General features: G+C 71.1%; 54 protein-coding genes and 3 pseudogenes (1 of these 57 running past the window's edge). 26 read left to right on the top strand and 31 right to left on the bottom strand.

The features are described 5' to 3' along the window. Positions 1-542, bottom strand: the beginning of a protein-coding gene (locus ACWD5Q_RS21625) for a hypothetical protein (RefSeq protein ID WP_451428655.1). 670 nt of this gene lie to the left of the window's left edge; the window shows 542 of its 1,212 coding nt (coding positions 1-542); its start codon is at positions 540-542; its stop codon lies beyond the left edge, outside the window. Between the two features lie 790 nt (positions 543-1,332). Here ACWD5Q_RS21625 and ACWD5Q_RS21620 point away from each other — a divergent pair. From ACWD5Q_RS21620 to ACWD5Q_RS21610, 3 genes and pseudogenes are all read left to right on the top strand, one after another. After that, on the top strand, positions 1,333-1,824 hold the full coding sequence (locus ACWD5Q_RS21620) for an RNA polymerase sigma factor (RefSeq protein WP_451428654.1): 492 nt from the start codon (positions 1,333-1,335) through the stop codon (positions 1,822-1,824). Positions 1,825-1,827: 3 nt separating this feature from the next. Continuing rightward, positions 1,828-2,523, top strand: coding sequence for a hypothetical protein (locus tag ACWD5Q_RS21615; protein WP_451428653.1), 696 nt, complete (start codon positions 1,828-1,830; stop codon positions 2,521-2,523). A gap of 30 nt (positions 2,524-2,553) precedes the next feature. Next, positions 2,554-2,742 (top strand): annotated as a pseudogene (locus ACWD5Q_RS21610) (transposase); the annotation flags it as partial. A 181-nt stretch (positions 2,743-2,923) separates the two neighbouring features. Here ACWD5Q_RS21610 and ACWD5Q_RS21605 read toward each other — a convergent pair. Together ACWD5Q_RS21605 and ACWD5Q_RS21600 are read right to left on the bottom strand one after the other, a co-directional pair. After that, complete coding sequence (locus tag ACWD5Q_RS21605) at positions 2,924-3,085, bottom strand: hypothetical protein (RefSeq protein ID WP_451428652.1); 162 nt, start codon at positions 3,083-3,085, stop codon at positions 2,924-2,926. A gap of 111 nt (positions 3,086-3,196) precedes the next feature. Beyond that, entirely contained in the window at positions 3,197-3,361 is a 165-nt protein-coding gene (locus ACWD5Q_RS21600) for a hypothetical protein (RefSeq protein WP_451428651.1), read from the bottom strand. Between the two features lie 314 nt (positions 3,362-3,675). Here ACWD5Q_RS21600 and ACWD5Q_RS21595 point away from each other — a divergent pair, with 314 nt between their 5' ends. Then, a complete protein-coding gene (locus ACWD5Q_RS21595; RefSeq protein ID WP_451428650.1) occupies positions 3,676-4,101 on the top strand; it encodes a hypothetical protein in 426 nt (141 codons plus the stop codon). 572 nt (positions 4,102-4,673) lie between these two features. Here ACWD5Q_RS21595 and ACWD5Q_RS21590 read toward each other — a convergent pair. After that, positions 4,674-6,014 carry a DUF2254 domain-containing protein gene (locus tag ACWD5Q_RS21590; protein WP_451428649.1) on the bottom strand — a complete coding sequence of 447 codons (1,341 nt, stop codon included), beginning with the start codon at positions 6,012-6,014 and terminating at the stop codon, positions 4,674-4,676. Positions 6,015-6,214: 200 nt separating this feature from the next. On the opposite strand from ACWD5Q_RS21590, the gene ACWD5Q_RS21585 reads away from it, so the two are divergent. The 3 genes from ACWD5Q_RS21585 (at position 6,215) to ACWD5Q_RS21575 (ending at position 7,111) form a co-directional block, all read left to right on the top strand. Then, positions 6,215-6,478 carry a CopG family transcriptional regulator gene (locus ACWD5Q_RS21585; protein WP_451428648.1) on the top strand — a complete coding sequence of 88 codons (264 nt, stop codon included), beginning with the start codon at positions 6,215-6,217 and terminating at the stop codon, positions 6,476-6,478. After that, complete coding sequence (locus ACWD5Q_RS21580; RefSeq protein ID WP_451428647.1) at positions 6,475-6,888, top strand: type II toxin-antitoxin system VapC family toxin; 414 nt, start codon at positions 6,475-6,477, stop codon at positions 6,886-6,888. Before ACWD5Q_RS21585 ends, ACWD5Q_RS21580 begins: the two co-directional genes overlap by 4 nt. An 88-nt stretch (positions 6,889-6,976) precedes the next feature. Next, complete coding sequence (locus ACWD5Q_RS21575) at positions 6,977-7,111, top strand: hypothetical protein (protein ID WP_451428646.1); 135 nt, start codon at positions 6,977-6,979, stop codon at positions 7,109-7,111. A 159-nt stretch (positions 7,112-7,270) separates the two neighbouring features. Here the strand turns inward: ACWD5Q_RS21575 and ACWD5Q_RS21570 are convergent, their stop codons facing one another. The 7 genes and pseudogenes from ACWD5Q_RS21570 to ACWD5Q_RS21540 form a co-directional block, all read right to left on the bottom strand. After that, positions 7,271-8,011 (bottom strand): amino acid ABC transporter ATP-binding protein, encoded by a 741-nt coding sequence (locus ACWD5Q_RS21570; protein WP_451428645.1) that lies wholly within the window; start codon positions 8,009-8,011, stop codon positions 7,271-7,273. After that, complete coding sequence (locus ACWD5Q_RS21565) at positions 8,008-8,907, bottom strand: amino acid ABC transporter permease (RefSeq protein WP_451428644.1); 900 nt, start codon at positions 8,905-8,907, stop codon at positions 8,008-8,010. Before ACWD5Q_RS21565 ends, ACWD5Q_RS21570 begins: the two co-directional genes overlap by 4 nt. 11 nt (positions 8,908-8,918) lie before the next feature. Beyond that, positions 8,919-9,788, bottom strand: coding sequence for an ABC transporter substrate-binding protein (locus ACWD5Q_RS21560; RefSeq protein WP_451428643.1), 870 nt, complete (start codon positions 9,786-9,788; stop codon positions 8,919-8,921). A gap of 214 nt (positions 9,789-10,002) precedes the next feature. Beyond that, the gene (locus ACWD5Q_RS21555; RefSeq protein ID WP_451428642.1) at positions 10,003-10,863 is read right to left on the bottom strand and encodes an SAM hydroxide adenosyltransferase; all 861 of its coding nucleotides are present in this window, start codon (positions 10,861-10,863) and stop codon (positions 10,003-10,005) included. A gap of 687 nt (positions 10,864-11,550) precedes the next feature. Next, positions 11,551-11,991 (bottom strand): beta family protein, encoded by a 441-nt coding sequence (locus ACWD5Q_RS21550; protein WP_451428641.1) that lies wholly within the window; start codon positions 11,989-11,991, stop codon positions 11,551-11,553. Between the two features lie 309 nt (positions 11,992-12,300). Next, positions 12,301-13,674: pseudogene (locus ACWD5Q_RS21545) on the bottom strand (ATP-binding protein). A 348-nt stretch (positions 13,675-14,022) separates the two neighbouring features. Beyond that, entirely contained in the window at positions 14,023-14,199 is a 177-nt protein-coding gene (locus tag ACWD5Q_RS21540) for a hypothetical protein (RefSeq protein WP_451428640.1), read from the bottom strand. 537 nt (positions 14,200-14,736) lie between these two features. Here ACWD5Q_RS21540 and ACWD5Q_RS21535 point away from each other — a divergent pair. Further along, positions 14,737-15,654, top strand: a complete 918-nt coding sequence (locus tag ACWD5Q_RS21535; RefSeq protein WP_451428639.1) for a class I SAM-dependent methyltransferase — start codon at positions 14,737-14,739, stop codon at positions 15,652-15,654. Between the two features lie 173 nt (positions 15,655-15,827). On the opposite strand, the gene ACWD5Q_RS21530 is transcribed toward ACWD5Q_RS21535, so the two are convergent. Then, positions 15,828-16,376 carry an SMI1/KNR4 family protein gene (locus tag ACWD5Q_RS21530; RefSeq protein ID WP_451428638.1) on the bottom strand — a complete coding sequence of 183 codons (549 nt, stop codon included), beginning with the start codon at positions 16,374-16,376 and terminating at the stop codon, positions 15,828-15,830. Positions 16,377-16,403: 27 nt separating this feature from the next. Further along, positions 16,404-16,520 carry a helix-turn-helix domain-containing protein gene (locus ACWD5Q_RS21525; RefSeq protein ID WP_451428674.1) on the bottom strand — a complete coding sequence of 39 codons (117 nt, stop codon included), beginning with the start codon at positions 16,518-16,520 and terminating at the stop codon, positions 16,404-16,406. A 56-nt stretch (positions 16,521-16,576) separates the two neighbouring features. On the opposite strand from ACWD5Q_RS21525, the gene ACWD5Q_RS21520 reads away from it, so the two are divergent. Continuing rightward, complete coding sequence (locus ACWD5Q_RS21520) at positions 16,577-17,230, top strand: SUKH-3 domain-containing protein (RefSeq protein ID WP_451428637.1); 654 nt, start codon at positions 16,577-16,579, stop codon at positions 17,228-17,230. Between the two features lie 225 nt (positions 17,231-17,455). On the opposite strand, the gene ACWD5Q_RS21515 is transcribed toward ACWD5Q_RS21520, so the two are convergent. Further along, positions 17,456-18,151, bottom strand: coding sequence for a glycerophosphodiester phosphodiesterase (locus ACWD5Q_RS21515; protein WP_451428636.1), 696 nt, complete (start codon positions 18,149-18,151; stop codon positions 17,456-17,458). Positions 18,152-18,484: 333 nt separating this feature from the next. Here ACWD5Q_RS21515 and ACWD5Q_RS21510 point away from each other — a divergent pair, with 333 nt between their 5' ends. The 3 genes from ACWD5Q_RS21510 to ACWD5Q_RS21500 all read left to right on the top strand — a co-directional run bounded on the left by ACWD5Q_RS21510 (position 18,485) and on the right by ACWD5Q_RS21500 (position 21,418). Then, entirely contained in the window at positions 18,485-19,159 is a 675-nt protein-coding gene (locus tag ACWD5Q_RS21510) for a hypothetical protein (protein WP_451428635.1), read from the top strand. Between the two features lie 111 nt (positions 19,160-19,270). Next, positions 19,271-19,459, top strand: a complete 189-nt coding sequence (locus ACWD5Q_RS21505) for a hypothetical protein (protein ID WP_451428634.1) — start codon at positions 19,271-19,273, stop codon at positions 19,457-19,459. A gap of 567 nt (positions 19,460-20,026) precedes the next feature. Next, positions 20,027-21,418: a cation:dicarboxylate symporter family transporter gene (locus tag ACWD5Q_RS21500; RefSeq protein ID WP_451428633.1), complete on the top strand. Its 1,392-nt coding sequence runs from the start codon at positions 20,027-20,029 to the stop codon at positions 21,416-21,418. A gap of 230 nt (positions 21,419-21,648) precedes the next feature. Here ACWD5Q_RS21500 and ACWD5Q_RS21495 read toward each other — a convergent pair whose 3' ends face one another. Both ACWD5Q_RS21495 and ACWD5Q_RS21490 read right to left on the bottom strand, forming a co-directional pair. Then, positions 21,649-21,837, bottom strand: coding sequence for a DUF397 domain-containing protein (locus ACWD5Q_RS21495; RefSeq protein ID WP_451428632.1), 189 nt, complete (start codon positions 21,835-21,837; stop codon positions 21,649-21,651). Then, entirely contained in the window at positions 21,834-22,706 is an 873-nt protein-coding gene (locus tag ACWD5Q_RS21490; RefSeq protein WP_451428631.1) for a helix-turn-helix domain-containing protein, read from the bottom strand. The genes ACWD5Q_RS21495 and ACWD5Q_RS21490 overlap by 4 nt, the downstream gene beginning before the upstream one ends. Before the next feature lie 159 nt (positions 22,707-22,865). On the opposite strand from ACWD5Q_RS21490, the gene ACWD5Q_RS21485 reads away from it, so the two are divergent. Further along, on the top strand, positions 22,866-23,336 hold the full coding sequence (locus tag ACWD5Q_RS21485) for an ATP-binding protein (RefSeq protein ID WP_451428630.1): 471 nt from the start codon (positions 22,866-22,868) through the stop codon (positions 23,334-23,336). Between the two features lie 188 nt (positions 23,337-23,524). After that, positions 23,525-24,397, top strand: coding sequence for an ImmA/IrrE family metallo-endopeptidase (locus ACWD5Q_RS21480; protein ID WP_451428629.1), 873 nt, complete (start codon positions 23,525-23,527; stop codon positions 24,395-24,397). A 778-nt stretch (positions 24,398-25,175) separates the two neighbouring features. On the opposite strand, the gene ACWD5Q_RS21475 is transcribed toward ACWD5Q_RS21480, so the two are convergent. After that, positions 25,176-25,835 (bottom strand): PstA family ABC transporter permease, encoded by a 660-nt coding sequence (locus tag ACWD5Q_RS21475; RefSeq protein ID WP_451428628.1) that lies wholly within the window; start codon positions 25,833-25,835, stop codon positions 25,176-25,178. Between the two features lie 243 nt (positions 25,836-26,078). Between ACWD5Q_RS21475 and ACWD5Q_RS21470 the strand changes: the two are divergent. Beyond that, positions 26,079-26,231: pseudogene (locus ACWD5Q_RS21470) on the top strand (hypothetical protein); the annotation flags it as partial. On the opposite strand, the gene ACWD5Q_RS21465 reads toward ACWD5Q_RS21470, so the two are convergent. From ACWD5Q_RS21465 to ACWD5Q_RS21440, 6 genes are all read right to left on the bottom strand, one after another. Further along, positions 26,231-27,472, bottom strand: coding sequence for a TIGR02679 family protein (locus ACWD5Q_RS21465; protein ID WP_451428627.1), 1,242 nt, complete (start codon positions 27,470-27,472; stop codon positions 26,231-26,233). The pseudogene ACWD5Q_RS21470 and the gene ACWD5Q_RS21465 overlap by 1 nt on opposite strands. After that, positions 27,462-31,604 (bottom strand): TIGR02680 family protein, encoded by a 4,143-nt coding sequence (locus ACWD5Q_RS21460; RefSeq protein WP_451428626.1) that lies wholly within the window; start codon positions 31,602-31,604, stop codon positions 27,462-27,464. Before ACWD5Q_RS21460 ends, ACWD5Q_RS21465 begins: the two co-directional genes overlap by 11 nt. Then, the gene (locus ACWD5Q_RS21455; RefSeq protein ID WP_451428625.1) at positions 31,601-33,076 is read right to left on the bottom strand and encodes a TIGR02678 family protein; all 1,476 of its coding nucleotides are present in this window, start codon (positions 33,074-33,076) and stop codon (positions 31,601-31,603) included. The genes ACWD5Q_RS21460 and ACWD5Q_RS21455 overlap by 4 nt, the downstream gene beginning before the upstream one ends. Beyond that, a complete protein-coding gene (locus tag ACWD5Q_RS21450; protein WP_451428624.1) occupies positions 33,073-34,596 on the bottom strand; it encodes a TIGR02677 family protein in 1,524 nt (507 codons plus the stop codon). Before ACWD5Q_RS21450 ends, ACWD5Q_RS21455 begins: the two co-directional genes overlap by 4 nt. A 260-nt stretch (positions 34,597-34,856) precedes the next feature. Next, positions 34,857-35,693 (bottom strand): alpha/beta fold hydrolase, encoded by an 837-nt coding sequence (locus ACWD5Q_RS21445; RefSeq protein WP_451428623.1) that lies wholly within the window; start codon positions 35,691-35,693, stop codon positions 34,857-34,859. 137 nt (positions 35,694-35,830) lie between these two features. Continuing rightward, a complete protein-coding gene (locus ACWD5Q_RS21440) occupies positions 35,831-36,286 on the bottom strand; it encodes a hypothetical protein (protein ID WP_451428622.1) in 456 nt (151 codons plus the stop codon). A 204-nt stretch (positions 36,287-36,490) separates the two neighbouring features. On the opposite strand from ACWD5Q_RS21440, the gene ACWD5Q_RS21435 reads away from it, so the two are divergent. Continuing rightward, complete coding sequence (locus tag ACWD5Q_RS21435; protein ID WP_451428621.1) at positions 36,491-36,979, top strand: hypothetical protein; 489 nt, start codon at positions 36,491-36,493, stop codon at positions 36,977-36,979. Between the two features lie 178 nt (positions 36,980-37,157). Here ACWD5Q_RS21435 and ku read toward each other — a convergent pair whose 3' ends face one another. Next, complete coding sequence (gene ku / locus ACWD5Q_RS21430) at positions 37,158-38,357, bottom strand: non-homologous end joining protein Ku (RefSeq protein WP_451428620.1); 1,200 nt, start codon at positions 38,355-38,357, stop codon at positions 37,158-37,160. Positions 38,358-38,408: 51 nt separating this feature from the next. Between ku and ligD the strand changes: the two genes are divergently transcribed. Beyond that, positions 38,409-39,293, top strand: a complete 885-nt coding sequence (ligD, locus tag ACWD5Q_RS21425) for a non-homologous end-joining DNA ligase (RefSeq protein ID WP_451428619.1) — start codon at positions 38,409-38,411, stop codon at positions 39,291-39,293. A 28-nt stretch (positions 39,294-39,321) separates the two neighbouring features. Here the strand turns inward: ligD and ACWD5Q_RS21420 are convergent, their stop codons facing one another. Next, complete coding sequence (locus ACWD5Q_RS21420) at positions 39,322-40,125, bottom strand: nuclease-related domain-containing protein (RefSeq protein WP_451428618.1); 804 nt, start codon at positions 40,123-40,125, stop codon at positions 39,322-39,324. Between the two features lie 97 nt (positions 40,126-40,222). Here ACWD5Q_RS21420 and ACWD5Q_RS21415 point away from each other — a divergent pair, with 97 nt between their 5' ends. From ACWD5Q_RS21415 to ACWD5Q_RS21380, 8 genes are all read left to right on the top strand, one after another. Next, positions 40,223-40,729 (top strand): protein-tyrosine phosphatase family protein, encoded by a 507-nt coding sequence (locus ACWD5Q_RS21415; protein WP_451428617.1) that lies wholly within the window; start codon positions 40,223-40,225, stop codon positions 40,727-40,729. Positions 40,730-40,915: 186 nt separating this feature from the next. Continuing rightward, the gene (locus ACWD5Q_RS21410) at positions 40,916-42,322 is read left to right on the top strand and encodes an FtsW/RodA/SpoVE family cell cycle protein (protein WP_451428616.1); all 1,407 of its coding nucleotides are present in this window, start codon (positions 40,916-40,918) and stop codon (positions 42,320-42,322) included. After that, entirely contained in the window at positions 42,319-43,929 is a 1,611-nt protein-coding gene (locus tag ACWD5Q_RS21405; RefSeq protein WP_451428615.1) for a penicillin-binding transpeptidase domain-containing protein, read from the top strand. The genes ACWD5Q_RS21410 and ACWD5Q_RS21405 overlap by 4 nt, the downstream gene beginning before the upstream one ends. A 167-nt stretch (positions 43,930-44,096) precedes the next feature. Continuing rightward, positions 44,097-45,026 carry an AurF N-oxygenase family protein gene (locus ACWD5Q_RS21400; protein ID WP_451428614.1) on the top strand — a complete coding sequence of 310 codons (930 nt, stop codon included), beginning with the start codon at positions 44,097-44,099 and terminating at the stop codon, positions 45,024-45,026. An 83-nt stretch (positions 45,027-45,109) separates the two neighbouring features. Continuing rightward, positions 45,110-45,835, top strand: a complete 726-nt coding sequence (locus ACWD5Q_RS21395) for a TetR/AcrR family transcriptional regulator (protein ID WP_451428613.1) — start codon at positions 45,110-45,112, stop codon at positions 45,833-45,835. A gap of 109 nt (positions 45,836-45,944) precedes the next feature. Further along, on the top strand, positions 45,945-46,259 hold the full coding sequence (locus ACWD5Q_RS21390) for a hypothetical protein (protein WP_451428612.1): 315 nt from the start codon (positions 45,945-45,947) through the stop codon (positions 46,257-46,259). A gap of 99 nt (positions 46,260-46,358) precedes the next feature. Then, positions 46,359-47,027, top strand: a complete 669-nt coding sequence (locus ACWD5Q_RS21385) for a coiled-coil domain-containing protein (protein WP_451428611.1) — start codon at positions 46,359-46,361, stop codon at positions 47,025-47,027. Positions 47,028-47,183: 156 nt separating this feature from the next. Continuing rightward, complete coding sequence (locus ACWD5Q_RS21380) at positions 47,184-47,849, top strand: hypothetical protein (protein ID WP_451428610.1); 666 nt, start codon at positions 47,184-47,186, stop codon at positions 47,847-47,849. A gap of 151 nt (positions 47,850-48,000) precedes the next feature. Here the strand turns inward: ACWD5Q_RS21380 and ACWD5Q_RS21375 are convergent, their stop codons facing one another. From ACWD5Q_RS21375 to ACWD5Q_RS21355, 5 genes are read right to left on the bottom strand one after another with little or no spacing between them, the layout of a single operon-like run. Then, the gene (locus ACWD5Q_RS21375) at positions 48,001-49,239 is read right to left on the bottom strand and encodes a styrene monooxygenase/indole monooxygenase family protein (protein ID WP_451428609.1); all 1,239 of its coding nucleotides are present in this window, start codon (positions 49,237-49,239) and stop codon (positions 48,001-48,003) included. A gap of 22 nt (positions 49,240-49,261) precedes the next feature. Then, positions 49,262-49,909 carry a GTP-binding protein gene (locus tag ACWD5Q_RS21370; RefSeq protein ID WP_451428608.1) on the bottom strand — a complete coding sequence of 216 codons (648 nt, stop codon included), beginning with the start codon at positions 49,907-49,909 and terminating at the stop codon, positions 49,262-49,264. Next, positions 49,890-50,294, bottom strand: a complete 405-nt coding sequence (locus tag ACWD5Q_RS21365; protein WP_451428607.1) for a DUF742 domain-containing protein — start codon at positions 50,292-50,294, stop codon at positions 49,890-49,892. Before ACWD5Q_RS21365 ends, ACWD5Q_RS21370 begins: the two co-directional genes overlap by 20 nt. Continuing rightward, positions 50,291-50,794 carry a roadblock/LC7 domain-containing protein gene (locus ACWD5Q_RS21360; protein ID WP_451428606.1) on the bottom strand — a complete coding sequence of 168 codons (504 nt, stop codon included), beginning with the start codon at positions 50,792-50,794 and terminating at the stop codon, positions 50,291-50,293. The genes ACWD5Q_RS21365 and ACWD5Q_RS21360 overlap by 4 nt, the downstream gene beginning before the upstream one ends. Next, positions 50,791-53,880, bottom strand: coding sequence for a sensor histidine kinase (locus ACWD5Q_RS21355; protein WP_451428605.1), 3,090 nt, complete (start codon positions 53,878-53,880; stop codon positions 50,791-50,793). Before ACWD5Q_RS21355 ends, ACWD5Q_RS21360 begins: the two co-directional genes overlap by 4 nt. Before the next feature lie 369 nt (positions 53,881-54,249). Between ACWD5Q_RS21355 and ACWD5Q_RS21350 the strand changes: the two genes are divergently transcribed. After that, the gene (locus ACWD5Q_RS21350; protein WP_451428604.1) at positions 54,250-55,038 is read left to right on the top strand and encodes a protein phosphatase 2C domain-containing protein; all 789 of its coding nucleotides are present in this window, start codon (positions 54,250-54,252) and stop codon (positions 55,036-55,038) included. Between the two features lie 32 nt (positions 55,039-55,070). On the opposite strand, the gene ACWD5Q_RS21345 is transcribed toward ACWD5Q_RS21350, so the two are convergent. Beyond that, the gene (locus ACWD5Q_RS21345; RefSeq protein WP_451428673.1) at positions 55,071-55,583 is read right to left on the bottom strand and encodes a MarR family winged helix-turn-helix transcriptional regulator; all 513 of its coding nucleotides are present in this window, start codon (positions 55,581-55,583) and stop codon (positions 55,071-55,073) included. Positions 55,584-55,922 lie beyond the last annotated feature (339 nt).

Genomic DNA, 55,922 nt, shown 5'->3' with positions numbered 1-55,922 from the left:
CCCTGCAGGGTTTCGAGGTGGGCGAGCACGTCGTCGCGGGTGACTTCGCGCGGGTGGTCGTAACGGTTCGACCATTCCAGCAGCACGGGCCGGATCCGGTTGAGGTAGTTCCAGACCGTCGCGGCATGGCGGGCCCGGGAACGGGGGCCGCCGTCGTGCAGCAGCCGGGCCCAGTCTCCGACATCGTGGGCAATCCCGGTGGCGAGCCCGTCGAGTTTGGACTCTAGCCACAGCTCGAACGACGACGGCCGGTCGTCGAGGAACACGCCGATGTGGTCGAGTACTTCCGTGGTCCGCTCGACGCTCAGGCCGCGCGATCGAAGCACCGGGAAGACTTCCGAGTACCGGACCACGTCGCCCTCGGCATGGCCGGTCAGGACGATGACCAGGGCCTGGTCGACGTTCAGACGCGTCTTGCGGGGCCAGCCGCGGGCCTCACCGAGGCGGTGGGCGCTATGGCGGGCCCAGGCCAGCCAGGGGTTGCCGCGGTGAGCGTCCTCATCGGTGGCCCGACCCGTGAGGTCTCGGCGGGCCTCGAACAACGCGAGCTGGCACCAGACCGCGGACGGAGGGGGTGCGGGGGCCGGATCGGGTCGCCGGGGTCGGCCCCGGCGGCCGTGCTTGACTGCCGATGGCTTGGGACGCCGGTCCCAGAGTGCCGTCAGTCCGTAGAAGAACAGCTGCTGGTGGCGGAGGTAAGGCAGGAAGGACTCCCTCACGGAGTGTAGGCACACTCACTGTATTCGAGCGTCACGCTCTGCCATGAAGCGGCGGCTTTTACGCGTATCTCCTCCGCCCACCTACCTCCGCAACGGGAACTCCGGGCGGAAGTTCAAAGCGGTCGATGTCGACGGCTACGTCCACGAACGGCCGGCGATCCTCGCCAGCCGAAAACACGGCCTGCGGGGTCGGAACTGGACCACCCGTTTCACCTACGGGTGGATCACACGGCTCCGGGTCTACCGCCTTACCGGAACCGTACGCAGGGCGACGGCGCATGCCAGTCGGTGAACGATGTCGGAAAGCCGTATGCGGGAGAACCGCACGTACGGTTTGAAGCGGCGGGGGCTGGAAACGGAGCGGAAGAGACCGCGCCAGTCCCCGACCCTACTCAGGGGCGCGCGGCTGAGTGCGCTGGGGGCGTGCTGGTGGTGAGGGTGCGCAGGCCGACGCGCCGCCACACGTGGGTTCCGCCGCTTCGCGGGCCCCGACGGCCATGGATGCGGGCCTCGGGATCCGGCCGCGCCGAGCCTGCACAAAGGACCGGGCCCGTGACGTCTATTCACCGGGACGCCGTCACCGAGCGGCGCGAATGAGGAGGTAGCCGACATCGTGACGCTCGAGGAGTTCCTCAGCGCTGAGCTTCCGGGGCTCGGCCGCTTCGCGGGTGCGCTGACCGGGGATCCGCACCTGGCCGAGGACATCCTGTCCGATGCGCTGCTGGTGGTCATCTCCCGCTGGCGCAGGATCGCCGCGACGGAGAACCCTGTCGCCTATGTGCGCCGGATCGTGGTCAACACCTATCTGTCGGACCGGCGCAAGGCCAAGCGGCGGCGGACCGAGCCCAGCGGGGACGCCGCCGTGCTGGACCGGGTGGATCCCGATGCCACTGACGCCGTGGTGCGGCGCGACGAGGTGGACCGGCTGCTGGCGGGACTGACACCGCGCCAGCGGGTGGCCGTCGTCCTGCGCTATCTGCTCGACCAGGACGATCAGGAGATCGCGCAGGCGCTCGGTTGCAGCAGCGCCACGGTGCGCTCCCACCTCTCCCAGGCCCGCGCCGCACTGCGACTTTCCGCTCAAACCCTCACCGAGAGGAGCTGACCTGTGGACGTGGACGACCTGACCGCCGCCCTCGCCTCGCACACCCCCGACCCGGAGGCCGTGCTCGCCGCACTGGGGACCAAACGCAGGAAGCGGGCCCGCCGACGCGTCCTTGCCGCCGCGGGAGCAGCCGTCGCCGTCGCGGGTGCGATCACGCTCTGGCCCGCGGGTTCCGGTGCGCCGGTCGCGCTGGACGGGGCAAGCGGTTGCGCGGTGATGCCGTTGCAGGAGCAGTTCGCGGTCGCCCAGGAGCAGGGCTTTTCGGTTGTCCTCGCGAAGGGGGCCTTGACGGGTCGTTCGGCACCTGGCAATGGGCCGGAGTTTGCCGAAATGCGCCTCACCGACGTCAGGACCCTGAGCGGCCGCGAGATCCACTCGGGAAGCACTGTCTGGGTATCGAGCGGCCTCGGCCCCGGCGCGGACAGCGGATCGCTCTGGGCCCGCGACGGCAGTCTCTTCGGAATCGTCGCGCCCCAGTCCGTCGACGGTGGTCCGGAAGGTCTGGGCCTGCGGGTGGCACCGGTCGTGAAGGGGCAGGTCGTCCTGAGCAGCGCCGGGTGCTGGCTGGATGATCGGCCCGCCCACGCATTCCCCGGTCCGTTGGCGGAGATCCCCGGAAGCGGCTCGTACCGACGCGCTGCGGAGGTGGGCTTCCAGACCGTCCCACTCAGCGAAGTGGAGCGTCTCGCGAGCCACTGATCGCAACCGGGGGCGCAGCTCTGCCCTGCGAGTCCCGGGGCTGACCAGCTCACGGCCGAGCACCGGTGCGGGCACGGGGCAATGTACGACGCGGTCAACCACGGCTGGCTGGAGCCGCGCCGCCTGCGCAGGCTTCTCGCCTCCACGCCGCTGCCCCGTGCCGCCGACGGGCGGATCGTCCTCGCGGTCGATGTGAGCAACTGGCTGCGTCCCGACAGCGTGATCAAGGCCGGTTGGGGTGCAGCGAGGCACACGCGTGCCTGGTCGGTCGGCGTACCCGCCGTCGTGGCTGACTGTCATCGGCTGAGGTTCAGACGGGCAGCATCGAAGGTGCAGTCAGCATCCGGCACGAGGCCGGGCCGGCGGTTGCGGCTTGGTCGAAGGCGGCTCGAACGGTCATTCAATGCCCGTAGACGTGACCGCGCACCAGCGGGTCGTGCTCCAGGATGAAGTCCGAGACCTGCCAGAACTCCGGCAGCCGTGGATGCTGCAGGGCGGCTTCCCGATCGAGCTTGCGGCCGAAGAGGGGTCCATCAGGGTGCGCGAGGCCTGCCGTGACCAAGGTGGACGCTGGATCATCTTGGCCAAGGACCGGGCCCACTCGGCAGGCGAACGAGACGTGGTCGTCCCACTGGTCGGACCCGGCGCCCCACGTTCCAAAGATCACGTCTAATCACGCGTCGTGATCCCGGTCCCGGTGGTGGTAGCAGTACGCGAAGTACACCGCGTACGGTGCTCCGTCCACGTAGACGAAGTTCCAGGCACGCTCGATGGGGGCGTTGCAGCAGCCGCACTGGAACTCGTGGGGCTGCCGGTCAGGGCCGAAGGTCAGGGTCATGACGCACATGATGCGGTACGGAGCCGGCCTCGAGAGACCGTGGTGCGGCTGGGCCGTCCCTGAGCCGACCGGGGCTCCCCGAGACCGATTCAACGGCGACTGACAGTGACAGGTAGCCGCAGTCCGCAACGGCGAAACCCCAGGTCACCACCGCCCGCCAACCGGACTCGTTTTCGTCTTGGGGCGGCGGTCAGGCAAGACGGGGGGGCTCGCCACAACCCGAAGGTGTAGCGGTCCGCCCATCGAGCGATGGTGGGGCACTACGCCAGCACTGTACGTTCCAGCTCACCGATCGACGTAGCGCAGGGGGCGGGATGTCTGGATATGGTCGCACGGACAGCGAATGGGACGAACTGGTAGATGTCGGGCGTAACTTCCTTGTGGAGCGAGCAAAGCTGGGCAAGCTCACCTCATACACCGAGCTCAACGTGACCCTCGCCAGGCGAACAGGCTGCCGGCCCTTCGACTTCGAACGTGCTGACGAGCGGGCCGCGATGGGTCATCTGCTCGGACTGATCGTCGAACAAGATCAGGAGATCGCCCCCTCGGACCCACCTATCATGCTCTCGGCCCTGGTGAACTACCTGGGTGCCAACGACGCTGGCTCCGGCTTCTACCAGTTGGCCAAGGAACTCCAGTTGCTCCCCATGAGCGCGTCAGCGGACGAGAAGTTCGGCTTCTGGGTTAAGCAAGTGAAGCGACTCTACGAACGCCACGGAACTGGTCCGGCCGCAGCCTGAGACCGAAGCACTCTGAGTGTCCAACCTCGATCTTGCATGAGGGTCCGTCAGCTTGCTGGCGGACCCTTTCCGCTTGTTCGAGGCTAACTGCGTGACAACGCCGACGAACACCGGCGGACGGAATGTCTACGGACCATCCGCGCAGGTAGGAAGCACTCCAGCCCAAGGACGCGCCCCACCCAAGTTGCTTCGGGACAAAGATGTCATGCTTTCAAATGCGGGTCGGTTCCCTTCAGGGCTGACGCTCCCTCGCAGCGATCAAAGCACTCAAGGAAGCCGAAGTCAGCGGTTTCCACTGGTCGGAACCTGCAGCCCATCGCCACCGACCTGCCGAATCAGCCGGACAACCGCCTCAATCACCAGCTGTCCGCCCCCAACTGACGACTTCGCCTGTTCCCATTTGCCGTGTCCCCCGCCCCTGGCCATCGCGCGGGAGCGCGTGTACCCGGCCCCGGTGCACAGGACCACGCCGACCAGGCGAGCCGAGGACGTGGCACGGGAGGTCGTGCCGGGGGTCGGCGCAGGGGACAACCGTGGCACTGCAGGACTGCCGGGATTGCCTGCCGACGTGGTCAGGGAGTTGGTGGCCCGTCTGGTCGGTTGTCGGGGGTGTGAACGGTCGGACGATTCCTGGCCACTTGCCGGCGCACGGCTTCCGCCTCCGCGTGGGCGAGGGCGAGGTCGGTCGGCTGCGCCACCTCTCGCTCGGTGTCGGCGATGACGATGCGGGCCTGTTCCTCGATCGCCGCCAACCGCTCGGCATCGTCGGCGACCACGGCGGCGCAGTTGTGCAGCAGGCGGAGCAGGGCCTGGGCGACGGTCGGTTCACGGGCCCCGTAGCGTCGGATGAGCCCGCACATCACGGCGAGGTATTCCGGAAACCGCCGCCCGGAAATGACCACGGCGGCCCCGCCCGCGTCGCGGACGACGTGGTTGCCCAGGGGGCGCCGGGCGAGCACACAGAAGATCACGGACAGGTGGTCGACGGCCTGCACCGCCGTATACGGATCGTTGACCGCCGGAGACAGCGCCTTGCAGGCGACGTCGACCAGTTGCCGGATTCCGAGCGCAGCGTCCTGTTCCAGGGTGCGCTCGAATCCGATACGGACGCCGGCGGCCATCACCTGCGAGAACTCCTGGGGGGCCGGAGCGGGATCATGCGGTGAAGCCCGCCAGATCCACGCCAGTGTCGTTCCCGCGACAACGTGTTCGCCCACCCGGGGCCGCAGCCGCAGACAGACACCGTGCTCGGCCGCGGTCCGCAGCAGCAGGTGCGGGCGCACCACCTGTACGTACCCGGAGCGGTGGGAGGCAACGGCCACGGCCCACTCCGGCACGTCGACGACATCCTCGCCACCCGCGAACACCCCATCGCGGATCACCCGGACGGTGTTGCGCTCCACCACGCTCATGATCGCGTCGACCTGGATGGAGTGCACCAGATGGTCGGCGAAGAACACCAGCAGGCCGAGGCTGACGAACAGCAGGACGAGCGCGCCGCTCACCGCAAACCGGGGAAAGCTCTCGGAGCGGCCCCCTCCCGAAACGCCGACCGTGTAGAGACCGGCCGCGCTGTAGGCGAAGGTGGCCACGAAGACGCTGAGCACGATCTGATTGGGCCGGTCGCGGAGAAAGTTGCGCAGCAGCCGCGGCGAGAACTGGGTGGACGACAGTTGCAGCGCGACCACGGCCAGGCCCAGCAGCACGGCGATGACCGTCACCATCGTCCCGGTGATCCCGATCAGCAGCGTCCGGGCATCGTCGGCGGTCCCCTGAAACGCCAGCGGCGAGCCCGAGCCGGTCTTGACGAGGGACAGCAGCGACCCGATGGCCAGTGCGGCCACCACGGACAGGGTGGGAAGCACCCACAGCGACCCGCGAACGTACTCCGCCAGCGCATCACGTCGGATCATGGGCAACCCCCGCACGTCGATGCTTGGCCGGGTATGGCCAGTATCCGACGTGCGTGTCGACTGTCCAAGTGATCACGCTCCCTGAGATCACGGCGTTCCGACAGTCCGCGTCCTCGGTCAATCCTGCTCAACGGGGTCGCCCCACAGCGAGCAGACGGATGGATAACCCATCCAGGAGGATTGAAGGTAGGATAAAGGGCGTGAGCGAGCCTACCGGCAAGTACTCGATCACCATGCCGCGCGACATCGCGGAGGCCGCCAAGGCCCGCAGCGGTCCCTCCGGCCTGTCCGCCTACGTGGCCGCAGCCGTCGCCCGGCAGATCGAACGCGACAACCTCAACGAACTCATCCGGGTCGCCGAGGCCGAGCACGGCCCCGTCACCGACGAGGAGATCCAGGCGCTGCGCGACCAGCTCCACCAGGCCCGCCTCGAACAGACCCGCGGCAGGACGGACGCGGCGTGACCCGCTCCCCCGCCGTACCCGGCGGCACCTTGGTCCTCGACAGCGAGGGGCTGTCCAAGGCCGTGCTGCGCGACCGTACGGTCACCGGCTGGTTCGCCCTGGCCCTCGCCGACGACCTGAGGGTGATCACGTCTGCGGCCACCCTGGTCGAGGTCATCCATCCCCGGATCAATCGCCCCGCCCTGGAGTGGACCCTCGCCCGCCTCATCGTGGAGCCGGTCACCGAGCCGATCGCCCGGCACGCCGCCGCCCTCCTTGCCGACACCGACCTGCACGGCCACAAGTACGCCATCGACGCCATGCTCAGCGCCACCGCCCTCGCCGCCCCCGGCCCCGTCACGATCCTCACCTCGGACCCCGAGGACCTGACCGCCCTGTGCGGCGGCCAGGCCACCGTGATCAAGATCTGACCCGGTCCCTCGTCGGCGAGGGCCCCCTTCAGCCCTGCCTCTCCTCATCATCAGGCTCGGGTGCCTCACCGGGGGCACCCTGCATGAGGTGCCCAAAGACCCCGTCACCAGCGGAAAAGCTGAGGCCGGGGTCTTCGCGTATGTGCAGGCGTGTGCGGCCGTGAGCGGCACCGACGCCGTCTGTGGACTGTTCGTGGACAGCATCGTGGAACGTCTGCCCTGATCAGCCCTCAGAGATGGCGGGGTCCGCTGCTGCGCGACATCCGGGCCTCGGGTCGCCGACCGGAACGACAACCCGAGGCCCTACGTCTGGACGAAGACCGCCGGCCAGATCCTCGAATCCCTCGCCGGAGACTGCCGAGGGATCAAGGACTTCAGGACACTAGCGTTCCAGCACGCGGGACAGGAAGCGCCGGGTCGACTCGTGGCGGGGGTCGGTGAACACCTGCTCGGCGGCGCCCTGTTCGCGGATCACGCCGTCCTGGAGGAAGCAGACCTGGTCAGCGGCCTGCCGGGCGAAGCCCATCTCGTGCGTGGCCATCAGGATGGTCAGGCCGCGCTCCTTCAGGTCCGTGACCACGTCCAGCACCTCGCCCACCAGTTCGGGGTCGAGCGCCGAGGTGATCTCGTCGAAGAGCAGCACCTGCGGGTCGGTGGCCAGGGCCCGGGCGATCGCGGCCCGCTGCTGCTGGCCGCCGGAGAGCCGGTCCGGGTAGTCGTGCGCCTTGTCCGCGAGGCCCAGCCTGGCGAGCAGTTCGCGGGCCGACTCCTCGGCCTGCCTGCGCGGCACCTTGTGCACCTGGCGCGGGGCGAGCGTGATGTTGTCCAGCACGCTCAGGTGCGGGAACAGGTTGTACGCCTGGAAGACGATGCCGATCCGTCGGCGGGCCAGGTTCGCGTCCAGGCGGGGATCGGTCAGCTCGGTCCCGCCGAGATGGATGGTGCCGTCGTCGACGACGTCCAACAGGTCGATGCAGCGCAGCAGGGTGGACTTGCCTGAGCCCGATCCGCCGATCAGGCAGACCACCTGGTGCTCGGCGACTTCCAGGTCGATCGAGCGCAGGACCAGGCGTGAACCGTACGCCTTACGCAGGGCGCTGATCCGCAGCAGTGGCTCGTTCACTGTCCGGCCTCCGCCCAGGTGCGCTGTGCAGCGCGGCGCTGCAGTCGGTCGGCGTACCTCGTCAAGGGGATGGTCACCGCGATGAACAGGGCTGCCGCCCCCAGGTAGGGGGTGTAGTTGAAGTCGTAGTTCGCCTTGATCTGCGCGACCCTCAGCGCCTCCAACGGCCCGAGGACGGCCACCAGGGCGGTGTCCTTCTGCAGTGCGATGAAGTCGTTGAGCAGGGGCGGCAGGACGTTGCGCACCGCCTGCGGGAGGATCACCCGCCGGAGGGTCTGCGACTCGCTGAGCCCGAGCGCCCGCGCGGCGTTGCGCTGCGCGGGATGAACCGAGTTCAGGCCGGCCCGTAGCACCTCACCGACGTAGGCGGTGTAGGAGAGCACCAGCGCGATCACCCCGAGCAGCCAGGGCTGGGAGGGGGTGCCCTGCAGCTGGAGCGCCGGCAGGCCGAAGCCGACCAGGAAGACCAGCAGCAGGGTCGGCACCCCGCGGAAGACGTCCACGTACAGGGTCGCGGCCAGGCGCAGCGGCTGCAGGCCGGGCGCCCGGGTGACCCGCACCAGGGCGATCAGCAGGCCCAGGACGAGGATCAGCACCTCGGCGATCAGGAACATCTGGACGTTGAGCCAGAAGCCGTCCAGGATCGCGGGGAACGTCTTGCGGAACTCCGCGCCGTCCAGGAACCGGCTGCGCAGCCGGTCCCAGCCGGGCGAGGCGACCACGGCCGCCGCCACCGCCACCAGGCTGACCAGGGTGCACAGGATCGCGATCCATCTGTTGCGCCGCTGGCGGGCGCGGCGGAACCGCTCCCGCTCACGCTGCCGCTCGCTCGGCCGGTACTGCTCGTCCTGCGGGTTGGCCTGCTGATCCAGCTCGGCCGAGGTCTCGTGCTTCACTGTGCGACCCGCTACGGCTTGAGCTCGGGGGCGTGGGCCGAGGCCGACAGCCACTGGGAGGTGATCTTGTCCAGCGTGCCGTCGGCCTTGAGCGCGGCGAGCGCCTGGTTGACGCAGGGGGTCAGCCCGCTGCCCTTGCCCAGCAGCAGGCCGAACTGCTCCGGCGTGCTGCCGTGGTAGCCGAACTGGCCCAGGATCTTGCCACCGTGCACCTGTGTGCCGGCCAGGTAGAACACCGTCGGCAGGTCGGTGACGAGCGCGTCGATCTGGCCGTTCTGCAGAGCGTTGATCTCGTCGTTGGTGGTGTTGAAGACACTCGGCTGCCGGCCGGGCTTTATCTCGTCGAGCACCGCCTGGTAGCTGGTGGTGGCAACCTGCACGCCGATCTTGGCGTCCTTGAGTGCGGCCAGTGAAGTGGCGCCCGCGTACTTGGACTTGTTCAGTACCAGGACGGCCTGATTGGCCGTGTAGTAGCTGGTGGAGAAGTCCACCGCCTTCGCCCGCTCCGGGGTGCTGGAGATCTGGTTGATGTCGAAGTCGAAGTTCTTCGGTCCTGGGGCGTAGGAGTTGTCGAACGGTTCGACCACCCACTTCACCTGGCTCCGGCTGAAGCCGAGCTTGTCGGCCACCGCGTAGGCCACGGCACTTTCGAAGCCCTTGCCGTTGGACGGGTCGTTGTTGTCGAACCACGGCGTGTAGGCCGGGGAGTCGGTGGCGACGGTCAGCTGCCCCTGCCGGTGGAGGCTCGGGCTGGTCGCGCAGTTGCCGGAGGCCGTCGCGGTGGCCTTGGCCGTGCTCTGGGGCTGGGGCGCGCAGGCGGCGGCCGCCAGCACCACGACGGCGCCCAGCGAGGCGGCGAGGGACGTGCGGGAAAGGGACATGAGGGTTCCTTTGGAAAAGCTGTCCGGAAACGGACGGCGCGAAAGAAAAGCCGGGGGCAGTGCGCTCAGCGACACAGATCGGCGGCGCACCGCACGTGGTCAACGTGCCGACGGCGCATGAGGCGGAGGATTCCGGACATGCGCTTGAGCATTGCGGGCGGTGCGGTGCGGTGTCAATCGAGGCGACCGTCGTTCGAGACGCCGCGACAACGCGTCAGCCGGTGGGATGGAGGACCCGGTCGCCTTCGCGCAGACCGAACAGTTCGGCCGCGGAACCGCCCCGCACCACCAGTTCGGCGAAACCCAGGCCCGAACTTCCGGTGGTGATGCCCGGCTCGCCGTACGGCACATCGGGCAGCCGGTCGTAACAGCGCACCTGGATCCGGCGGCCGTCGCGGGCGCTGTGGACGGACAGACCAGCCGCCGCCCGGTGGCCGGGGATGGCAGCGACGGGGCGGTCCAGCTTGCAGTTGCCGAAGTTGTCCACCACGGCGACCCGCACCGCGCCGGCCTCCTCGGCGCCCACCGCCCGCTGGTCGGGCCCGCCCACGACGTGCGGCCGTGCGGGGACCGGGCGACCGTCCACCAACCAGCGGGCCAGCAGCGGCACGTACCAGAGGCTGCGGAACTGGGTCCGCCCGATCTCCTCGACCTCGGCCGACGACAGCTCGGCCCACTGGGCGGCGGCCGTCTCCACCACCTCGCGTACGTCGGTGACCTGAACCTCCGTCAGCTCCAGGTAGGTCGACAGCGGCGCGAGGACTCGGGGATTCAACGTGCTGATCACCAGGTGCTGCTTGTGGCGGAAGTAGCAGAACGGCGCCCCGTTGGGCCAGGAGCCGTCCCGCGGCGCGATATTGACCAGCACCACGACCGGGTGCGTCGGCCCGCCGACGAGATCGGTGGCGCGCAGCAGGTCGAGCAGCGTGAGCGCGGCGACGCCCTCCGGGTCCGGCCCGGTCAACGGAAGGACACTCGGCGTGGCCCCGAAGAGGGCGGCGATCCTGGCCGACTGCCGGGCCACCGCGTTGGGGTCGGCACAATCGGTGAGCGAGATGACCGGAGAGTGGGGCATGGCGAGGTTCTCCTGCGGATGGAGTCGGCCGCACACGGCAGCCACGGGGACGACTGGGGGTGGGTGAGGAGCGCGGGAGGCAACGGGGACAACAAAAAAACGGACCCCCCGTTGCCGGAGGGTCCGTCGCGTCCTGCGCGCACACGGCTTCGCTAGCGAAGCGCCTCCGACATTCGGGGCATCATTCGCATCATGGCGAGGGTGGCGGTGTGCAGCATGGAGGGGACTTTAGCATCGCAAATACCCACCCGGTCCACCCTGACCAGCATGTGGACCGGGACCGTCGCGGGGAGGGGCTACGCGGGCCGGTCGGCAAGGACCGCGTTGGCGAGTGCGAACCGGGTGACCCGCTTCTTCAACGCCAGTGAAGTCGAGCACCGTCTGGTCCCGCGGGGTGGACAGCGGCACCGTACGAAGCGTTCGCCGGGGTTGTGGATCTGGACCGGCATCACGGCCGGTGGGCGACGATGGCGGTGGCCGACGCGCTGGCCGAAGCAACAGTCGCCCAGGTGGGGGAGCAGGCGACCCAGGCTGGCTCGCCAGGCGCGCGCAACGCGATGCCTCTCCGCCGGGTGCACGCGATGCCGCTGGCCCTGGCCCTGGCCCTGGCCCTGGCCCTGGCCCTGGCCCTGGCAAAAAGCAAACGCCTGCTGGTCGTGGAGGGCCCGTTTTCGCGCCTTCGGTGCCTCACAAAGCGCCTGTCAGCAGTCGGCCGACGAAGTCCATGTGCTGCGTATGCCCCGCCTGGAGCCACGTCTCGGCATTGCCGGAGCCTTGCGAGCCGTCACCGTACGCGCAGGCTCGCAGCCAGCGCTCACCTTCGGCGTGGCCCGGATCGCCGAGTCCGCGGAAGCCGTTGTGCTCGACTATCCAGCGGGCCTGGGCGCGTACCCGGGAGACGTGGTCGGGGCCCCTGGTCGGTGCTCGGGCGATGAGGAAGCCGTCGGGTGTGGTGTAGCGCAGCAGGCTCCAGCCCGGGCCTGGTTGCCGGACGGGGGCGATGTTGGCGCTGCAGGCGTGCTCCACGGAGTAGTCGCCGTACACGATCCTCCTCGCCAACTCCGGGCGGGCGGTGCCCACCAGGTGACCACGGACGATGAGGCCCACCACCACAGCACTCGCCGCCATGGTCGCGGAGGCGATGGTCGATGCCTACGACGAGTACGAACAACTCGCCGCACTCCATGCAGTCATCGAGGACCGCCTCGCCCTCCCGTTCGACACAGCCGTGCTCGGCGTCACCGTAACCGTCACCGCCGTCCGGCTCCGGTCCGGCAGCGGCATCGTCGCCCTGTGCAGACGCGGTCGACACCGTCAGGCGATCGGCCTCCTCGACCCACCGCTGCCCGAACCCGCGCCTGAGGGGGTGGGCCTGGGTGGAGGCGTACCGGCACTGAGCATCCTGAACCATGTACCCCATGTCTCACCGTCTCTCCGCTACTGCCAGGCGCGGACCAGATCTTCAGGTCCCCAGTGGGCCGCAAGCGGCAGACTGCCGACCACACCGCTGCGGGACACCGCGACCAGCGGCGTATCCGGCCCGGCACCGGGCACCGCGGGTACGTCCCGAGCCAGGGCGTCGTATTCACGCCGGCCGAACGGCTGGGACTCCAGCCACTTGATGGAGCCGACGAAATGCACCGCGCCCGCCACAGGGGTTGGGGTCTCCCCTGCTCGAACGGAGTTGAGAGCTTGGGGAAGGTCGGTGCCCACCAGGTCGATCTCGGGGTTGTTCTGCCGGTTCCACCAGCCGCCGACAGCCTCTGTCTCCGGCCATCGCTCGTCGGGCAGCAGCTGCAGCAGCGACTCGCGGATGAGCGGCTCGACCGCGCGCCCGCGCCAGGTGGTCCAGGACCGCTCGATGCGGTCCAGGGCCAGATCGCCCCGGCCGCGCTCGATGAGCGGGATACCCCGCTGCAGGAACGCCAGCCAGAAACGGAGATACGGATCGGCGATGCGGTAGCGCTTGTTCTTGGTGTCGGCCTTTGCGGACAGCGGCAGGTCGGCCGCCAGAACCCGCTTGGCCTGCAGGGTGTTCAGCAGCGGGGACAGCGTGCCCGATGGCAGGGCACCTGTTCCCCCGGCCTGTGCAGCGATGGTGGAGAAGGTCCGCTCGCCGCTGCCCACCGCCTCCAGCACCGCCCGCGAGTGCGACGCCTCGGGGAACTCCCCCAGCAGCGAGAGCTCGCCCGCCACCAGCAGCGGAGACAGCGGATTCGCCACCGCCTCGCGCAGGAAGTCCGCCCGGCCCAGCCCTGGCCGCCACGACTGAACGATTTCCGGAAAGCCTCCGGTGATCAGCAGCGCGTCCACCGCGTCCGCCGCATCCAGCCCGGTCATGGCCTGCACATCGCCCAGGTGCAGCGGCCGTACGGTCATCTTCGCCGCCCGCCCGAAGAACGGGCGGCCGTACGACTGCAGCGCCTCCATCACCGACATGTCACTGCCGACCAGGATGAGCAGGACCGGCTTGGCGGACAGGTGACGGTCCCAGACGGTCTGCAGCGCCCCTCGAACTCCGCGTCCTGCTCAACCAGCCACGGCACCTCGTCGATCACCGCGATGCTCGGAGCGTCGTCCGGAACCGCGACGGCCAGTGAGCGCAGCGCCTGATTCCAATCCGCGGCCTGCAGCCCGGCCACCAGCTCCGCCCCCCGGTAGGGCGGACTGGGCGAGCGTCCCAGTGAAGTCCGCCCGCTCGGCCACGGCGTTGCGGCCCCGGGTCGCCTGGAATACCACGTACGGAACCCGGGACCGGTCACAGAACTCCTGAACCAGGCGAGACTTCCCCACCCGGCGCCGACCGGTCATGACCACAGCCCGCCCACGGGTGGCACCCACGCCCTCGATCACCAGGCCCAGCTGCCGAGCCAGCAGCACACCGGGGCAAATTCAATCAGTCTCTTATCGTCAGCCACCACCGGCAGCCGACGGTCCCACGCTGTACGCTGACTCCACCAGAAGCGTGCCCTGTCTTCTGCAGTGGATATGAACTCGACACTCGCATCCTTGCAGGCCAGCGGCACCTTTCTGCTGTCAGGGCGTCAGCTCGCCCAATTCCCCTGAATAGCCGGGGTTGATACGCCGGCCGCCGGACAGCAAGTCCCTCAGCCGATGAGTCGCCCACCCTCGCAGGGGGCGACTCATCACGATGCTGTGTTACAGCGACCGCTCGATCTTCCGCTCCTCGACCTGCTCTTCCGCTTGGGTGTTCTCGTCGCGGACGGTGTACTTCGCCTGGGGCGATTCACCCTGGATACGGCGGATCTCTCCGGTGTGCCTCTGGTTGTCCTGCCCCTGGTACTGGACACGATCGCCCTTGTTGAACTGCGTCACTGTCTCCACCTTCCGAAGCTGATTTGCACGGGTTCGCCTGTCTGAAGTGCGAAACCCGCCGCGCATCCGCTCTGAGCGCGGGGCGTAGTGTTATGACACCTCAACTGATCCGCCGCAGCGACCGCTATGGGCCGAACGAGGCAACGTTCCACGTTTGGCAGCTTGCACTGCTCAAAATGGCCAACCGTAATTGACAATCCTCCGCCACCTGCGGCGTTCTCGCCACGATGGCCATCTATTGATGACGGTCACAGCAAAGCAGCCGTACCAAGGGGTGGTTCCAGGCCACCAACAGGACGCCGGCGAGGTTGGCGCCCTCGCGACGCCGGTGGAGATGGACCCCGCGGGCTGGAAGCCGGCCGCCTCGCCGTGATCGCCGACGGCGAGCTGCCCGGCCCGCACCGGCGTGGACACGCCCGTGAACTATCCGGAGGCGACCGTGGCGACCGGCCCGACCGTGCCGTGCACGACGTTGCTGTTGACGTCGGCAGGGCGGGGGTGGTGTTGAACACCTGGGGTGGTGTTGAATACGGCTCCGTGAAGGAGAGCGGGCGCGAGGCAAGCCGGACGGCGGTGCTGGTCTGCCAGGGGCGGGCAGCCGCTGACGGACGGGTTGCCACAGGCCGGTTCGCGGATCTGGTGGCGGTACGGCTGCTGCGCGTCGCAGAGCGGACGCCCGTGGACGAGGTGCGCGCGAGCACTCCGCCCAAGGGCTGGCAGGCGCGCACCGCGTACGAGAGTGTGCGGGCATGCGCCGAGGTGGTCGTACCGCGGACGGTCGCGATCGACGACGCCCTGCGGGCCCACGTGACCGACCAACTCGTCATCCTCGGCGCCGGTCTGGATACGCGCGCGTGGCGTCTGCCCGAGCTCGCGCAGACGGATGTGTGGGAGGTCGACCATCCGGCCTCCCAGCAGGACAAGCTCGCCCGCCTCGCCGAAGCCGCGCACGTGGGGCGAGAGCCGGATACGGGCGATCGCCCCGGCGCCGAGCTACCGGCCCTCGCCCGTTCCGTACGGTTCACGCCGGTCGATTTCGCCGTCGATGATCTCGGTGCGGCGTTGGACGCCGCCGGGCACGACCCGTCCGCGCCGACGACATGGCTGTGGGAGGGCGTCGTCCCGTACCTCACACGCGACCAGGTGCGTGCCACGGTGGCCGCGCTCGCCGCCCGGACGGTCCCGGGCAGTGCACTCGTCGTCAACTATCAGGCGCCGTCGGTGAAGGCGGACGCAGGGCGGCTGCTGACACGCGTGCTCGGCAGTTCCGCCACGTCGGGCGAGCCGTGGCGCTCACTGTGGCGGCCGCAGCGGATGGCGGCACTGTTCGCGGAGTACGGCCTGCGGGTGGTATCGGACGACGCCCTCCTCGCCCTCGCGCAAGCCCTCGGCAGCCCGGCACAGCGGCGATCGTCCCTGCAGTCGGGTCGGGTAGCCGTGGCAGAGAGCCGCTGACGTGAGGATATGAATGAGACAGGGGTCCAGCCCCTGCCCCAACCTCACCGAGAAAAGGCATCAGCTCACGAACGGCCCTCTCAGGAAACGTCGGCTTCCAGACGGTCGGTCCACGACACCGGTGTCAGGCAGCCGTCCAGCCACCCTCACGTTCCATAAGCCGCCATTCGAGATCACATTGCGTCCGACCAGGACTTGCCCTCGACCCAGTGACGGACCCAGCCGGCAAAGCCGGACTCGCCGGTGGTGAAGCCGAACTCGGACCCAAACGGTCCGGCACCCTCGCCGCTGATATTCCAGATGTGTCCCCGGTGAGGGCCGGTGACGATCAGATGCCAGTACATGCCGCAGCCGTCGGTGCCCAGCACGATCGACCCATGGTCGAAGACCGGATCCAGCATCGGGCCCAGTTCGTCATCCGGGAGATCGTCGTCCTCCCACACCCACATCTCCGTGAGCGGGAACGGCTTGGCCAGCTCACGGACCGAGCGGTCCTCACCCCAGTCGTCGGGCAGTTCGGCCAGCGGCACCAGGCCGTAGTCGGGCGGGCCGAAACCGGAGCCGTCGGCTATCTCCGCGACGCAGGTCCGGTAGGGCTCGGGCAGTGCGATCCCGTGTTCCGCCTCGAAGGCGCGGACCGCCTCCCAGCCCAGGGGCTCCCCGGTGTCGAATGCCGCCCGGAGCATGGCCAGGTCCTCGGGGCGAGCGTGCTCAGTGTCCATGTGGCGCATAGATATCACCCGCCACTGTCAGATCACGAAGTGGGCGAATGGGCACATCGCCTCCTCGTTACGCTCCACGGCCCGCACCTTCGGCACCTGCCACGACCAGCCGAGGCGATCCAGCAGCCGCCACACCCCGGAGATCCCGTAGCTTCGTGGAATGACGATCCGCGCAGGTCAGCCATGGAATCCGTCCCAAAATGCCGCAGCTTCCCAGGCTGATGTCATCATTCGGTCTGCCGCTTCGTCCGGGCTGCGGCGCTGGCGCGCGCCGCAGCAGCGAGTGCACGAACCCGGCCGAGGTGGCGCCGGTCAGTGGGGTGAGGATCTCCACCAACCGCGCACACGCTGACCAGCGGGATCTCATGCTGCTGGTACCGGTCGGATACACCCAGGTCTGTCGCCGCGCTCAGCGGTGCCCGACCGCCGTACGGAGGCTGCGAGACGCTCTCGCAGGAGCGGCACGCGTCGAAGCGGGTCCGCTGAACCTTGGGGACGCCTGCGGGCAGTACGCAGACGACGGTGTCGATGTCACTCCCCAACTCCGCGGGTTCTTGGAGACATACGGCGTACTCACCGTGATCTGGCCCTGGGGGCAGCGCCAAGAGGAGCTCACGACAGACACCGAGAGCGCCCTGGACGTTCCCCTGCGGAACGTGCGCATCTACGCCAAACGCATCGGCGAACCCGTCGTCCCGATCGGTGCGGCGTTCTCCAGCCGCGCATACCTGCTCCCGGCCGAGGACGACGACATCCTGATTGCCGGAGACGCAGGAATCCAGCGCGTCGCCAACGGTTTTGAGAACGCGATCCAGGCAATCGTCCGAGGTGGCTGGGACAAGACGTACTTGTGAACCGCACAGCTCCGACTCACGGCCCACGGAGGCTGAACGATCTCCAGGAAACGGTTCGGCCTGCCGCTCCGCAACAACCTGGCGTTCGAGACGCTGGCCAAGCAGCCGGCCTGACGCCGGCGAACGCACCGTGGTCCCGGTTCCCCAGCGCGCGGGACGGCGACCACGGCGTTCATGCTCTCGCCTGACCGCACGGGCGGCCGGCTCGGTCCCGGACTCCTGAGGTCAGGCCGTGGCCTCGACCAGCCGCTTCATGCCGGGCTGGTCGGTCACGCAGCCCACCAGGCCGAGCGTCCGGGCCAGCGTCAGGTCTCGCTCGTCGTTGACGGTCCAGGCCATCACGTCGATGCCGGCGGCGCCGCACTTCTCCACAATGGCCCGGTTCAGCTGGCGCAGCTCCACACTGACCAGGGTGGAACCGACCTTCTGAGCGCGGCCGACGAAGGTGTCGCGGTGCGCGCTGGGCCCTGCCACCAGCACGGTGCGGGCCTGCGGCAGCAGGTCGTGGATCTCGATCAGCGCCACGTCGTGGAACGACAGCACTGAGACCCGGTCCAGCAGGTCTCGGTCGGTGAGCACCTTGGCCAGTGACCGGGCGGCGGCCACGTCCTTGATCTCCGCCTGGATCGGCAGCGTCGGCCCGACGGCGTCCAGCACCTCCCCGAACGTGGGGATGCGCTCGCCGAGGCCGGCGTCGAGCTTCTTGAGCTTCCGCAGCTTCTGGTCGGCTATCGGACCGGAGCCGTCCGTCGTGCGGTCCAGGGTCTCGTCGTGCATGACGACCAACTCGCCGTCCTTGCTCAGGTGCAGGTCCAGTTCGATGCCGTCCAGCCCCTCGCGCTCGGCCCGCAGGAAGGAGCGCAGGGTGTTCTCCGGCTCGGCGGCCATGACGCCGCGGTGGCCGATGGTGAAGAAAGACACTCGGTTGCCGTCCTTGGGTGTGGTGGTGCGGGGCAGCCGCACGAGTGCCGTACCCCCGCCGGGCGGCGGGCGGGTGCCCGTCGGAGCGCCCAAGCCTAATGGGCCCGTCCGGACGCGCGCTCCGGCGCGGTCCAGGGATCAGGTGGCCGGATCAGGGTGGGACAGGCTGTATGCGTGGATCCTCCGCGGACGGCGGTCGGCAGACCACCACCGCACCCCTGGAGTCACCGCATGGAAGTACGGTCTACGGATCCTCCTGGTACTTCACTTAATTCACGCGACACCTGGGCGTGCCGTGCGTACGCTCCGCTCCCGGGAGGTGCGCCGGTGGGAATGTCCCTGCTCTATGAGGTACTCGAGCCGTTACCAGACGCCATGAGCGCGCTGCGACGCGCCCGTGAACTGCTGGGTGTGTTCGCGGAGTGGGTCGATGATCCGTTCTCTCCCGAGGTCGGCCCTGTCGTCACAGCGGAGCAGTTCCATCATGCGCGCCAGCACTTCACGCGGGGCGCCTTCACGCGCCGTGACGACAGCCCCATTCCGCCGGACGGACTGGTCGAGTTCTGGCGCGTGGTCACTCGTACCGACGCGTTGCACGGTGGCGACCCCTACCGCGTGGAAGTCGAGCTGCGCCCCGAGTTCGCCGAAGTGTGGCCCTTGATCGAGGAATGGGGACTGCAACTGGAACTGCACGGGTGGACCAGCCCACCATTCATGGTGCGCGAGCACGACGAGAGCAGCACGGAGGCGGAGTTGGACCTCATGGTCCAAGCGGTGGGTCCGCTGGGATTCGACGTGTCCCGGGAGGGAGCTCTGCGGGGCCTGTCTTCGTCGAAGCTCTGCGGAGTCCAGCTCTGCCTCAACAGCGTGTGGACATCCCAGTGCACCGAACCCGCCCCTGGCACCCACGCGGTCTACCTCTCCATCGGCACCCGTAACCGCGACGTCCAGGAGGAATGGCTCAAGAAGACCGGGCTGAGCCTCGGTCCCGCACTCCTCGGCTGGTAGGGGGCCGGCCGCTGCATACTGCCCCGCCGGTCGACCGCAGCCCGCGCAGGGGCACGCGTCGGGGACGACTCGGTGAAGGACAGTACGAACGGCTCCGGGAACAGGGGAACTGTGAGCAGGAGACGCTACGTTGCCAGGGGCGCGCCGGGTGGTTACCGGATCTGGGACAACCGAGCACGTCGCTGGTGGGGCGACCGCTACGAGCTGTGCCCAGACGATCTCGTGGCCGAGCTCAATGGCCAGGCGGACCACGCACGGATCACTGCGCTGATGAAGCGCTACAGGGCGCAGACGCGGTAGTGGCGCCCGACATGGATGCCGAATGCGGGCACCACAGCCGCACCAGATCGGGCGGGGAACAGCGGGCAATCACGGGAAAAGCGACACCTATTGCCAAGGCCCCTGTCGGACATTCGCGCACCCATGACGGCCGGGCCTTCAAGTGCGTAGACGATTCCTTGCCTTCGGCTTTTCTGTCGTTGCCGGGGCGCTTTTCTGGGCCGGGTACCGGCCGGCCGCCCGCCATGGCACGGGCCACGTGCGCGTACCCGTGCTCGGCGTAGTGCGCCTCGGCCTCCACGGCCGTCCCGTCGAACTGTGGTCCACCTGGCGCCGCCGCCACCAACACTGCGCCCGCCTCTGCCACCGCCGCTGGCACGCATACGCCGTAACACTCCCCGTACCGGCTCGCCGTCGCACGCGACATCCTCAACGAGGGCGAGAGCGGCGGCCCCTGGCAGCGTGAGCGACCCCGGGGGGCAACATTCCGGAAGTGCCGCGGAAACATGCAGCGGGCAAAATTCCATGCGAAATAGAATTTCCGCAATGTGGAAATGTCTGGTCCGTGTTTACGGAAGGTGCCGACACATGCTCCGCTCCTCGCACGCCCCGCCCGCCCAGGCAACCGCGACCGCAGCCGCTGGCGGTCAGCTGGTCTCGCTCGTTCGTTCCCCGTTCCTGCACGTCTTGCTGGCCACGGCACTGGGCGCCGTGGCCGGAGAGCTGTGGCCCGGTGCCGCCGGCAGTTTCCAGCAGATCGCCCAAGGCTTCCTCAATCTGATCAAGATGGTCATCGCCCCACTGGTGTTCTGCGTGGTGGTGGTCGGCATCACGAAGGCCGGTGATCTCAAGTCAGTCGGCCGGATCGGCGTGAAGGCGCTGCTCTGGTTCGAGGTGGTGTCCACAGCCGCGCTGCTGTTCGGCCTGGTGGTGGGCAATCTCGTGCGGCCGGGCGCCGGTTTCGCCGGCGGGCACCCCGTGCTGGACGCGGGCGCCGTCGATGCCAAGACGGCCGGGAACCACCTGCCGGGGGTCGGCGGCTTCCTACTCGACCTGATACCGGCCAGCGCGGTCGACGCCTTCGCCGAGAACAAGGTGCTGCAGGTGCTGCTGCTCGCGGTGCTGTGCGGTGCTGCACTGGTGCACGTGGGCAGGGAGCGCGCGCCCCTGGTGCTGGGGCTGGTGGAGCAGGTCGGCGAGGTGATCACCAAGATCGTCGGCTATGTCATGAAGCTGGCCCCGGTGGCCGCTTTCGCCTCGGCCGGTTACCTCATCGGGCAGTACGGCCCACACGCGTTGTCTTCGTACGCCAAGCTGATAGCCGCCTGCTACGGCGCGGCACTGGTGTTCGTCCTGCTGCTGGCCGTACTGCTCAAGGTCTTCACGGGGCTGAGCCTGTGGCGCTTCGTCGTATACGCCCGCTCCGAGTTCACTCTCGCCACCGCCACCGCATCCAGCGAATCGGTGATGCCCCAGCTCATGCGGAAGGTGCGCCGCGCGGGATGCCCGGACGCGACGACCGGGCTGGTCGTGCCCACCGGCTACTCGTTCAACCTCGACGGTGCGTCCATCTACCTGTCGATCGCGCTGTTGTTCATCGCTCAGGCCGTCGGAGTGCACCTGAGCATCGGCCAGCAGATCACGGCGCTGCTCGTGCTGATCCTCTCCTCCAAGGGCATGGCCGGTATCCCGGGCTCCGCCTTTCTCGCGCTGTCGGCCACCGTGTCCGCGCTGCACGTGGTGCCCGTGGGCGCGATCGCGCTGCTGCTCGCCGCAGACCGGCTGATGGACACGATGCGTGTGGTCACCAACCTGATCGGCAACTGCGTCGCCACGTTCGTGGTCGCCCGCTGGGAGGGCGTCCTCGACAAGGACGCGGCCCGCGCGGCCCTGGCCGGCTCCCGGTCGCTCCCCGAGCCCGCCGCAGAGCATCCCGTCGCCGAACCCGACCTCGCCGTCGGTCTCCGCGCCGCCGACTGAGGACGCGATGATTGCCCGGCCAGGCCGCTCTCGTCCTCAGTGAGCATGTCGCGTGCGGCGGTCTGAGCCTGACCGAGGCCGGCCGCTGCGAGCTGCTGCGCCGACGATGGTGCTGCTGTCCGCGCAGGGCCTGCCCGTGGCAGTGTCACCGAGGTGACGTTCACCAGCGACGACCGGTCCGTAACGTGATCCACAACTTCAACGCCGACGGCCTCGGACACTTACACCGCTCACACGTCTGCCACGAGACCCACGAACCGCGACCACTCCTCACGCCCGGAAGTAAGGTGAGGACGCGTCACGTCCTTGGAGTCCCGTACGCACACGGCCTGTTCGGTGACGGCGACCTCCACACAGCTGTCACCCTGACTGCCGCTGTAGCTGGACTTGAACCACGCCAGTTCCGGCCTCGTGCTCATAGCTCTCCTCGGAGTCGCTCCAGCAGACCCCGCGAGTCCTTGGCGTTCAGGGCCTGCGAGCGCAGTGTGTCATAGCGCTGGCAGAGCAGACTCACCTCTTTCACGTCGGAGATCAGACGGCCGTTCTGCTGCCCCTCGGAGTACGCGAGCCGTTTCCCTTTCGGGGTTTCCAGTAACTGCACCGGCCCATCCAGGCAGGCATGCAACCCGGCTTCCAACGGCACGACTTGAAGCGTCACGTTCCGCGGTGCGCTCAGCTCCAGCACATGGTCCAACATCTTCCGCATCTGGTCCGGATCCCCGAACCGGCGCCGGAAGACGTGCTCTTCGACGATGAAGCTGAACGGCGTCGTCGGCCGCTCGAACAGCATCCGCTGCCGCTCCATCCGCCGGGCCATGAAGTCCTCCAGCAGGCTGTCCGGCGCCACCGGAACGGTCCCCTCGAACACCGCCCGCGCATACCCCTCCGACTGCAACAACCCCGGCACCAGCCGGCACTCGTACGTGCACAGGCTCACCGCCACCCGCTCCAGCCGGGCCCACTGCCGGAACCACGCCGCGAGCCCCACGTCCCCGCGCCCTCGTGTCACGTACTTCGACGCCTGCCGCAGCGCCCCCGTGTTGCCCAGCGCCTCCTCGGAGCGCTCCACCAGCGCCACGTCGGGCATCCGGCGCCCCAGCTCCACGGACTCCACCGTGTGCTTGGAGAAGCTCACCAGGTTCGCGAACTCGGTTCTGCTGTACCCCGCGTGCTCGCGCAGTGCCTGCATGACCGCCCCGAACGTCCGCAGGCTGTCCGAGGGGTCGGGCTCCCGGTCCGCCTCGCCGCCCGGCACGTCTTCGTCGTCCACCACACCGCCGCCGGTCATCCGCGGCCACCTCCGGTTCCGTACCCGCCGTCCCCCACCCGACGACACCCAGCGTGACGCATGAGCCGTCGTACCGTCCACGGAATGTGCCCGTACGCTGACGTAGCGTACGGACCGCGCCTCTGGAACGCGCCCACGCGGACCCGTCACCGTGGCCTCATGAGCGCGACCACGCCCCAACTCACCTCCCTCGTACGCACGTTCGCCCAGCTTCTGTCGTCCACCCGCCGCGGAGCCCGGCTCGCCCGTCTCCTCGCCGTCGAGCAGCTCCGCGCGTGGCCGGTGTCACCCGGCGTCACCGAGCGCGCCGAGCAGATCGTGGCCGAACTCGCCGCCAACGCCGCCCTGCACGGTCGCGTCAACAGCCGCGACTTCCGGCTCACCCTCACCCTCGACACCACGGCCGGCCTGCTCCGTATCGCCGTCACGGACGCCCGGGGCGAGCACCTCCCGTCGCCACCTGCGGACTGCGGAACGCCCCCGGACGCCGAGTCCGGCCGCGGCCTCCTCCTGGTCACCGCCCTCGCCGACCGCTGGGGCGTCGAGCCGTACCCGCCCGGCGGCAAGACGGTCTGGGCCGAGTGTGCCTGCGAGACCCCAGGCCCGGACACGCACAGCGGGGGAACCTGACCGCGACGGCTGGGCACGGTTCGCCCGGTACGCGGCAGGCGGCTGAGCACAGCCGTCCGGCACAGCCGATGAGCCCGGACCAGGCCCCCAGGTGAGCAGCTGCCGGACCCGAACCGGTCGACGGGACACTGAGCCGCGCGGAAGAGTCCGCGAGCCCGCGACAGGCGGCCCGGACCCCTCCTCCTGCGTTGAACCGGATCGCGCGCGCCGAGGAGGAGCTGAAGCAGGCCGAAGGCCTGGTCGGCGAGATCCTGGCCCTCGATGATCGTCTCGACCGGTTCGTGCCGGACGGTCACAGAGCCAACCGGCAGCGGGCGGCTCGACTGAAGCGGACCCTCACACAGGTCGTCGATGCCGAGCGCGAGGGTCAGGAGCTGGCGGAAGAGCTTCGTGAACGCCTCGGGCTCGGTTTCGTCCCCGTCCCGGACCTCGCCGAACTCGTGGAGTCGGCGATCGGTTTGGACACGGCCGCGCTCACGCTTCCCCAGGGCGTATCCGGATTCACCGCGCTCGACCCCGAGCGCGACGTAACGATCTCGGTCGTCAACACGTCACACGTGTCCGAGCGGCAGCGCTTCTCACTGGCGCACGAGCTGGGCCACGTACTGCTGTCGGACGGTGTGGCCGCGCACCGGCTGGACGGCCGACGGACACCGGCCGAGAAGCGGTGCGACGCCTTCGCTCGGCATCTGCTGGCCCCGGCAGAGGGTGTCCGCCGTTGGATGGAGTGCCTTTCGCGCGAACTCGCGTGGACCTACGGCTGGGGGCCTCAGTACATCGTGGAGGGCGAGGCCGCAGCGCGCGTGCGGCCACCGCGTCGGATCATGGAGCGGGCTGTCGAGGCCTACCGGGCTGGACGCATCGGGGTGCGGGCCATCGCGTCGCTGAGCGGCGCCGAGCCGCGCACGACCGAGCGGGAACTGGACGAAGCCGGTATCCGGCCACCCCAGGTCGTGCTGTCGGGGCGCGTCGACGTACGAGGCCTCATCGCCCGTCGCGGCAGGCCGGCGCACCGGGCCACGGAGCCGCCCGAGGACGGACAGGAGCAGCGGTCGGAGTGAGCTTTCATGGCGTGCACCTGTCCGAGCAGGGGCATGAGGTCACCCTGCTGATGGACGACACGGACGGACGGCGGCTCGCCGACGAGTGGTCCTTGCAACCGAGCAGACGCGGTCCCTGGCGTCCAGGTCGTTCGTACAGTGGCGCGCTCCACCTGGACGCCACGGACCACGCCCGCTCCACGGTGTGTGGGTCGACGGCAGAAGGGATGGGAGCGGGGGAAGGTGGTGGGTTGAGGGAGTGGTCAAGGCGAGTGGTGAGTGGCCGCGAACCTCAACGGGTCCGCCCTGGCTGCTGCGAGGCCTGCAGCAGCCCCAATCCGACCAGCAGCAGCACGAATCCTGCGCCACGAAAGAGGTCTTGTACGCGCGGACTGGGAATTACCCAGACCACCAGCTGCAAAGCAAGGTCCGTCGACAACAGAAGCGCCCCGTACCCCCACAACCGGGGCCGGAACGTCCTCTTGCCTATCCACCGAGGTAGCCATCCCGTTCTGATGGCGGCAACTCCACCCACAGCCACGAGCACTGACACAACAGCGCCGACCCCGAACAAACACCACCAAACCATCCGCCCCACCCCTGCGCGCTACACACGGTCGTACCGAAGCAGGAATCATGACACTGCCGCTCTTCCCGGCGTCAGGGCCACAGCCCCACGCTTCCGGGTACCCCCTATCTCTCCCCTGCCCGGAGGATCACTGGACAACCGTGCCCGCTGCGTGCCCGGTCCGGCGGGATCTCGGAGACCGCGAAGTCGACGGTGTTGTTCTTGAACTGCTCACCACGGGGCGGCCGGTGCCGGCCGTCCCGTACGCCGGGCGAAGCGGTGCGCGTCCCGCCGGGACGCGAGCACACGCCGATGCTCCTGATGGCGCGTCAACTGACCGGGGCCGCGCCCGCCGATGACGCGGGCGGCGACGAACAGCAGCAGGACCAGCGCCATGAGCAGGGCGGCCGTACCGAAGCCGCGGGAGATCATGGTCGGCTCGGGCGACTTGACGAACTCGAAGGTCGCGAGCGGCAGGGAGACCATCGGCCCGTGCAGCGGGTCGAGGTTGAGCTCGGAGGTGAAGCCCGCGGTCAGCAGCACGGGCGAGGTCTCGCCGATGCCCCGCGCGGTGCCGAGGATGACGGACGTGGTCAGGCCCGAGCGGCAGGTGGGCAGGACGATGTGCCAGACCGTGCGCCAGCGGGAGGTGCCCATGGCGTACGCGGCCTCGCGCAGGGTGCCGGGCACCAGGCGGATGACGACGTCGGCGGCGCGGATGATGATCGGCAGCATCATCACCGAGAGGGCGAGTGAGGCGGCGAGGCCGGACTGGTCCAGGCCGAGTCCGAGGATCGCGGTCGCGTAGACGAACAGGCCCGCGACGATCGACGGCAGCGCTGTCATCGCCTCGACGATGGTGCGCACGAAGCGGGCGAAGGGGCCGGGCACCAGGTAGGGCGGCTGTACTCAGGCAGTGGGATCCGCAAGTGCAGCACATTTCCTGGATGTGTTGCAGTTCGGCCGACAGCCCACCCTCCCCGGACACGGCCGCCGGCCGCGCGATACCCGGGGCGTCCTCTCACGTCTGCGAACCGCCGCGCCAACCGCTCGTGATCACCACCGCTCCCGCCGCCGACGTCCTCACCACCAGCACCGGGCTGACCGCCGTCGGGCCATCCCGACCGCCCCGCCCTGGCCACCCTCCGCGTCCTGCGCACGCCGACGGGCGTCGAAGAGGACATCAGCATCAGGGAGCCGGCCGCCAGGACTCGCGCCACACGCGCACGTCACAGCAGGCCCTATCGCTGCCGGGCGGGTGCCACGGGTGGCGGTCCGCATCGGCGTCAGGTGCGCGTGAGGTCGGCCAGGAGCGCGGGCAACAGGCGCTCCTCCATGACGGCTTGCCCCGACTCCGCCATGACCCGCGCCAGTTCGGGGTCCCAGGGGCTTGCCGCGGGCGGGCCGCCCAGAGGCGTGGCCTGGCCCTGACCGAGGGCTTCCCGGTAGTCGGCGGTGGTCATGCGCCAGGGGTGGGCCCCGTGGCGTTCCACGGCGGCGGCGGTGATGCGCAGGCCTGTCCAGTCGAAGTCGGCCCGCCAGTGCAGCCGGGCTCCGGCGCGTGCCGCGTCGGCGAGCAGCTTCTGACAGGCAGCGGACGGTACGCCCTCGGTGCACACCAGGGCCGCGCTCCCCGCTTCGAGTTCGGCGGCGGCCGCGCGCAGGACGGCCGGGTTCTCGCACACGAAGAGGTCACCGGCGGCGGGGACGACGGGATCGGATGCGAGCTGGTGGAGGGTGAGCCGGAACGGGATGCCGAAGTCGGCGGCATCGTGCAGCCAGTCGCAGACCACCGTGTCGCCCTCGGGACGGACGCCCAGGACGAGGACCTGGCTGGCGAGGTCGTCGGCGATGGCGCCCGCGCTCTCCCACAGGGCACGTCGTCCGGCCCTCTCGCGCGGGACGTCGTCGCCCGTGCGCTGGGCGAGGGCGCGCAGGACAAGCTGTTCGAGCGGGGTTCCGGGAACGAGGGCTTTGGTGTCGCCGGTGGCCCACTCGGCGAGGACCGGAAGCGGCAGGATGCGGGAGGCGTCCTCGGGGAGTTTTTCCAGGACGCGCACCGCCGCGTCGATCAAGGGTGCGTCCCCGCGGCGCAGAAGGCGGGTCAGGGTGCCGTCGGCGGCGAGGCGGTCCAGCCAGGACGCGAACCAGCTCTCGGTGGCGAGGCGGCTGGAGTAGGCGGAGGCAAGGACCTGTTCGCGGTGGGTGTCCTCGTCGGCGCGTTCGGCGGGCCGGTCGCGCAGGGGGCCGTTCAGGCGGCCGAGGGTCTGGAGCAGGCCGGTGCCGTAGCGGTCGTACAGGTAGGCGTCGAGGGCTGTCAGAGGGACGGCGAGGCGTTTGGCGGTCTCGGGACGGTAGCGGCCGGTGACGCCGATGACGGTGCGGCGTTCGGTCTCGCTGGGGGCGAAGAGGCCGATCTCGCCGTCGAGCGCGCCTGAGGTGCGTTCCAGCTTGCGGCGGGCGGCGGCCAGCAGCCGGGTCCAGCCCTCCCCGCGCAGTTCCTCGTAGTCGTCCTGCTCAGTCGGCAACGGTGGCCTCCTTCGGCCCGGGTACGCGGCGGGTGCCGGGTGAGCCGAGGGCCACGGTGAGCCGGCCGATGTCGTCGGCGAGCAGCTTCTCGCCGTCCCACAGGAGCAGCAGCGCGGAGACGGTGTGGTCGATCGCCGAGTGCGCGAGGTCGTAGTGGGCGGCGGCCGGGACGGAGGCGTGTGCGGCCCACAGGTCGTATCCGGTCATGAAGAGGTCGAGGTCGAACTGGGCGGCCAGCGACATCAGTTCGCCGCGGCCGGTGTCGTCGACGCCGGCGAACGCCTCGTCCAGGGCGAGCAGCCGCGGGGCGTGCGGGTGTGCGGAGTTGAGCATGGCGTGCGCGGCGGCGAACAGCGGCAGGTGCAGCGAGACGGACTGCTCGCCGCCGGAGAGGCGGCTGTGCCGGGCGCGGGTGAGCCGCTCCTCGCTCTTGTCGGGGCGTACGAGCTGGAAGGCGAACTGCCGCCAGCGGCGGTAGTCGAGCACCTGGGCCAGCAGTTCGCGGTAGGGCAGGTCGCGGTACCGGGCGCGGGCGTTCTTGATCTGTGCGGCGAAGTGGGCACGGATCCGGGCGAGCCCTTCGGGGCCGAGCCGGGCGGCGTCCGCGTCGAGGAGTGCGCTGACGGCGCGCTGCTCGTCGTCGAGGTCGTCGGCGAGCAGCCAGCTCACGCCGACCGTCGTGCCGGAGGACATCCTGCGTTCCCGCATGTCGGCGTTCATGCGCCGGATGAGGTCGCGGGCGTCGACCGTGCGGTCGTGGATCTGCTGGGCGAGCCGGGTGAGCAGGGCGTCCTCGAGGATGCGCTGCTCGGAGTCGCTGAGCAGCGCGGCCTGGTCACGGCGGTGCCCGGCGATCTTCTCGGCGAAGGAGGCGACGGGCAACGGGCCTTCCTCGTCGGCGACGCGTACGACGATGACGCCGTCCGAGCCGTCCCATTCGGGCCGGTAGTCCTGTCCGGCGGCGGCGAGCTGGGCCTGCAGGTCGTCCAGGGCCTTCGTCAGGCGGGTGACGGACTGCTTGACGCTGGTCTCCGTGGGCGTCAGGTCGCGGGTGGCGGCCAGGATCGCCTCATGAACGGCGACCGCGGCGGCGGGCAGCTCCGGGCCCGCCCAGTCCGCTTCCTGGGCAGGCCAGTTGAGGCCGGGCGGGCAGCGCAGGATGTCGAGGAGTTCACGGGTGGCGTACGGGGCGAGGCCCCGGGCGGTGTCCTTCTCCTCCGCGGCGGCGACGGAGCGGGCCTCGGCCGCCGCAGTGCTGCGGGCCTCGGCGGAGGCGGTGGCGGCGATGGCGGAATGCAGGGCGGCGGTAGCCGTCTCGGCCTCCCGGACCGCGCCGTCGAGGGCGTCTTCGGCCTCCCGCACCTGGCGCATCACCTCCTGCGCCTCCGCGCCGACGGCCTCCTGCAGGGCGTCGAGCCCCGCGGCCTCCTCGGCGTGGCGGCGGCGCGCGGTGCGCTCGGCGTCCAGGGCGGCTTCCTCGTCCTCGGCGGCCGCACTCAGCCGGTCGGCGGCGGCTTCGGCTGCCTCCGTCTGCCGGGCGTGTTCGCGGCGGCGGGCGGCGAGTTCGCGTACCGCCGCCTCGAAGGCGCGGGTGGCCGTCTCGACGGCGTCGACGCGGTCGGGGGCGATGCCGTGCTCGGCGGCGGTGCGGCGCAGGGCACGCTCGGCGACCGAACAGGCGGCCACGGCTTCGTCGTACGAGGCCTGGGCGGCGTCGGCGCCCTCGCGGGTGGCACGCAGCCGCGCCGCGGCCTTGTCGAGTTCGCGCAGCGCGGCGGTGATGCCGGCGGTGCGGGGCAGAGCGGCGCGGGCGGCGGCGTACGCCTCCAGTCGCGTCTCGGTACGGGCCTGCGAGCGCGCCGACTCCTCCATGTCCGCGGCGAGTTCGGCGAGCAGCGCCTCGCAGGCCGCGATACGGGCGGCGCGGCGGCGCTCGCGAGCGGTGGCGCCGACGTACTCGGCGTGCTCCTTGGTGTGCGCGCCGACGAGAACGCCTGCGGCATACCGGCCGTCCGGGGTGATCCGCGCAGCGCCAGAGCCGGGGTCGGAGGTGACCGCGATGGAACGCAGGACGGCGGTGACCCGCTCGGCGGGGATCGGCGTGCCGTCCTCCGGGCGCAGCAGGCCGGCGAGGCTGGGCCCGTCGACGGGGGTGCGGGCGTGCAGGTAGCCGTCACTGTGTCCGGCCGGCACCGGGGTGTCCTCGGCGGTGACGAGGGCGTCGAGGAGGCCGGAGGCCTCCAGGGCGGCTTCCAGGCCAGCCCGCTGTTTCCCCGTCAGTTCCTCGGTGAAGTCGACGAGTTGCCACAGCGGTACGCCGGCCTCCTGGGCCCGGTCGGCGGTGCGGCCTCGGGCGGCAGGAGGGGCGTCGTCTCGCTCGGCGGCGATGTGATCACGCTCGGCCTCGGTCTCGGTGCGGCGGCGTTCCAGGTCGGTGCGCCGGGCGCGCAGGGCGGCGAGGGTGTCGCGCAGCTCCTGCACGGCGGGGGCGACGGCGTCGCTGAAGGTGTCGGCGAGGGTGGCCGCCTCCCCGTCGCCGGTGACGTCTTCGCCGGTGCGCTCGAGGGCTTCGGCGAGGCGGTCGGCGGCGCCCTCGGGGAGGAGCGGTTCGTGGGCCCGCGTCCACTGGGTGAGCGCCTCCCGCGCCTGTACGCGGGAGGCCTCGACGGCCTGCTCCGCCTTGGCTTCGGCGGTTTCGGCTCCGGTGACGGCCTGCTCGGCACGGTCGAGGGCGCTGCGGGCGAGGTCGCGGGACTGCTCGGCGCTGCGCGCGTCCTGCTGGGCGGCACGTAGTGCCCGCACGCCGTCGTGGCGGGCGGTGGCGAGCGCGGCGGACCGCTCGGCGAGCCGGGCGGGCTCGGCGTCGGCCGGCGTCCAGACGATGCTCGCGGTGTGGGCGTGGTCGGCGACGGCGGCGGCGTCACGGGAGGCCGCGGCCTCGATCTCGGCAGCGAGCCGGGCCGCACGTTCGGCTTCGGCGCGGGCGCGGCCGGTGGCGGCGGTACGGCGTTCGCGTTCGGCGGTGGCCTGCTGGGCGGTGTGCTCGCAGGTACGCACCAGGCGTTCCAGGTCGGCGAGTTGCTCGACGGCCTGGTAAGCGGCCGAGGAGCGCAACTGGTCGAGGCGGGCGCGCAGGGCGCCGAGCGCGGCGTCGGCGGTCCCGGCGCGGGTCTCGACGGCGGCCCGCTGCTCGCGGGCCGCCGTCAGCTCCGCCGCGGCGATGTCCAGGGCGGCGGTGCGTGCGGCGCTCTCGGTGCGGCGAGCGGTGAGCTTGTCGGCGGCCACGCGGGCGTGGACCCGCAGGTAGGTGGAGTAGCCGGCGAGGAAGGCCCGGGTGGCGTCGTCGGCGGCGGCCAGTCCCTCCAGGGTGCGCTGCACGGACTCCATGTCGTCGAAGGAACGGGCCGCTTCGGCGATGAGGTCGTCGTCCAGCGGGCGCAGGCCCTCGGTGAGGGTGTCGGAGAGCTTGGCCGGGTCGAGGTTCTTGGCGAGCTGCGGGCGGCGCAGCGTGAGGATGAGGGTGAGCAGTTGCTCGTACCGCTCCCGGCCGAGGCCGAACAGCCGCTGGTCGACGGCGGCACGGTAGTCGGTCGGGGAGGCGATCAGCTCGTGGCCGAGCTCGGCGGCGAGCTGCTTCTTCGTCATCGGCCGGTCGTCGTCGGTGAGGAGGGAGAAGTCCTGGCCGACGCGGCCGTCGGTGACGAAGTGCCAGCGGGCGGGGGTGTCGCGGTGGCGCTGGGCGTGCAGGCCGATGCCGCAGGTGATGGCCTGGCCGCTGTCGCGGTGGGTGAACTCGATCCAGACGTAGCCGAGTGCGCTGTCCTGGCCGCGGAAGAGCAGGTTGGACTTCATCGTGCGGTCCTCGGCCGCGAACGGGTTGAGCCGCTTGGGATCGATACGGCCGTCGAGGACGAACGGGAAGAGCACTTCGAGGGCCTTGGTCTTGCCGGAGCCGTTGGGCCCGCGCAGCACCAGCCAGCCGCCGGCGAAGGAGAACTCCTCGTCCCGGTAGTCCCAGAGGTTGACGATCCCGGCGCGAGTGGGGACGTAACGGGTGGCCGGGGACGGAGTGGGGGTGCCGGCCGGGGCGGGAGGCGGGGTGCTGGCCGGGGCGGGAGCCGGGGTGCTCACGGCGTCGGGTCCTTCACGGTGTCGTCGGTGAACGGGGCGGTCTGGGCGGCGGGCCGCGGGGCGGGGATCCGGGTCTTCACCCGAACGCTGACCCCGCGGTAGCGGGCGAGGAGCGGAAGCACGAGGACACCGCCGTCGAGGCGGGCGACCAGCGACAGGGCGGCCAGCAGCTCCAGGACCTGGGCGAGCAGCCGGTCAAGGTCCTCGCGCAGGTCGGCGGCGAAGCCCTTGCCGTACTCTCCGATGATCTCCTTGAGCCTGCCGCGCAGCCAGGAGTCGGTGACGAAGGGGTAGCGGACCTCCTCCGGCTCGTCCTCCTTCCGCGTCGCCTCACGCGCCTCGTACGCCGGCTCCTCCTGCGCTGCGGAGAGTGCGGCGAGCGGTCCGCGCGCCGGGAGGGCCGCGTCGATGCGACGGGCCCGGGCGGCGAGGCGTTCGGCGGCCGTCGGGGCCGGCAGCAGGTCGGGGGCGTGCCGCCCGGTGCGCCGGGCGGCCTCGCTGATACGGGCGCCGAGGAGCAGTGCGGCCTGGGCGACCGTGCCGCCACCGGGAAAACGGACGTCGGACAGCCTGCCGGAGGTGTCGACGAGCGCGACGCCCTCGGCACGGCGCTCCACGGCAAGGCCGGTCAGACGCTCCAGATCCTCGGCGAGGGAAGGGGCACGCAACTGACCGAGCAGCTCGGGCTCGGCGTCGGCGTAGTACGCGACCGGGTTCTCCAGGACGAGACGGCGAGCACGGCGGGCCTGATCGCGGCGCTGCGCGTGGCGGCCCGTGGCCAGGCCCAGCCCGCTGCCGGAATCGAGGAGCCCGGTCACCGAGGTGAGGTGCTGCAGGACTCGGGTGGGCCGGTGAACGGCGGTGAGAATCTCGCGGTCGATGTCGTACAGGGCCTCCGCACGCTCGGGGTCGCCGGCCCAGGCGGTGGCGGAGCCGTCGGTGAGGGCGAGGGCGCCGCGCTCGGTGAGCCAGCTGACGGCGTCGACGAAGGCGTCCCGGTCGGCCTTGCGGGTGGTGTCCAGGCCGAGGCCGTCGATGCGCGCGGCGTCGGCGGCGACCGCGTCGGCGAGTTCACCGAGGGCGACCTGCGCGCCGTGGCGGCCGAGGGCGGCGAGGGTGAGGACGAGGTAGGCGTAGCGGCGCCGGTCGAAGGGGCGGCCGGCGCGGGTGACGGCGGGCCGCGTCGCGTCCAGGTGGTCCTGCACGCGCAGCAGCCGGGCGGTGTCGGCCGTGGTGACGAGCCGGTAGCCGAGGACCTCCATGAGGTCGGTGCGCAGTTGCTCGGCCCAGCGGCGCACGGTCGGCAGGGCAGCCCGGTCCGGGTACGAGGAGGTGATCAGCGGATGCCGCAGGACCAGCCGTACGGCCTTCTGGTAGTCGGCGAGTTCGAGAGGTGAAACACGCTCGGCGACACGCTGCCCCACCCGTCGCCCGACGCCGCCCGGGGCGGAGGTGCTTCGCGCCACGCTCATGCCGTGACCTCCAGTCGCAGCCCGTTCAGGTGCAGATTGCCGCGGACGGTGTGCACGGTGGTGGAGCCCTCGACGGGGGTCAGGGTGAGGCGTACGCCGTGGGCGGAGCCGGAGGCGGCGCCGACGCTGCGGCTGGCCGGGACACGCGCGGCGAGCGCCACGTCCATCAGCGCCAGCAGGACCCGCGTCTCGGCCTCGTCCAGCATCCTGCCGTGCGCGCCGTCCGCGGCGAGCGAGGCGGCGGCCCTGCGGCGCTCGGCCTGCTGCCGCACCTGCTCGGCGCGCAGCCGTTCCCGCTGGGCTTCGTTGCGTTCGATACGGCCGGGGCCGTGCAGGCCGGGGCTGCGGCCGGACTGAACCAGGGTGCGCGCCAGTTCGACCGGTTCGGCCTCCCACCAGGACGTACGTCCCGGGATCAGCTCGGGGTCGGCGTACGGGACAGCGATGTGGCGGGGCGCGCCGAGCCCGAAAGCGGCCTGGAAGAGAGCATGCGCGTCCTCGTCGCTCTCGCACGAGGTGAACCACTGGGCGAGGTGGCGCAGTTGGCTCTCCCGGCTCACCCCGCCGCGGCGGGCCTCGGTGACCCGGCGCAGCAGGGCGAGGATGGAGCGGATGGCGGTGACGGTGGCGTCCTGCAGCCGCTCGGCCTCGCTGTGCTCGCGCTCCGCGAACCAGTGGACGATGCCCTGCCACCGCTGCCGCCAGTCCTCGAGGCGTTCGGCGGGGCTGCGGAAGAGCCGCTCGTCGGCCTCGGCCGCATGCTCGATCATCCGGTCGACGCCGGTGGCGGCGGTCTTCTCGACGGCCTCGGCGAGCAGAGGGGCGTAGCGGCCGAGTTCGGCGGTGAACTCCCGCATGTGCGTGAGCAGGGCGTCCTTGTGGGCGAGGAACACCTCGGGCCGGGTGTCGTTGGTCCGTGCCAGGTCGCCGAGCATCAGGTAGAACCGGGCGGCGCGCTGCGCCATCTCGCCCAGTACGGAGTCCAGGCGGCCGAGCTTGCGGTACACCTCCTCGGCGTCGCCGACGGCGTTCGCGTCGGCCAGCGCGTGAAGGTCGGCGAGGATGTCGGGGAAGACGAGCCGGGAGAGCTGGGCGTCCTCCAGCCGCGCGCCGAGAACGTCCTCCACGGCCCGGTACGCCCGGTAACCGGCCTGCGTGAACTGGTAGACGTAGTGCCGGTTGCGGTACTCGGCGAGGTTCGCGGCGCGCGTCCCGTCGTACGACCGGTCGAGGACCTGCCAGTCGGCGAGCGCGTCGAGCAGCGGCTGCACGTCCCCGACGGCCGCCACGCCGGGGTGGTCGGCGGCGAGCCGCTTCAGGAGCCCCGCCGCGTCCGAGGCGTGCAGCAGCACCTGGTAGTTGGCCCGCCCCCGGTCGAAAGCACGCAACAGCCACAGATATTCGTGGCGTTTCTCGGCGGCGGCGAAATGGAACAGCCGCAGCCGGTCGTCCAGAGTGAACGCGTCGATACCGAAAGCGTCCTCGTCGGCGGATTCCGGGGCCGTGGACTCGTCGGTCACAGGTGCGATCACTCTCTCGCTCGGTCGGGGACAGCATGAGCGAGACCCAGTCTGCCGCACGGGCCACCGTCACCGTGAACGCACCCTTCGCACCGCGCTCGCTGTGCTACCGTGCGCCGCGCCGAACCGCCCACCGCTCCCGTGCGGGATCTCCGCCATCGCGGGCGGCGTGGCACCGCCATCACCACGACCGCCGCGGCCGGACGCCCTGCGAGCAGGAGCCCGGCCGCCCGCTACACGGCCGCCGGGCTCCGTGGGACCTACTTCCCCAGGAAGGCGAGGAGTGCCGTGTTGACCTCCTCCGCGTGGGTCCACAACAGGCCGTGCGGAGCGCCCTCGATCTCCACGTAGTCGGCGGACGGGAGTGCCTTGTGGAACGGCTGCGCGGTCCCCTCGGCGGGCAGGATGCGGTCGCCCGTGCCGTGCAGGATCAGGGCCGGTACGTCGATGGCCGGGATGTCGGCACGGAAGTCGGTGTACCAGGTCGACGGCGCGGCGGCGGCGGCGAAGAAGCCGCCGCCCGCGGCGACGTTCCAGCTGTTGCGGACGGCCTCCTCGCTGATCCTGGTGCCGAGGTTCTCGTCGAGGTTGTAGAAGTCCTTGAAGAAGGCCGTGTAGTACGCGTACCGGTCCGCCTTCACGGCCGCGACGACACCGTCGAAGAACTCCTTCGGGGCGACCCCGTCCGGGTTGTCGTCGCTCTTGAGCAGGCAGGGTTCCAGCGAGGCGAGGAAGGCGACCTTGGCGACCCGGGCGGAGCCGTAGGCGGACACGTACCGGGCGACCTCACCGGTACCCATCGAGAAGCCGACCAGGACGGCGTCGTGCAGGTCGAGGGTCTCCATCACGGTGTTCAGGTCGGCCGCGAAGGTGTCGTAGTCGTAGCCGGTCGTCGGCTGGCCGGACTGTCCGAAGCCGCGGCGGTCGTAGGTGATCACGCGGTAGCCGGCCTCGAGCAGTACGGCACTCTGCCGCTCCCAGGAGTGGCCGTCGAGCGGGAAGCCGTGGATGAGGACGACCGGTTGCCCGGTGCCGTGATCCTCGTAGTAGAGATCGATCGAGGTGGAGTTCTCCTGGCCCACGGTGATGAACGGCATGCGCTGCTTCCTCGCCTCTGGAATGACTGGTGCGCGCCACGCCCCGCTTCCGTACGGAAAGGCAGCACCGTCATACGGGAAGGCCGGAATGTCGGCGCCCGGTCTGCAGGTATACGCGGCGCGGCGTGGAACGCCGCTCACGCTAAGGCGGACGCCGTGCCCCCTTTTGTCGCACAGCGCACCACCCCTTTCCCGAAGACGCAGGGATCGAGGACGACGTCCGCCTCGGACTCAGAACTGTCCGGTGTCCAGGTCTCAGCCGAGGGGTTCGGGAAGGGGCACGACGGCGGACAGCTCGTACGGCACTCTGCCCCGGTGGACGGGGAGGTCACCTCGGCGACCAGCGGTACCGGCGAGGGGTCGTGGTACTCCTCCTGATCAGCGAAGCCGCCCTTCGATGCGAGGACCAGGTCGGGCTCGACCTTGCCGGAATGTGAGGCCCCGGGCACGAAGAGCCCGGGGCCGGTGTGGCGCCCCCTGAACACGTCGAAGGCCTCCTCCGCCGACAGGGCGGGTACGGACGTCTGCCTGAGCAGGCGCAGGTCGGGAACCTCTGCCCCGGGCTGCCCCGGGCTGCCCCGGGCCGGACTCATCCGCCGGGTACTTCGCATCATGGGCGCGGAGGTCGAAGGTGCCACCCGGACTCGACAAGGAAGTCCACTACGTCTGACTATCCGTCACTTACACTGATTCCGTCACACACCGTGAGGGGTCATGTGAGCAGCGTGAAAGAGACTCACCGAAGGCCGCCACTGCGCCACCTTGTGCTCGGCGGAGCACTCATCGCCGCACTCGTCGTGCAGTCGATCGCGCTCATCTCCGAGCAGATGCAGATCGACGATCTGCAGGCACATCAGATCGAGGTCGGCCCCTCCGGTCCCCCCGGCCCCACCGGGCCCGCCGGCCCCCCCGGCCTGCAAGGCAGGGACGGGAAAGACGGGAAGGAAGGGAAGGACGGGAAGGAAGGACAGCAAGGCCAGGACGGGCAGGACGGCAGGGAGGGCAGGGACGGCAGGGACGGCACGGAGGGGAAGGAAGGCAAGGACGGGCAGAACGGGCAGGACGCTACCGCCAGACCAGCGCCGACTCAGCCCCACGGCCATCGCCGGCACACCGATGACAGGGCCCTCCCGGACGACTCCCCCGCCGCCCAGGAATCTCCCTATCTCCCCTCACCCGCATCGACGCCTGCCCCCGCCTCGAGCGACGACGCCCGCCTCCAGGATCCCGACGCCCCGCCGCCCGAAGAGATGCCGTCGGTCGATGCGGGAGGCCCGAGTGAATGACCGCCGGCGTGCCGAGCGATCCTCATACTCGGCGTCAACTGCCCTTCGGCGTAAGGGACGTCGCCTGCCGTCCGATTCCTCGCACGAGTCGGGGCGTCGAGAGGCCGGCCGGGCCGGGCCCGGAAGGCCGGCGGATGGTGCGCACCGAGTGACCCGGTCCGTTCCGGAAGGACCCGCCTCACCCCGCCCGTGAGCCGGCCCGCTTCCGCCCCGCAGTCTTCTTCGCGGTCGCCTTCTCCGCGGTCGTCTTCTTCGCCGTCGCCGTCTTGGCCGCTGTCTTCTTGGCCGCTGTCTTCTTGCCGCTCGGCTCCGACCTCGCCATGGTCGACGTCGCCGACGACGACGTCGCCGACGCCTTCTCCGACGACTTCCTGCCCACCGTCTTCTTGCCGGCGGACGCCGACTTCACCGCGGACGTCGGCTTCGCCGTAGCCCCCGTCGTCTTCTTCGTCGTCTTCTTCGTCGTCTTCTTCGGCGCGGACCTCGGCACCGTCGCCCTCTTCGCCGTCGACGTCGACTTCGTGCCGCCGGCCTCCTTCGGTGCCGCACGCGCCGGCTTCCGGGACGGCAGAGGTGTCACCTCCGCCTCCCGGCCCGGCTCCGCGCCCCGGGACTTCCGGGCGGCGCGCACGCTCTTCTCCAGGGCAGCCATCAGGTCCAGGACCGTGCCGCCCTCGGGTCCGGGGGCCGGTGGCAGCTCCTTGCCCTCCGCCTTCGCCGCGACCAGCTCCTCCACCGCCTTGCGGTACTCGTCGTGCAGCTCGTCCAGGTCCACCTCCCCCAGGGCGTCCATCAACGTGTCCGCCAGGTCCAGCTCCTTGTCACGGATGGGGACGTCGGCGTCCGGTGCCACCCCCTGCGCCGCCCGGATCTCGTCCGGCCACAGCAGCGCGTGCAGGGCGAGCACGTCGTCGACCACGCGCAGCATGCCCAGCCGCTCCCGGCCACGCAGCGCGTACTTCGCGACGGCCACCTTCCCGCTGCGCCGGAGCGCCTCCCGCAGCAGGGCGTAGGGCTTGGCGGCCGGGGCGCCGTTCACCGACAGGTAGTACGCCGCGTCCATCTGGAGCGGGTCGATCCGGTCGGCCGGTACGAAGGCCACGATCTCGATGGTCCTGGCGGTCGGGAGGGGCAGCTGCGCCAGGTCCTCGTCCGTGATCGGCACGACCGAGCCGTCCGCGTCCTCGTATCCCTTGCCGATCTCCGGCGGCGGGACCTCGCGGTCCTCCAGCTCGCAGAACTTCCGGTAGCGGATGCGGCCACCGTCCTCCAGATGGATCTGGCGGAAGGAGAGCGCGTGGTTCTCGGTGGCGTTCATCAGCTTGACGGGGATGCTGACCAGGCCGAACGAGATGGCGCCGTTCCAAATGGATCGCACGTTCCGCACCTTTTCAATCGATAACGGGCGATTTCATGGGATTCTCATCGTATGACGCCGATCACCGAGGTGGAGGGGCGGCGGCTCGCGCTCAGCAATCTGGAGAAGGTCCTCCATCCCGCGACCGGCTTCACCAAGGGCGAGCTGCTGCACTACTACGCGACCACCGCGGACGTGCTGCTGCCCCACCTCCACGACCGCCCGTTGTCCTTTCTGCGGTACCCGGACGGCCCGGACGGCCCGGTCTTCTTCGCCAAGAACGTGCCGCCGGGTACGCCCGACTGGGTCACCACGGCCGAGGTGCCGCGCGCGGAGGGCCCCGCCCGCATGGTGCTGATCCAGGACCTGGCGAGCCTGATGTGGGCGGCCAACCTCGTCACCGAGTTCCACACCCCGCAGTGGCGCGTCGAGACCCCCGACGTGGCGGACCGCCTGGTGTTCGACCTGGACCCCGGCGTACCGGCCACCGTCGTCGAGTGCTGCGGGGTCGCCCTGTGGCTGCGGGAGCGGCTCGCCGCGGACGGGATCGAGGCGTACGCGAAGACGTCCGGCTCGAAGGGGCTGCACCTGCTGGCCTCGGTGGAGCCGACGCCGTCGCAGCGGACGACCGAGTACGCCAGACAACTCGCCGTGGAGGCGGAGCAGGCGATGCCCCGCCTGGTGCTGCACCGCATGACGCGGAGCCTGCGGCCCGGGAAGGTCTTCGTGGACTGGAGCCAGAACGCGGCCCGCAAGACGACAGCGGCGCCCTACACGCTGCGGGCCCGGGCGGAGCCGACCGTGTCCGCGCCGGTCACATGGGAGGAGGTGGCCGCCTGCGCGTCCCCGGGCGCTCTCGTCCTACGCGCCCCGGACATCGCCCCCCGCCTCCAGGCGTACGGCGATCTGCTGGCCCCGCTGCTCGATCCCGCCCGCGCCGGACCGCTGCCCTCCTGAGCCATCTCCCGACCCTCTCCTGAGCCGCTCACACCCTGCCCCAGGTGTGCCGATCCCGCGCCATCGCGTGCAGGACCTCCACGTCGGCCGGCTTGAGTACGCCGCCCAGGCGGGCCAGGCCGGACAGTTCGGTGTCCGTCAGCACGCGGACCTCCCGCGGCGGGGCCGTGATCTCCAGGCGGGCTGGCTCCGTCACCGCCAGGACGGGGTGCACCTCGGCGGTGAGGGCGTACGACGCCCGGTCCGCGTCGGCGCGCACCCGGCGCAGCAGCGGGCGCGGCTCGCCACGGCCCACCGTCACCATCGGGTCGGCCACGAGGACCCGCTGTCTGCGGGCGTGGAGCGCGTGAACGACGAAGAGGCCGCCGGGGCCGATCACCAGGTGGTGGACGCGGTCCCCGCCGGGCAGGGGCACCGAGTGCAGGGTGCGCCAGCCCGCGCCCTCCAACCCGTCCAGCGCCTCCCCCACCGTCTGCTCGGCGGCGAGCGCCCGCCGCCGGGGGTCGGGGCGCAGCCGGTGCGCGGGCCCCGGGTCGCGGTCCAGGGCGATCAGCAGTGCCTCGCCGGGCCGGTTCGGCGCCAGGTCGTCGTCCGGATGGAGGGACAGCCGGGCCAGCTCGGCAGGCGTGGGGACGGGTGGCGGCCCCACGGCGACCGGGCCGGTCAGGAACGGCCGGAGCGCGTCCAGCACGTCCTGCCGCCGGTCCTCGCCGAGCAGGTTGACCCGGCCCGCCTCGCGGTCGTACCACGCCACGTTCCTGCCGTCGGCTCCGCATACGTACAAGCGTTCCTGGCCGTGTCGCCAGGTCGGTATGACGCGCAGTCCGTCCATGGACCATCACCCCATGACCATGGGAACAGGCGGGGTGCTCCAGGGGCAAGAACCCGGTTACCTTTGTGAGCAGTTGGGGAGTCGGTGGGAGGCGCCGTTGCGGACCCGCAGAATGCAACCCGAGGTTCCGGCTCCGGACGTCCCGTGGAGCGAGATCGTGCCCGGCCTGTGGATGGGCGGGCACGAGTTCGCGGGGCGGTCCGGGGAGCGGGAGCCGGCCGTCGTGAGCGACGAGTTCGATCTGGTGCTGACCCTGCTGCGACTGCCGGGGTACGGGCCGGACGAGGGGGTCGAGCACCATGTGTGGCCGATTCCGGACGGGCCGCTGGACGGGACGCAGATCGCGGGCGTGATGCGGCTCGCGCAGACGGCCGACGACGCCCTGGAGGACGGCCGCAGGGTCCTCGTCCGCTGTTACCACGGCTACAACCGTTCGGGGCTGGTCGTCGCCCAGGCGCTGATCCGGGCCGGTCACACCGCCGACGAGGCGATCGGGATGATCCGCGCCCGCCGGGGCCCCTGGGCGCTGCACAACGAGCTGTTCGTGGAGTATCTGCGGGCGGGTCTGGACACGGCCCGCCTCCTGGAGGAACTCGCGGAGTGACGCGGCCGGCAGTCGCGGCCCGCGATCGGCAGCCACCCACGGCCGTCGGTCGCGGCCCGCGATCGACAGCCCTCATCGGCAGCCGCCAGCCGCCCCACAAGCACCGGAACAGCCCGATTAACCCCCTATACCCGATTAACCCCCTATAACGGGACACGCCCGTCGCCCGCTTGCTACGTTCCGCACATGATCGAGCCCGGAACGCGAGGAATCTCGACGGCCAAGACGGCCGCGACGGCCGGGGCGCCCGGGGCGGCGGCGGACGCCCTCGCTCCCGCCGCCCCGCGTCCGCTCCGGCGCCGTGGCATCGAGTGCGCCCTCATCGTCCTCGCCGTCCTGCTCTCCGTGTACGGCTACTGCGCCGTCGGTCTCGCCGACCACGGCGCCGTGCCGCCCGGCACCGTGCGCTACGGCGCCGGGCTCGGTCTGCTCGCGCTGCTCGCGCACGGCGCGGTGCGCCTGCGGGCCCCGTACGCCGATCCGCTGCTGCTGCCCATCGCCGTTCTGCTCAACGGCGTGGGCCTGGTGCTGATCTACCGCCTCGATCTGGCGACGCCCGGCCACCGGGCCGCCCCCACCCAGCTGTACTGGTCGACGGTGGGCGTGGCCCTGTTCATCGCCGTCGTCCTGCTGCTGCCCCACCACCGGGTGCTCCAGCGCTACACCTACGTCTGCGTGGTCGCCGCACTGCTGCTGCTCATCCTGCCGATCTTCTTCCCGGCGGTGAACGGCGCCCGGATCTGGCTCAGGCTCGCCGGGTTCTCCATCCAGCCCGGGGAGTTCGCGAAGATCCTGCTGGCGGTGTTCTTCGCCGGGTATCTGGCCGCCAACCGCCATGCGCTGGCGTCGACGGGCCGCCGTGCGGGGCGGCTGCGGCTGCCCGCCGGGCGCGTCCTCGGCCCGGTCGTGGCGGTGTGGCTGCTGAGCGTCGGCGTGCTGGTCCTGGAGCGCGACCTCGGTACCTCGCTGCTGTTCTTCGGCCTGTTCGTGGTGCTGCTGTACGTCGCCACAGGCCGTACCGGCTGGATCGCCGCGGGTCTGGCGCTCGCGGCCCTCGGCGCGCTCACGGTCGGCCGGCTGGAACCGCATGTGCACGGCAGGGTCGCGGACTGGCTGCATCCCTTCGCGTCGATCGAGGCGGGGCAGGGCGCGGGCCAGCTCGCGCAGTCGCTGTTCGCGTTCGCCGCCGGCGGCGCGCTCGGCACCGGCCTCGGACTCGGCCACTCGGTCCTCATCGGTTTCGCCGTCAAGTCGGACTTCATCCTGGCCACGGCGGGCGAGGAACTGGGGCTCGCGGGCCTGTCCGCGCTCTTCCTGGTCTACGCACTGCTGGTGGAGCGCGGCTACCGGGCGGGCCTCGCGCTGCGCGACCCGTTCGGACGCCTGCTCGCCATCGGGCTCGCGTCGATCGTGGCGCTCCAGGTGTTCGTGATCGCGGGCGGGGTGACGGGGCTGATCCCGCTGACCGGCATGGCGATGCCCTTCCTGGCGCAGGGCGGCTCCTCGGTCGTGACCAACTGGATCATCGTGGCGCTGCTGATCCGGATCAGCGACTCGGCGCGCGGCCAGCACGACGGGACGGCGGTGCCGTGAGCCTTCCCCCGGACCTCGACTTCGCCCGGCCCGGAGGGACCGCCACCATCCGCCGGGCGGCGGCCCTGTGCGCGGTGCTGCTGGTCGCACTGCTGGTGAACGCGACCCGGGTGCAGATCTTCGAGTCCGAGCGGTACGGCGGCAACGCCGCCAACCACCGGCAGGCGATCGACCGCTACGGCCGGCCGCGCGGCGACATCGTGGTCGACGGACGGCCGGTGACCGGCTCCCGGGACACCGGCGGCATGTTCCGCTACGAGCGCACCTACACGGACGGCCCGCTGTACGCGCCGGTCACCGGCTTCGCCTCGCAACGGTACGGGACGACGCTGCTGGAGAACGCGCAGGACCCGGTGCTGGCGGGCACCGATCCGACGCTCTCGCTGTTCCCGCTGTGGAACGACCTCGTGCACAAGCGCCCGCCGGGCGGCCGGGTCGTCACCACCCTCAACGGGGCGGCGCAGCAGGCCGCCTTCCGGAACCTGGCCGGACGCACGGGCGCGGTGGCCGCGGTCGAGCCGTCGACGGGGCGGATCCTGGCGCTGGTCTCGACGCCGTCGTACGACCCCGGGGAGGTGTCGGGGGTTTCGGCGTCCGCCGCCCGGGCCTGGGCGCGGCTGAACGGGGACGCGGCGCAGCCCATGCTCAACCGGGCGATCCGGCAGACGTACCCGCCCGGCTCCACCTTCAAGGTGGTGACGGCCGCGGCGGCGCTGGACTCGGGGTTGGTGTGGGACCCCGACGACGCGACGCCGTCCCCGGACCCCTACCTCCTGCCGGGCACGACAACCCGGCTGAGCAATGAAACGAACGGCTGCGCGAACGCGTCGCTGCGGTACGCCTTCGAGTGGTCGTGCAACACGGTGTTCGCGAAGCTGGGCGTGGCGGTGGGGCTGCGGACGATGACGGCCACCGCGGAGGGCTTCGGCTTCAACGACCCCACGCTGCGGGTGCCGTTCGCGGTGGCGCCGAGCACGTTCGACCGGAAGCTGGACCAGGCGCAGCTCGCGATGTCCTCGATCGGGCAGTTCGACACGAGGGCGACGCCGTTGCAGATGGCGATGGTCGCTTCGGCGGTGGCGGGCGGGGGCTCGGTGAAGGCGCCGTACCTCGTGGAGAGGACGACGACGAGCCGCGGCGACACGGTCGGCACGGCCGGCCCGCACACCCGGTACCGGGCGATGACCCCGGCGACCGCGGCGCTGCTGCGGGAGATGATGACGGACGCGGTGCAGGAGGGGACGGGCCGCAGCGCGGCGATCCCTGGCGTCCTGGTGGGCGGCAAGACGGGCACGGCCCAGCACGGTGTCGGCAACTCCGGCAGGCCCTACGCCTGGTTCATCTCCTGGGCGCAGCCGGACGACGCGGCACAGCCGGCGGTGGCGGTCGCGGTGGTGGTGGAGGACGCGGCGGGCGAACGCGGGGAGATCAGCGGCGGCGGGGACGCGGCGCCGGTCGCGAGGGCCGTGATGGAGGCGGTGCTGGACTCCCGGCCGGGCCACGGGCCGAACTCGCGGCCGGGGTCAGGCCCGGACTCGCGCCCGAGGCCCGGGGCGGACTCGCGGCCGTCCCCCGGGCGCAACGCGCTGTCACCCAGCGCGCGTTGACCGGCGCCTGATTCCCGCCCGGCCTCGGGCCCCACCCCCGCGCCCCCGTGGTAGACGCTGTGTCAACAAGTCCGACTCAAGGGATTGACGTCCTTGCTGACACGCAGTCTCATAAGATGTGACCGCGGGTAACGGCGGCCCGTACGACGACGTGGTGGGGAACAGCGATGACGACCGTGACCGAAGCCGACGTGCTGCGCGACGCGCTCGGCCTGCTCAAGGACCGGGAACAGGTGGCCGAGCGGCTGCTCGCCTCCTCCGCCAAGCACTCCTTCGACCCGGACAGGGAACTGGACTGGGACGCGCCCTTCGAGGACGGCAAGTGGTTCTGGCCCCCGGAGCTGGTGTCGCTGTACGACACACCGCTGTGGAAGCGCATGGGCGAGGAGCAGCGGATCCTGCTCTCCCGGCACGAGGCCGCCGCGCTCGCCTCGCTCGGCATCTGGTTCGAGCTCATCCTGATGCAGCTGCTGGTGCGGCACATCTACGACAAGGCGGCCACGAGCGCGCATGTGCGCTACGCGCTGACCGAGATCGAGGACGAGTGCCGACACTCCAAGATGTTCGCCCGGCTGATCACACACGGCGACACGCCCTGGTACCCGGTCAGCCGGGTCCACCAGCGCCTGGGCCGCGTCTTCAAGACGATCTCGACGACCCCCGGGTCCTTCACGGCCACGCTCCTCGGCGAGGAGGTCCTGGACTGGATGCAGCGGCTGACCTTCCCCGACGACCGGGTGCAGCCCCTGATCCGCGGAGTCACGCGTATCCACGTCGTGGAGGAGGCCCGGCACGTCCGCTACGCGCGTGAGGAGCTGCGCCGCCAGATGCTGACCGCTCCGCGGTGGTCGCGGGAGTTCACCCGGATCACCTCCGGCGAGTTCGCCCGGGTGTTTTCGGTCGCCTTCGTGAACCCCGAGGTGTACCCGAACGTGGGGCTGGACCAGCGGGAGGCCCTGGCCCAGGTGAGGGCCAGCGGCCACCGCCGGGAGGTCATGCAGACGGGCGCGCAGCGGCTGACCGGCTTCCTCGACGACATCGGGGTGCTGCGCGGGGTCGGCCGGCGGCTGTGGAAGTCCTCGGGACTGCTGGCCTGAGCACGGCGTACGGGCGGGCGGCAACCGGACGGCCGCCCCACGCCGGGTCCCCCTTCCTCCGGCGTCCCGATTACGCTGCGGACATGACCTCCGAGGCTCCGACCCGCGCGTACCGCAGGCTCAGCGTCGAAGAGCGCCGGACCCAGCTCCTCGCCGCCGCGCTGTCCCTGTTCGCGCACCGCGCGCCCGAGGAGGTCTCGCTGGACGACGTGGCGGAGGCGGCGGGGGTCTCGCGCCCGCTCGTGTACCGCTACTTCCCGGGCGGCAAGCAGCAGCTCTACGAGGCCGCCCTGCGCTCCGCGGCCGAGGAGCTCCAGCAGTGCTTCGCCGAACCCCAGGAGGGCCCGCTCACCCGGCGCCTGGGCCGGGCCCTGGACCGCTACCTCGCCTTCGTCGGCCGGCACGACGCCGGGTTCAGCGCCCTGCTCCAGGGCGGCAGCGTGGTCGAGACGTCCCGCACCACCGCCATCGTGGACGGGGTGCGACGGGCCGCCGTCGAGCACATCCTCAGCCACGTCGGCGCCCAGAAGCCGGGACCGCGGCTGCGGATGACCGTGCGGATGTGGATCACCACGGTGGAGGCCGCCTCCCTGATCTGGCTCGACGAGGACAAGCAGCCGCCGGCCGACGAGCTGAGGGACTGGCTCGTGGAGCAGTTCGTGGCGTGCCTGGTGGCCGCCGCGGGGCGCGACGCCCAGACCGCCGCCGTGGTACGGGCCGCGCTGGCCCTGGAGAGCGCCGAGGGACCGGTCGGCGTCCTGGCCCGGCGGGTCCTGCCGGTGATCGGCGACGCGGGGCACCTGCTGTGACCCGGTACCGCGCGATGGACGCCACGGGTCACCTCGCCGTGCCACGTGACCCGGGCACCGCCCTGGTGCCACGTGACCCCGCCGCCGCCGTGCGGAGCACACTGGTGCCGTGAAGAGCCAAGACACCCCGTTCGTGGGCGGCCCCCTGGACGGGCGCGTCCTTCCGGTCCTGCTCGGCCTGACCGGCCACCCGCCGAAGACGTACCGCGTCCCGGTCCCGGACGCGGCCGGCGGCCCGCCCACCGTGCTCGTCTACCGTCGCGTCCCGGCGGGGTCTCCCGGCAGACTCGGACTCCACCCCGGCTGGAGGTACGCCTACGACCCCGAGGGGGACCGCGGCGGACGCCCGCGGTGGCCGTGGTCGAAACCGCGTTCGAGCCCAGGTGGCCCGGCGCACGGCGGACCGGACGCCACCGCCGGGTGACCTCGTTGGGCCGGTCGGACCACCGGGCGGGCGCCCGGCCGGCGCGCGCCCCATCCTGCCGGTGCGAGGGGGAAGGCCCCCCGCACCGGAGGTGAGGACATGGCACAGCGGATGCTCCGCCTGGTGTGCGTGGCGGCCGTGACCGCCGCGGCCCTGCTCGCCCCCGGGTCCGCGGCGGGCGCCCCGGACCCGGCCGCCGACTCCCGCCGGACGCCGGACCCCGGCCGTACGCTCTCCGAACTGCTGACGGACCTCCGGCAGGGGTACGGGCGGGCCGAGCAGGCGACCGCGACCTACAACGCCGTCGCCGAGCAGCTGAGGAAGCGGCAGGCCGAGGCCGCACGGCTGGACGCACAGCTCGCCCGCGCCCGGGTCGCCCTGGCGGACAGCCGTCGCGCGGCCGGCCTGCTGGCCCGGCAGCAGTACCGCAACAGCAGGGAGCTCTCCTCGTACGTACGTCTGCTGATGGCCCGGGATCCGCAGCACGCCCTCGACACGAGTCATGTGATCGCGCAGTTGGCCCGGGAGCGGGCGGAGCGGGTACGCGAGATGGCCGGCGCGGAGCAGCGCGCCGACGCGCTGGCCCGCGCGGCGCACAAGGCCCTCGACGGCCAGCGCGCCCTCACCGAGCGGCAGCGCAAGGAACGCGACGACGCCGAGCGGCGGCTGAACGACATCGAGCAACGGCTCGCCTCGCTGAGCCCCGACCAGCTCGCCGCCCTCGCCGACTACGAGCGCGGCCTGGCCGGGAGCGCGCAGCAGCGGTAGCCGCCGGGACGTGCCCTACCGGGGGCATCCGCTAGCCCGATCTGTCGATCTGCAAGCGTGTTGCCGCCCGATTGCGCCTGCGCTCCACCGCGCCCACGTCAAGCTCCCAGTCGGAATCGGGGAACCACCCACCAGACGGCCACGCAGCACGGGCCAGTGGCTCAAGGCGGGTCGAGGAGCCTCCGCAAACTCGCCGCGGTCGCCACGGCGGTGACGGTCGCGGTGGGGACCCCCGCGGTGGCGGTCGCCGTCGGCATGACCTCCAAGACAAGCGCGTCATACGTCACCGACCCCAAGTGCGACCACGGCAAGCACCGTTCGGGCCACGACAAGGACAAGTGCAAGAAGAGCCCCAAGCCCACGGTCACGGTGACCAAAACCGTGACAGCGACCGCGACCGTGACAGCGACCGCGACCGTGACGGCTACCGTGACCGCGACCGCGAGCGCGTGCGGCACCGGCGTCGACTCGACCAAGCCGAACGGTGCGGAGCAGTACCTCGCCGCACTCGTCGACGGGACGCCGTTCGCCGGCCGGCGCGTCACCAACACGAACCCGGACAACCCGAACATCGTCTCGGGCCCGGCCAATGCCGCCGGCTGGACCGACCTCAGCATGATCAGCGGCTTCCCGACGAACTCCCCGGTCTGCGGGGTCTCGGTCGACGCCCAGGGCAGTGACGCGTTCTACAAGATCATCACTCAGGGCGGTTCCGTCTACACCCTGCACTGCGCGGCCAACAGCAACACCCTGGTGTGTCCCGCCCCGGCCCAGGGGCAGCGTCCCGCGTCGACGTGGGTCGCGGTGGACCCCCAGCCTTGACCGACGCCACCCGTCCTCGGCGACCGCGAGCCCCCCTCGTGCGGGGCATCACCGAAAGGCACGATCACGAGCACGTATCGGACAGGACAACGGCCCCTGACCAACATCACTGGTCAGAGGCCTCGCCGAGCAGAGGTCGATCAGAGGCCGGTCAGGCCCCGGCGACCGACGCCAGGTACGCCTCCGCCTTCTCCGGCTCGTAGAAGAAGTTCTCGAAGTCGGACGGGTCGTCGAAGCCGTTGGCGAACCGGTCGGCCACCGGCTGGAGGGCGCCCGCCGCGCCGATCAGGTTCAGGACGTGCTCCGGCGGCACGCCCAGCATGGCGTTCGTCCACTTGGTGACGTACTGGGCCGTGTCGTCCCAATAGCGGTCGAAGGCCGTCTGCATCCATGCCTCGTCGAACTCCTTCTCGCCGTGTTCGAGGATCGAGGCGAGGTAGCTCGCGGCGCACTTGGACGCCGAGTTGGAGCCCTGGCCGGTGACCGGGTCGTTCGCCACGACCACGTCCGCCACGCCCAGGACCGCCCCGCCGCCGGGGAGGCGGCCGATCGGGTTGCGGACGGTGGGCGCGTAGCGGCCCGACAGGGTGCCGTTCGCGTCGGTCAGCTCGACCTTGGTGGTCCGCGCGTACTCCCAGGGCGTGAAGCGCTTCATCAGCTCCAGGGTCAGGGCGAGGTGCTCGGAGGGGTCCTTGACGCCCTTGAAGACGTCGAGCGGGCCGCCGGGGATGCCCTCCCAGAACAGGATGTCGGCGCGGCCGGAGGTGGTCAGGGTCGGCATGACGAAGAGTTCGCCGACGCCCGGCACCAGGTTGCAGCGCACCGCGTCGTAGTCCGGGTGCTCCGGGCGGGGACCCAGGCCGTGGACGTAGGCGACCGCGAGGGCGCGCTGCGGCTCGCTGTACGGGGAGCGGGAGGCGTCGCGGCCGAACATGGAGACCAGTTCGCCCTTGCCCGCCGACACCAGCACCAGGTCGTAGGCGCGGGAGAAGTAGTCGAGGTCGGAGACGGCCGCGCCGTGGATGACGAGCTGGCCGCCGCGCTGCGCGAACGTCTCCATCCAGCCGGCCATCTTCACGCGCTGGTCCACCGACTGCGCGAAACCGTTGAGCCGGCCCACCCAGTCGATGACCCTCTGCGACTCGGGACCCGCGACGGAGACACCGAGCCCCTGGATCTTCGGGGCCTGGGACTCCCAGAAGTTCAGCTGCAGATCACGCTCGTGCCGCAGCGCGGTGTCGAACATGCACTGCGTCGACATGACCCGGCCGGTGCGGATCTCGTCCGCGGTCCGGTTGGACATCAGGGTGACCTCGTACCCGTGCGACTGGAGGCCGAGGGCGAGCTGGAGTCCGGACTGACCGGCTCCGACGACGAGTATCTTCCGCATGCGGGTGCTGCTCCTATCGGGACTACTCGGGGGTGACGTCGAGCGCGTGGCCCACGAGGGCCAGAAGGGTCTCGATCACCGAGATCCGGCGCCGGGCGTCCATGATCATGACAGGTACGTGCGCGGGGATCGTGAGGGCCTCGCGCACATCCTCGGGCTCGAACCGCTCGCTGTCGTCGAAGTGGTTGACCGCGACCATGTAGGGCAGGCCGCTGCTCTCGAAGTAGTCGAGCGCCGGGAAGCAGTCCGCGAGCCTGCGCGTGTCCGCGAGCACCACCGCGCCGATCGCGCCGCGCACCAGGTCGTCCCACATGAACCAGAACCGCTGCTGGCCCGGCGTGCCGAAGAGGTAGAGCACCAGGTCGTCGTCGAGCGTGATGCGGCCGAAGTCCATCGCCACCGTGGTGGTGATCTTCTCCGGCGTGTCGGTGAGGTCGTCGGTCTCCCGGCTGGCCTCGGTCATCAGCGCCTCCGTCTGCAGGGGCGTGATCTCCGAGACGGTGGTCACCAGGGTGGTCTTGCCGGCGCCGAAGCCGCCCGCCACCACGATCTTCGTGGCGATCGGGGCGCGCGTGCGGTCCCTCTGCCAGGCCTGGAGGTGCTCCTGCTCGTCGAGGTCGACGTGGAGCGGGGTGACGCCCGGGGAGGCATCAGAGACGACGGAGTCCACTCAGCACCCTTTCCAGCAGAGCGCGGTCCGGCTGTCCAGGGCCGTGACCGGTTCCGTACACACGGATCTTTCCCTGGTCCGCGAGGTCACTGAGGAGCACGCGGACCACTCCGAGCGGCATCTTCAGCAGTGCCGCGATCTCGGCCACCGTACGCATGCGGCGGCAGAGTTCGACGATGGCCCGCATCTCGGGCATCACTCGGGTGGCCAGTGAACCATTGGTCAGTTCACGGCGTTCTTCGGGGGCCTCCAGAGCCGCCACGAAGGTCTCGACTAGCAGCACATGCCCGAAGCGAGTACGGCCGCCGGTGAGCGAATAGGGGCGTACGCGGGCGGGTTTGCGGTCACCGCCGCGCACGGGAAGTTTCTTCGGTCCGGTGCTCATCGGGCGCTCCCCGCCGACTCGGCCTCCAGGGACTTGCGTAGTTCGCTGCGGAGTTCGGGCGTCAGCACATGTCCGGCGCGGCCGACGAAGAGCGCCATGTGGTACGCCACCACGCTCATGTCGCAGTCCGCGGAGCCGTGCACGCCGAGCAGCGAGCCGTCGCTGATGGACATGACGAAGAGGCTGCCCTCGTCCATCGCGACCATGGTGTGCCGGACCCCGCCGAAGTCCATCAGCTTCGCGGCACCGACGGTGAGGCTGCCGATGCCGGAGACGACGGTGGCGAGGTCGGCGGACGACCCCCTGGGGCCGCCGGGTCTGTCCGCGTGGCCCGCGCGGGCCGCCGCGTTCCTGCCGGGGTCGGACGAGAGGAGCAGCAGGCCGTCGGAGGAGACCACCGCGACCGACAGCAGCCCCGGCACCTCCTCGACGAGGTTCGTCAGCAGCCAGTGCAGATTGCGGGCCTCACTGCTCAGTCCGAAGGTACTGGGCGCGGTCAACTGCTTGCCTCCTCGACTGTGCCCCCCGATGGGTCAACGTCCGGTGCGATACCGGGTGTTGCGCTCTGAGGGGGTGCTGTGGAGCGCTGCGCGGGCGCCCTGGTCTCCCCCGTCTGCTCGGCGATCTCCGCCTCGACGTGGCGGTAGCCCTCCGCGGCTCCGCGGTGGAACCCGCCGAGCCTACGGCGCAGCGCCGAGGCGTCCACACCGCCGGCGCGCGGGCGGGGCGCCGGGGCGGGCGCGGAGATCTTCGGGGTGCGCTTGGGCAGGCCCTTGGCGGTGAGCCGGGGGGCCTCGGGGTCCTCGGGTGCCGGAGCCGGCGCGGGCTCGCCCTCGTCGACGGTGCGTTCGTGGGTGTCGGGGCCGATGGCGTACGGGCCCGCCGCGGACCCGCCGGGGGCGGCGGGCGGCGCGGACGCGGGCTGCTCCGTCCGGGGCGACGGAAGCAGCAGCTCCATCGTGGTCTCGGGGCCGGGCAGATCGGCGGGGGGCTCCGGGGCCGGGAACGCGAACTCCCCGGCTGCGGCGGCGGGTTCCCGCGCGGGCCGGTCCTCGCGGACGGCCTCTTCGTTCCGTACGGCGCCCTCGTGGTGCACCGCACCTTCGTGATGCACCGCACGGTCGTCTCGTACGACGCCTTCGTCCCGTACGACGCCTTCATCGCCTACGACATCGGCGTCCCGTACGGCGGTGGCGTCCCGTACCGCGCTGTCGCCGGGGGCCCTGTCCTCGTCCCGCACGGTGTCCTGCGGAGCGTCCGCGTTCCAAGTGTTCCGGGCGTCTTGGGCGCCCTGGTCCTGCACGGCCTGTTCCGCCGCCGCGATCAGCGGGTCCTCGGTGCCCCGCGGTTCCTGGACGGTGATCCGGGTGCGCCCGCTGAGAACGTTCGAGTTGGCCTCGGCGTCGGCGCCGGGCAGGGCCACGGAGGCCGTGCCGCCCGCGGCCGGGCCCGTGCCCGTCGTGGGCACGGCGGCCGCCGGGGCCGCGGCGAGCAGGGTCCTGGGCAGGACGACGACCGACGCGATGCCGCCCTGTTTCTGTTCGCGCAGCTGGACGCGGATGCCGTGCCGGTGGGCGAGGCGGGCCACCACGTACAGGCCGAGTCCCAGGCCCTCGCCGTCCTCCTGGTCGTACGGTTCGGCCGGGTCGAAGTCGGCGAGCCGGGCGTTGAGCCGGCTCATCCGCTCGGCGGTCATACCGATGCCCTCGTCCTGGACGGAGAGCATCACCTCGCCGTTCTCCAGGAGCCAGCCGGAGATCTCGACGGCGACGTCCGGCGGCGAGAAGGAGGCGGCGTTCTCCAGCAGTTCGGCCACCAGGTGCGAGAGGTCGTCGGCGACGAAGCCCACGACATGCGCGTGCGGCGGCAGCGCGGCGATCCGGACGCGCTCGTAGCGCTCGATCTCGCTGACCGCGGCCCGCACCACGTCCACGAGCGGCACCGGTCCCGCGTGCTGCTGGACGTGCTCGGCACCGGCGAGGACCAGGAGGTTCTCGCTGTGGCGGCGCATCACCGTGGCGAGGTGGTCGAGCCGGAAGAGGGTGGCGAGCTGCTCGGGGTCCTGCTCGCGGTCCTCCAGGCCCTCGATGACGGACAACTGGCGCTCGACCAGGCCCAGGGTGCGCAGCGCGAGATTGACGAAGGTGGAGTGGATGCTGTGCCGGACCTGCTCCAGGTGCGTGGTGGCCTCGGCGAGTTCGGCGCGCATCGCGGCCCGCTCGTCGGCCATGGTCTGACGCTGGCCGACCAGGTGCTTGCGGTCGGCCTCCAGGGTCCCGAGGCGCTCCTGGAGGGCGGCGGCGTGCGCGTGCAGGGCGCTGGCGTGCGCGTGCAGGGCGTTGACGGAGCGGACGACCTGGGCGAACTCGTCGTTGCGTCCCGTGAACTTCACCGGCTCCTGGCCGGCCGGGTCGGCGGCCACCCGGGCCGAGCCGAGCCGCAGTACGGCCAGCGGGCGGGTGAGACTGCGGGCCATGGCCATGGCGATGCCCACGGCGACGAGCATCAGTGCGCCGAGGACGGCGATCCGGATCTCCAGCGCGGTGACGTCGTCGTCGCGCAGTTGCGCCAGGTCCTTGCTCCGGCTCCCGTAGAGCGCGGACTCGACTCCGCGCATCTGGTCGATCCGGGCGGACAGGGCCGCGTCGACCTTCTTGGCGCTGAGGCCGAGCTCGCTGTCGGAGAGGGTGGGCTGGTCGGTGAGGCCGGCCAGGTACTTCTCGGCGGAGGTGACCTCCGGGCCGGTGACCGTCGAGTCGTAGGAGGCCTTGGCGGTCTTCGTCGCGGTGTCGTGGAAGTCGGCGACGGCCGCGTCGGAGCGCACGGCGGCCTGCTGGGCCGCGGCGGTGAGCGCGTCGCGCTGTCGGGTCTCGGCGGTCGAGGAGCCGGTGGTGGTGGTGGTGGTGACCGGCAGTCCGGTGACCGGGCTGATGACGGTCTGGGTGGTGTGCGGGACGTTCAGGGCCGCGACGAGCAGTCCGCGGGCGGCGGCGGCCTGCTGCACGGCGCTGTCCAGCTCGGCGAGCGCGTAGGCGCCGGAGCCCGCGCGCGGCGGGATCTGCTGGGCGAGCCGGTCGGCGAGGGCGTGCAGCTCGGTGATGACGGTGGAGTACGCCTGGTGCGCTTCGAGAGCGCTGCTCTTCCCGACGAGCGCCGTTCTCCGTACGGAGCCCACGTCGTCGAGGTCCTTGCGCAGCGCGGCGGGGAGTCCCTGGTCGGCGCGCAGGTCCTCGATCTCCCGGTCGACGCGGGCGCTCTGCTGCTCGGCCGGCGTCTGCCCCTTGGGGCGTCCCGCGGCCACGTACGCGGTGACCGCGTCACGTTCGTCCGCCAGCGCATGGGCGAGGGTGAGGGCGTCCTGGGTCTGCTCGGCGAGCGTCACGAGGTTCTGGGAGTCGTTCAGCTGCCCGGAGGCGGCGATGACGCCCGGCGCTCCGGCACCCGCGATCGCGGCGGCGACCACCGCCACCGCGATGATCAGCCGATTGCGCACACGGGCGGTACGGCCGCTGCCCGTGGACCCGGCCGAGGCACCCCGTTCGGTGGCCGTCTGCTTGCCTGTGCGCCGAGGCCGCGTCTTCTGCACCGGTGCTCGCATTCCTGACTCGTGTACCCATGGCCGGGTGACGGCCCGTCAACTGGGACGTCGACCCGGTACGACGGCTTCCGACCCTTTCAGCGGCGGTGCGCAGAGGTCTCACTTCGCCTGAGCCGCCACCCGAAGGAGTGAACATCGACGGGGAGTTGGCGGGCAAGTTACCGCGGCCCGCGCGGGTGGCCCGCACGGCGGGCCGGTTGGACGTCGGCGGCACGCTTTGACAGTATTCGCCACCGCGCTTCACCAGAGTCGATCATTCCATGCCAAAACAGGCGCCCGACCTGGCGCGTCGCAGTGTTTCCGCAGCCGTTGCCAGCCCTTCATGGACCTTGTGAAGGGCTCGTGCAGACTGGCCGGATGCGCAGCGAACTGATTTCCGAGCCCGGCGACACGACCCGCCCCAACGAGGACTTCGCCGCACTCGCCGTTCCGGCCTCAGGACAGGGCGGAGCGCTGGTCGTACTGGACGGGGTGACTCCGCCGGAGGGCGACGACGGATGCCTTCATTCCGTCCACTGGTTCAGCGCGCGGCTCGGCGGAGCGCTGACCGAACTGTCCGTTTCCCGGCGGGATCTGACGCTGTCGGAGATCCTCGCACGGGCTGTCCGCCTTACCGCCGAGGCCCACGAGCTAACCTGTGACCTTTCTCACCCGCGCACCCCGCAGGCGACCGTGGTCCTCGGGCGCTGGTCCGAGGCCACGGTGGAGTATCTGGTCCTCTCGGACTCGGTACTGCTGGCCGAGGCCCCCGACGGCACGGTCACCGCCCTGCTGGACGACCGGCTCGCCCGCGTCCCGCGCGCCTCGCTGGCCTCGGACGCGATCGCGGACGCCACGGTCCGCAACAAGGAGGGCGGCTTCTTCACGGCGGCCGCCGACCCCTCGGTCGCGGCCCGCGCGGTGACGGGCGAGCTGCCGCGCGCGGCGGTGCGCACCCTCGTGGCCCTGACGGACGGCGCGACCCGCTGGACGGAGAAGTTCCACCAGGGCGACTGGACGGACCTGTTCACGCTCGTGCGCAAGGAGGGGGCGGCGGCGCTCGTGGAGCGCGTACGGGCCCTGGAGGACGCCGACCGGGAACGGCGGGCGCACCTGGGCCGCAGCAAGACGCACGACGACGCGACGGTGGTGTACGTGGGCCTGTGAGACGCGGGCCCGTGACGCGGGCCCGGAGCGGCCTACTTCTCGATGCCCCGGTTCAACTGGTTCAGCAGCCGGGCCAGCTCGGCGACCTCGCGCTGGTCCCAGTGGGCGAGCTGGCGCACATAGCGGGCGCGGCGGGCGTCGCGGACCTGGCCGACGCGGCTGCGGCCCTCCTCGGTGAGGTGGACCAGCCAGGCCCGGCCGTCGGCCGGGTCGGGCTCCCGGGCGACCAGGCCGAGGTCCTCCAGGGCGCGCAACTGGCGGGACATCGTGGCCTTGCCGACACCGATGTAGGCGGCGAGTTCCGTGGCGCGCTGCCGGCCGCCCTCGTCGAGCCGTACGAGAAGGCCGTAGGCGGCGCTCTCCAGATCCGGGTGGACCTCGCGGGCCATCTCGCCCTGGCTGGCGCGGGCGCGCCGCAGGAACACGGTCAGCTCGCGCTCCAGCGACAGGAACCCCTGGTCCGCGCGGCCGCCGGGTCCCGGGCCCCCGGCATCCGGCGCGTCGGCCGTGCCACCGGCGGCATGAACGTCACCGGCGGCGGGCACCCCGGCGCGGTCCGCGCCGATGCCGGACACGCCGGATCCGACCGGACGCCCCTCGCCGTTTGAGTCCTCGCGCACGTCAGTACCCCTGCCCCGGTCACCCGGTCCTGAAAGTTTCCGCCACACCTCGCCCTTGCCGCAGCTCCGCCAGTATTTCGCAGGCGTGGACCGACGGCCGCCTCCGGCCCCCTTCCCGGCCCGCGGTCTCCGTCCGCGGCGTGCCTGGTCACCCACCCGACCGGCATGCCTACGCCCATGAGCGCGACCGTGCCGGCAGACGCATGACGCCCTGCGGTCGGGGGGGGGGGCGCCGGGCGGGGCGCCCCGCCCGCGGGGGCGCCG

The organism is Streptomyces sp. NPDC002513, from assembly GCF_053595355.1.
This window is presented reverse-complemented; position numbering and strand designations above follow the sequence as displayed.

Excerpts from the sequence above, each read along its gene's own strand:
- ligD (WP_451428619.1), top strand. The coding sequence starts at position 38,409 with ATGACGCCGATCACCGAGGTGGAGGGGCGGCGGCTCGCGCTCAGCAAT.
- ACWD5Q_RS21510 (WP_451428635.1), top strand. The coding sequence starts at position 18,485 with ATGTCCCTGCTCTATGAGGTACTCGAGCCGTTACCAGACGCCATGAGC.
- ACWD5Q_RS21555 (WP_451428642.1), bottom strand. The coding sequence starts at position 10,863 with ATGCCCCACTCTCCGGTCATCTCGCTCACCGATTGTGCCGACCCCAAC.
- ACWD5Q_RS21600 (WP_451428651.1), bottom strand. The coding sequence starts at position 3,361 with ATGACCCTGACCTTCGGCCCTGACCGGCAGCCCCACGAGTTCCAGTGC.
- ACWD5Q_RS21400 (WP_451428614.1), top strand. The coding sequence starts at position 44,097 with ATGACGACCGTGACCGAAGCCGACGTGCTGCGCGACGCGCTCGGCCTG.
- ACWD5Q_RS21395 (WP_451428613.1), top strand. The coding sequence starts at position 45,110 with ATGACCTCCGAGGCTCCGACCCGCGCGTACCGCAGGCTCAGCGTCGAA.
- ACWD5Q_RS21440 (WP_451428622.1), bottom strand. The coding sequence starts at position 36,286 with ATGAGTCCGGCCCGGGGCAGCCCGGGGCAGCCCGGGGCAGAGGTTCCC.
- ACWD5Q_RS21490 (WP_451428631.1), bottom strand. The coding sequence starts at position 22,706 with ATGACCGGCGGCGGTGTGGTGGACGACGAAGACGTGCCGGGCGGCGAG.
- ACWD5Q_RS21375 (WP_451428609.1), bottom strand. The coding sequence starts at position 49,239 with ATGCGGAAGATACTCGTCGTCGGAGCCGGTCAGTCCGGACTCCAGCTC.
- ACWD5Q_RS21445 (WP_451428623.1), bottom strand. The coding sequence starts at position 35,693 with ATGCCGTTCATCACCGTGGGCCAGGAGAACTCCACCTCGATCGATCTC.
- ACWD5Q_RS21520 (WP_451428637.1), top strand. The coding sequence starts at position 16,577 with ATGCCGCAGCTTCCCAGGCTGATGTCATCATTCGGTCTGCCGCTTCGT.
- ACWD5Q_RS21595 (WP_451428650.1), top strand. The coding sequence starts at position 3,676 with ATGTCTGGATATGGTCGCACGGACAGCGAATGGGACGAACTGGTAGAT.
- ACWD5Q_RS21500 (WP_451428633.1), top strand. The coding sequence starts at position 20,027 with ATGCTCCGCTCCTCGCACGCCCCGCCCGCCCAGGCAACCGCGACCGCA.
- ACWD5Q_RS21350 (WP_451428604.1), top strand. The coding sequence starts at position 54,250 with ATGCGCAGCGAACTGATTTCCGAGCCCGGCGACACGACCCGCCCCAAC.
- ACWD5Q_RS21590 (WP_451428649.1), bottom strand. The coding sequence starts at position 6,014 with ATGATCCGACGTGATGCGCTGGCGGAGTACGTTCGCGGGTCGCTGTGG.
- ACWD5Q_RS21550 (WP_451428641.1), bottom strand. The coding sequence starts at position 11,991 with ATGGCGGCGAGTGCTGTGGTGGTGGGCCTCATCGTCCGTGGTCACCTG.
- ACWD5Q_RS21530 (WP_451428638.1), bottom strand. The coding sequence starts at position 16,376 with ATGGACACTGAGCACGCTCGCCCCGAGGACCTGGCCATGCTCCGGGCG.
- ACWD5Q_RS21485 (WP_451428630.1), top strand. The coding sequence starts at position 22,866 with ATGAGCGCGACCACGCCCCAACTCACCTCCCTCGTACGCACGTTCGCC.
- ACWD5Q_RS21385 (WP_451428611.1), top strand. The coding sequence starts at position 46,359 with ATGGCACAGCGGATGCTCCGCCTGGTGTGCGTGGCGGCCGTGACCGCC.
- ACWD5Q_RS21365 (WP_451428607.1), bottom strand. The coding sequence starts at position 50,294 with ATGAGCACCGGACCGAAGAAACTTCCCGTGCGCGGCGGTGACCGCAAA.
- ACWD5Q_RS21560 (WP_451428643.1), bottom strand. The coding sequence starts at position 9,788 with ATGTCCCTTTCCCGCACGTCCCTCGCCGCCTCGCTGGGCGCCGTCGTG.
- ACWD5Q_RS21455 (WP_451428625.1), bottom strand. The coding sequence starts at position 33,076 with ATGAGCGTGGCGCGAAGCACCTCCGCCCCGGGCGGCGTCGGGCGACGG.
- ACWD5Q_RS21495 (WP_451428632.1), bottom strand. The coding sequence starts at position 21,837 with ATGAGCACGAGGCCGGAACTGGCGTGGTTCAAGTCCAGCTACAGCGGC.
- ACWD5Q_RS21410 (WP_451428616.1), top strand. The coding sequence starts at position 40,916 with ATGATCGAGCCCGGAACGCGAGGAATCTCGACGGCCAAGACGGCCGCG.
- ACWD5Q_RS21420 (WP_451428618.1), bottom strand. The coding sequence starts at position 40,125 with ATGGACGGACTGCGCGTCATACCGACCTGGCGACACGGCCAGGAACGC.